The organism is Streptomyces violaceoruber (assembly GCF_033406955.1).
GTDB classification, from domain to species: domain Bacteria; phylum Actinomycetota; class Actinomycetes; order Streptomycetales; family Streptomycetaceae; genus Streptomyces; species Streptomyces violaceoruber.
The window spans coordinates 4262947-4319649 of sequence record NZ_CP137734.1 but is presented as its reverse complement, the minus strand read 5'-3'; the positions used below and the strand labels follow the sequence as shown (position 1 = coordinate 4319649).

Sequence of the window (56703 nt, the reverse complement as noted above, 5' to 3'; positions counted from 1 at the left end):
CGGCTTCGGTGCGCCGGCTTCGGTGCGCCGACTTCGGTGCGCCGACTTCCACGACGCTTTCCGATTCCACGACTGCCCATCATCGGGAGGGGGTCACGGACGTGACGCCATGGCTGCGCACACTGCGGGCGACGGGGCTGGTGGGAGCCCTGGGCGCCGGCGCGGTGGTGGCGCCGTGCGGGGCGGCGGGGCCGGCCCACGGCGCCGGGCTCCCGGCGGTGGCGGCGCCGTTCACGGCGGCACCGTCACCGGAGCACTCCGCGCCGGGGTCGGCCACCGTCCCGGACGGCTCCGGCACCCATGACGGGCGGGGCGGTCACGAACGTCCCCGGCGCCCCGACGGCCACGACCGTACGGAGCGCCCGGACGCCGGATCCGCCTCCCGGCCCGCCGAGGACTCCGGCCCGGCCGACGGCGCGGGGCGCGGTTCGCCCGAGCCCTCCCGGCCTTCCCCGTCCTCGTCCCGTTCGCCGTCGGCGTCCGGCACCGAGGCCGGCCCCGAGCCGTCCCGGGCCGGGGGCCGGCCGGGTGAGGGAAGGCAGCGGCCCGGTCGCGCCGAGGAGCGGGCACCGGAGCGGGACGGCGCGGACGAGGACGCCGGCCGGTACGGCGACGGCGTCCCCGAGGACGACCCGGCCACCGCCGTGCCGCCCGGCCGGACCGAGGCTGCCGAGGTGCCCCCGGCCACCCCGTCCCGGTCCCCGTCCGAGCGCGGCACGCCCACCCGGGCCGCCGCCGAGCCCGTACTGCGGGTGCTGCCGCTGGGCAGCGGGCTGGTGCTCATCGGGCTCGGCCTGGCGCTCGGCCTCGTGGGACTGCGCCTGCGCCGGGGGTAGGGACCGCCCCGGCACCGCGACCCGGCCGTGCGTCGCCTACGAGGTGACCAGCAGCACCTTGCCGATGTGCCCGCTCTCCTCCACCACCCGGTGGCCCTCGGCGGCCTCGCTCATCGGCATCTCGCGGTCGACGACCGGGCGGACGTGTCCCCCGGCGAGCAGCGGCCAGACGTGCTCCTTGACGGCCGCCACGATCGCCGCCTTCTCCTCCAGGGGGCGGGCCCGCAACGAGGTGGCGCTGACGGCGGCGCGCTTGGCGAGCAGCATGCCGATGTTCAGCTCGCCCTTCCGGCCGCCCTGCATGCCGATGATCGCGAGCCGGCCGTTCACGGCGAGGGCCTGGACGTTGCGGTCCAGGTACTTGGCGCCCATGTTGTCCAGGATGACGTCGGCGCCCGCGCCGCCGGTGGCGTCCTTCACCTCGGCGACGAAGTCCTGCTCCCGGTAGTTGATCAGGATGTCCGCGCCCAGCTCCGCGCAGCGCTCCAGCTTCTCCTTGGTACCGGCCGTCACCGCGACCTTCGCGCCGACGGCCTTGGCGAGCTGGATCGCCATGGTGCCGATGCCGCTGGAGCCGCCGTGCACGAGCAGCGTCTCGCCGGGGCGCAGGTGGGCGACCATGAAGACGTTCGACCAGACGGTGCAGACCACCTCGGGCAGCGCCGCCGCCCGCTTCACGTCGAGACCCTGCGGCACCGGCAGCAGCTGGCCGGCCGGGACGACGACCTTCTCGGCGTAGCCGCCGCCCGCGAGCAGCGCGCACACCTCGTCGCCGACGGACCAGCCGGACACGCCGGGGCCGACCTCGGCCACGCGGCCGGAGCACTCCAGGCCGGGGTACGGGGAGGCGCCGGGCGGGGGGTCGTAGAAGCCCTGGCGCTGCATGATGTCGGCGCGGTTGACGGCGCTGGCCGCCACCTCCACCAGGACCTCGCCCTCGCCGGGCTGCGGGTCGGGGACCTCGGCCCACACCAGCGCCTCGGGGCCTCCGGGTTCGGGAATCGTGATCGCATGCATGAGGGCGACGCTACTCCTGATGCCCTCCGTCCTCCCCCGCCGGAAAATCCCCGTGCGTCGGCGATGAGTTTGCGCGACGGTAAAGGTCTTCCCATGCGTAGCCCAAGAACGCGTACACCAAGAACGCGGAAGGACCCACAGCATGAGCACGCACACGTCCGGACTCGCCATCGAGACCGCGGGGCTGGTGAAGACGTTCGGTGAGACCCGGGCCGTGGACGGGGTCGACCTCGCCGTGCCCGCCGGCACCGTCTACGGCGTCCTCGGCCCGAACGGCGCCGGCAAGACCACCACGGTGAAGATGCTCGCCACCCTGCTGCGGCCGGACGGCGGCCACGCCCGCGTGTTCGGTCACGACGTGGTGCACGAGGCGGACGAGGTGCGCGGCCGGGTGAGCCTCACCGGGCAGTACGCGTCCGTGGACGAGGACCTCACCGGCACCGAGAACCTGGTCCTGCTGGGCCGGCTCCTCGGGCACGGCAAGGCGGCGGCGCGGGAGCGCGGTGACCAGTTGCTGGCGGCCTTCGGACTGACGGACGCCGCGGCGAAGCAGGTCAAGCACTACTCCGGCGGCATGCGGCGGCGCATCGACATCGCCGCCTCCATCCTCAACACCCCCGACCTGCTCTTCCTCGACGAGCCCACCACCGGACTCGACCCGCGCAGCCGCAACCAGGTGTGGGACATCGTGCGCGCGGTCGTCGCCCAGGGCACGACCGTGCTGCTGACCACGCAGTACCTGGACGAGGCGGACCAGCTGGCGTCCCGGATCGCCGTCATCGACAAGGGGCGGGTGATCGCCGAGGGCACCAAGGGCGAGCTGAAGGCGTCCGTCGGGGCGGGCTCCGTGCATCTGCGGCTGCGGGACGCGGAGGAGCGGCCCGAGGCCGAGCGGGTCCTGCGGAACCTGCTGGTGGCCGAGGTGCAGCCGGAGCCCGACCCGGTGGCGCTGACCGCGCGCCTCGGGGTGGCGGCCAGTGACACCGCCGCCGACCAGGCCGCCAAGGCACTCGGTGAGCTGGCCCGGGCCGGCATCACCGTCGACAGCTTCTCCCTCGGGCAGCCCAGCCTCGACGAGGTCTTCCTCGCGCTGACCGGGCACGACACCGGCCAGAGCACCGACGGCGACTCCGGTGCCGGCACCGGCACCGGCACCGACAAGAAGGACGGGGTGGCGGCATGAGCACGGCCACGAGCAGCGAGAACAAGGATCTCTCCCCGGTCAGCACCGAGTCGCTGGCGGCCCTGCTGGTGACCAGGGAGCGGCCGCCGCGGCCCAGCGCCCTGTCCACGTCCCTGACCTTCGGCTGGCGCGCGATCCTCAAGATCAAGCACGTGCCGGAGCAGCTCTTCGACGTCACCGCCTTCCCGATCATGAACCTGCTGATGTTCACGTACCTCTTCGGCGGTGCGCTGGCGGGTTCGCCCCGTGACTACATCCAGTTCGTGCTGCCGGGCATCCTCGTGATGTCGGTCGTGATGATCACGATGTACACCGGGGTCTCGGTGAACATCGACATCGAGAAGGGCGTCTTCGACCGCATCCGCTCGCTGCCGATCTGGCGGCCCTCGGCGATGGTCGGCTATCTCCTCGGCGACGCGCTGCGCTACACGATCGCGTCCGTCGTGATGCTCTCCGTCGGGCTGCTGCTCGGCTACCGGCCCGACGGCGGGTTCGTCGGCGTGGTCGCCGGGATCGCCCTGCTGCTGCTCTTCTCGTTCGCCTTCTCATGGATCTGGACGATGTTCGGGCTGATGCTGCGCACCGAGAAGTCGGTGATGAGCGTCAGCATGATGGTGATCTTCCCGCTCACCTTCCTGTCCAACGTCTTCGTCGACCCGAAGACCATGCCGGGCTGGTTGCAGGCCTTCGTCAACAACAGCCCGATCACCCACCTGGCGTCCGCGGTGCGCGGCCTGATGGCGGGCGACTGGCCCGGCGCCGAGATCGCCTGGACGCTGGGCTGGGCGGCCCTGTTCCTGCTGGTCTTCGGACCGGTCACGATGCGGCTCTACAACCGCAAGTAGCGCGTCCCGGGGAGCGCGCCCTGCGACCGGGCCACGGGGAACCCGCCCCGCGACCGGGCCGTGCGGAGCGGTTCAGTCGCGGGGGAGCGGGCGGGCGTCCGGCGCCACATGGGTGGCCGGCGTCGCCCGTACGATCGTGATCAGGCGGTCCGCCAGCTCCAGCCCGCCCACGGCCGGGTCGTCGTAGCCCAGGACCCGGTGCCCGCGCAGCACGCTCACCACCAGATCGTCCATCTCCCGGGGGTGCTTGCCCACCTCGGCCTTTATGACCGGCCGTTCGACGAGGTCGAGTCCGCTGCCCTGGCTGATCAGGTCCTCCATGACCATGCCGGCGGCGGGGCTGAGCACGGAGAGCCCGAGCAGCCGCCCCGCGGCACTGGCGCTGGTGATCACGGCGTCGGCGCCGGACTGCTTCAGCAGCGGTGCGTTCTCCTCCTCGCGGACCGCGACCACGATCTTCGCCCCGCGGTTGAGCTGCCGGGCCGTCAGCGTGACCAGGACGGCCGTGTCGTCGCGCTGGGTGGCGATGATGATCTGCTTCGCCCGGTACGCCTCGGCCCGGTTGAGTACGTCGCTGCGGGTCGCGTCCCCCACCACACCCGCGTAGCCGTGGGCCGTCGCGGCCTCGATGGCCTTGCCGCTCGGGTCGACCACGACCACCTGGTCCTTGCGCAGCCCGGTCGCGCAGACGGTCTGGATCGCCGACCGCCCCTTGGTTCCGAAGCCGACGACGACGGTGTGATCCCGCAAGGCGGACCTCCAGCGGTTCAGGCGCCACTCCTCCCGAGTGCGCTCGGTGAGGGCTTCCAGCGTGGTGCCGACCAGGATGATCAGGAAGAGCACGCGCAGGGGCGTGATGACGAAGATGTTGGTCAGCCGGGCGGCGTCGCTGACGGGCGTGATGTCACCGTATCCGGTGGTGGAGAGGGTGACGGTGGCGTAGTAGAAGGAGTCGAGCAGGTCGACGGAACCGTCGGAGTTGTCGGTGTAGCCGTCGTGGTCCGCGTACACGATGACGGCCGTCACCACGAGGACCAGCAGGGCGATGGACAGTCGTTTGGCGACCTGCCGGAACGGGTGCTCCACCAGTTTCCTGGGGAGCTTCACCTTGTAGGTCACGAAGTGTTCGTCCGCCTGCCGCGCGATGGCGTCCTGGCCCGGAAGTTTCACGTGAAACACACCCCGATTCCGCCGGTGGCCCAGGGCAGGTCGAGCAGCTCGGCCTCCTGACCCGACCGCGCGCCGCCCGGGGGGACGACGGCCAGGGCGTCGGCGGCCGCGATACCGCGCAGCATCGCCGGACCGTTGTAGCGCAGCGGCACGGCCCCCTCGCCGCGCAGCACGACGGGCACGAGCCGGGTGTCGTGCGGGTGCCCGTGCACCGCGTCCCGCAGCGGCAGCGTGTACGGCTCTGGCGCCGGGCGGGCGGCGAGCGTGCGCAGCAGCGGTTCGGCGAGGGTGAGCAGTCCGGAGACGGCGGCGAGGGGGTTGCCGGGCAGCCCGACGAGGTGCTGGTCGTCCTTGAGGCGGGCCAGCAGCATGGGGTGTCCGGGGCGGGCCTTGACGCCGTCCACGAGGAGTTCGGCGCCGATGCGGCGCAGGGTCGGGTGGACGTGGTCGACCGGGCCGGCGGCGGTGCCGCCGGTCGTGACGATCAGGTCGGCCTCGGAGGTCGTGACGGCGCGGTGCAGGGCCTTGGCGTCGTCGCCGATCCGGCGGACGGTGCGGACCTCGGCACCGAGGGCGCGCAGCCAGGGCGGCAGCATCGGGCCGAGCGCGTCGCGGATGAGGCCGTCGTGCGGGAGCCCCTGGGTGAGCAGCTCGTCTCCGAGGACGAGGACATCGACGCGGGGGCGGGGGACCGCGGTGAGCGTGTCGTATCCGGCGGCCGCCGCCAGCCCCAGGACCGCCGGGGTCGCGAGGGTGCCGACGGGCAGCAGCTGGTCGCCGCTGCGGCACTCCTGGCCGCGGGGGCGGATGTCCTGGCCGTGGACGACCTCGCGGGTGGGGTGCAGGCGTCCGCGTTCGTCGGAGCGGCCGTGCTCGGTGCGCAGGACGGCGGTGGTGTCCGGGGGGATCCGCGCGCCGGTGGCGATACGGACGGCCTCGCCGTCGATGAGGGGCGCGGGCGCCGCGTGGCCGGCCAGAACCCCCTCGTCGCGCACCGCCCAGGGGCCCGGTCCGGCGACCGCCCAGCCGTCCATCGCGGAGGTGTCGAAGGAGGGCAGGTCGGTGAGGGCGGCCAGGGGTGCGGCCAGCGTGAGGCCGAGGGCCGCGTCGAGGGGCACGGCGACGGGGGTCCGGCGGGCGGCACGGGCGGCGGTGCGGGCGGCACGCTCGGCGGTCGCCCGGGCCTCGGGCCAGGGGGTGGTCTGGTGGTGGGCGTCCGCCGGGTGGTGCGGGGCGGGCGCGCCGTGGCCGCCGTGGCTGTCGCGTCGTCCGTGACTGCCGTGACTGCCGTTGTCGTGACTGCCGTGGCCGGGGGTCTCCCTCACGAGGGCGAGCGCCTCCTCGACGTCGAGGTCCTCGGCGTCCGCGTCGGCCCGCGTGCCGGGGGAGGTCATCAGGCGTCCGGACGGGTGTCGGGGGTGGCGTCGGGCGCCACGTCGGGCTTGCCCCGCGCGGGGGCGGACCCGGTGTCGGCGGCCTCCTCCGCCCAGCGCTGGGCGAGGGCGGCGGCCTTGCGGGCGGTCTCGGCGACGGCCTCGGGCCCTCCTCCGGCCCGCCCGGCCGCGTAGCCGACGAGGAAGGTGGTCAGCGGGGCGGCCGGCCGGGCCACCCCGTGGGCGGCGTCGCGCGCGAGATCGAGCAGGATCCCGGTGTCGACGTCCAGGTCAATGCCCAACTCGTCCTTGGCTGCGGAAATCCATTCATCCAACACGTGACCATGCTCCCTGATGCGTGCCCTTGCGGTGGCGAGGTCGTCCCAGGTGTCGCAGTCGAAGGCGGCGACGGCGTCCGGGACTCGGGTGAGGCGCAGAGCGCCGGTCAGGCGGCGCAGCGGCAGCCCGGTCAGTTGGGCCCCGTCCGCCCGTTCGCCCCGGCCGGCGCGGTCCCGTGCGAGGGCGGCCAGTTCCCGGCGCAGCGCCGGCGCGCGGTAGGCGGCGACGAGAGGCTGGTCGCGGCCGTCGGCGTCGGTGAGCAGCACCCCGTCGGCGTCGCCCGCGGCGAGGGCGGACAGCAGCCGCCCCACGGTCGGTCCGGCCAGGAACGGCAGGTCGGCGGAGGCCACGAGGACGTACTCCGCCGTGGTGTGCCGGAGTCCGGCGGCGAGGGCGGCGAGCGGTCCGCCGCCCGGCGGGTCCTCGCGCGCCCAGGTCACGGGGCGCGCGGTGGGCCGGGGATCGGCGACGACGACGGTCCTCCGCGCTCCGGCGCAGGCGGCGAGCACCCGGTCGAGGAGAGGGCGGCCGCCCACCCGCAGACCGGGTTTGTCCGCGCCCCCGAGCCGCCGGGCGGCCCCGCCGGCGAGCACGACGGCGTCGTACCCGGCGCGGCCGGGTCCCGTCGGCCCGGGATCCGGCGCGGGGTCGGTGCCGGCGTCTGGGTCGCCGGGGGGCTCGTACGCGGTCACCCCCCGAGTATGGGGCCCTGCGCGATCACAGGGAACGCAGGGGAGCCCGCGTGATCGGCGGGTGTGCGGACACACCGTCACCTTGCGGGCGTCGCCGCCCCGGTCACAGGCGTCGTCGCCCCGGTCACAGGGTCCGCAGCAGCACCGCCGGCTGTTCCACGCAATCCGCCACGTACCGCAGGAAACCGCCTGCCGTACCGCCGTCGCACACCCGGTGGTCGAAGGTGAGCGAGAGCTGGACGACCTGACGCACCGCCAACTCGCCCTCGTGCACCCACGGCTTGGGGACGATGCGGCCGACGCCGAGCATGGCAGCCTCGGGGTGGTTGATGATCGGCGTGGAGCCGTCGACGCCGAACACGCCGTAGTTGTTCAGCGTGAAGGTGCCGCCGGTCAGCTCGCCCGGCGTCAGCCGGCCCGCGCGGGCCGCCTCGGTCAGCCGGGCGAACTCCGCGGTGAGCGCTTCGGCGTCCCGCGTGTGGGCGTCCCGGACGACGGGCACGACCAGGCCCCGGTCCGTCTGGGCGGCGAAGCCGAGGTGGACCCGGTCGAGCCGGACGATCTCCCGGGCGTCGGTGTCGACCGTCGAGTTCAGCTCCGGGAAGCGGGCCAGGGCGGCCGTGCAGATCCGGGCCAGCAGGGCGACCAGGGAGATCTTCGGGCCGCCGGACGCGTTCATCGCGGTGCGCGCCCGCATCAGCTCGGTCGCGTCGGCGTCCACCCAGCAGGTCGCGTCCGGGATCTCGCGCCGGCTGCGGGAGAGCTTGTCGGCGACGGCTCCGCGCACGCCCTTGAGGGGGACGCGGGTGCCGTCGGAGCGCGGGGCGGAGGACACGGCGGCGGGCGCGGCATCCGGCACCCGGCCCGTCCCGGCCTCGGGATCCGCCGTACGACCGCCCTGTGCGGCGGCGGCACGCAGCGCGTACTCGACGTCCGCGCGCAGGATCAGCCCGTCCGGTCCCGAACCGGTCAGCTCACGCAGGTCCAGGTCGTGCTGCCGGGCCAGCCTGCGCACCAGCGGGGAGATGACCGGGACGGGTCCGTCGGCCGGCTCGGCGGTGCGCACCGGTCCGTCCACCGCACCGGCGCCGCGGACCCGGCCGTTCGCCCGCCCGGACGCGCCGGTGGCGGCCTGGTGCCCGGGCCGCACCCTGCGCCGCCGCGCGGGCGCCTCGGAGGTGCCGTAGCCGACCAGGACGTTCCCGGAGCCCTCCGCCTTCGTCTCCGCGGCGGGGGACGTCTCGGCGGCCGCCGCCGCGGCGGGTGTCCCGGCGACCGGTGTCCCGGCGGCACCGGCATCCGTCCCGGAGTCCCGCGCCGGGCCGTCGGCGGCCGCTCCGCCGCCGCCCACCGTCACGGTCACCAGCGGCGCCCCCACGGGCAGCTCGGTGCCCTCCTCGCCGAAGCGGGCGGTGACCACACCGCCGTAGGGGCAGGGCACCTCGACCATCGCCTTGGCCGTCTCGACCTCGACCACCGGCTGGTCCACGGCGACCACGTCGCCGACCTCGACCAGCCAGCGCACGATCTCCGCCTCGGTGAGCCCCTCGCCGAGGTCGGGCAGCTTGAACTCCAGAACATGCCCGTCAGAAGCGTGTGCCATCAGCTTTCGGCCTCCCACTGCAGGCGCCCCACGGCGTCCAGGATCCGGTCCACACCGGGCAGGTGGTGACGCTCCAGCATCGGCGGAGGATACGGGATGTCGAACCCGGCCACACGCAGCACCGGTGCCTCCAGGTGGTGGAAGCAGCGCTCCGTGACCCGGGCCGCGATCTCCCCGCCCGGGCCCCCGAAGGAGCCCGACTCGTGGACGACGACCGCGCGTCCCGTCCGCCGCACCGAAGCGCACACCGTCTCGTCGTCGAACGGCACCAGGGAGCGCAGATCGACGACTTCGAGGTCCCACCCCTCGGCCCGGGCCGCCTCGGCCGCCTCCATGCAGACGGCCAGCGACGGTCCGTACGTGATGAGCGTGGCACTCCGGCCGGAGCGCCGCACCACCGCGCGGCCCATCGGCTCAACGGACGCCGGCTCCTCGGGGTTCCACGAGTCCTTCGACCAGTACAGCCGCTTCGGTTCGAGGAAGACCACCGGGTCGTCGGAGGCGATGGACGCGCGCAGCAGCCCGTAGGCGTCGGCGACCGTCGCGGGCGTGACGACATGGAGCCCCGGAGTCGCCATGTAGTACGCCTCGGACGAGTCGCTGTGGTGCTCGACGCCGCCGATGCCGCCCCCGTAGGGGACGCGGATGGTCAGCGGCAGGGGCATCTTCCCGCGGGTGCGGTTGCGCATCTTGGTGACATGACTGACGACCTGCTCGAACGCCGGGTAGGCGAAGGCGTCGAACTGCATCTCGACGACCGGGCGCAGCCCGTACATCGCCATGCCGACGGCCGTGCCGAGGATGCCGGCCTCGGCGAGCGGGGTGTCCGTGCAGCGGTCCTCGCCGAACTCGGCGGCCAGCCCGTCGGTGACCCGGAAGACGCCGCCGAGGGTGCCGACGTCCTCGCCGAGGACGTGCACGCCCGGGTCGGCGGCCATGGCGTCGCGCAGTGCGCGGGTGAGGGCCTGCGCCATGGTGGCCGGCTTGACGGCGACGGTGGTCATCGACGTCCCCCTTCCGGTGCTCCGGTCTGCCGTGCCGCGGTCTCGGCCTCCGCGGCCAGCTCCGCGCGGAGCTGGTCCCGCTGCTCGCGCAGCTGCGGGGTGGGCTCGGCGTAGACGTGGGCGAACAGCTCCAGGGGGTCCAGCTCGGGGTCCTGGTTCATCCGGGCGCGCAGGTCGGCGGCCATGGTCTCGGCGTCCTCGCGGGCGGCGCGGATGCCGTCCTCGTCGAGCAGGCCGCGCTCGGTCAGCTCCCGCTCCAGCAGCTCGACCGGGTCGTGCCGCCGCCAGGTCTCCACCTCGGCGTCGCCCCGGTAGCGGGTGGCGTCGTCGGCGTTGGTGTGCGCGTCGACGCGGTACGTCACCGCCTCCACCAGGGTGGGACCGCCGCCCGCGCGTGCGTGGCGCACGGCGTCGGACAGGACCTCGTGCACCGCGGCGGCGTCGTTGCCGTCGACCAGGCGGCCGGGCATCCCGTAGCCGACGGCCTTGTGGGCCAGCGACGGGGCGGCGGTCTGCTTGTCGAGCGGGACGGAGATCGCGAAGCCGTTGTTCTGCACGAGGAAGACGACCGGGGCCCGCCAGACGGCGGCGAAGTTCAGCGCCTCGTGGAAGTCGCCCTCGCTGGTGCCGCCGTCGCCGACCATGGCCAGGGCGACCACGTCGTCGCCCTTGAGGCGGGCGGCGTGGGCGAGACCCACGGCGTGCGGCAGCTGGGTGGCCAGCGGCGTGGACAGCGGGGCGACCCGGTGCTCGTAGGGGTCATAGCCGGTGTGCCAGTCGCCGCGCAGCAGGGTGAGGGCCTCGACGGGGTCGACGCCGCGCGAGACGACCGCGAGGGTGTCGCGGTAGCTGGGGAAGAGCCAGTCCCGCTCCTCGAGGGCCAGCGCGGCGGCGATCTCGCACGCCTCCTGGCCGGTGCTGGAGGGGTAGACGGCCAGCCGGCCCTGCTTGGTGAGCGCCGTGGCCTGCGCGTTGTAGCGCCGGCCGCGCACCAGCCGCGCGTACAGCGTGCGCAGCAGCTCGGTGTCGGCGCGGTCCGCGGCCTTGGTGCCGAGGACGCGGTAGGGCTCCGTGTCGGGCAGCAGCGGCGCGGGGTCGGTTCGGGGCTGCCAGGCGGGCGGCGGTGTGGGCCGGTAAGCGCCCCGCTGCTCCATGACCGTCATGACGGCACCTCCTCGTGGGAGACGGCTCCGGGCTCGCCACGGGTGTGACGGGCCTCACCTACCGATTGTTCGGTCGTCGGCACATTTTGGCTACATGCGGCCCCAGGCTGTGGACAAACGGTTCTCCACAGCCTGTGATGGACGCAGTACGTCCATGAGGGGAAGGCGGGGGCGCGTGGCATCTGAACAAATGGCCGACCGGGCCGATCGCCCCGGGGAGGGCGGCGGCCCGGACGAGCCCGGCGCCCCACCGCCCCCGCGCCCGCTGGACGCCATCGACCAGGACATCCTGCGCATGCTCCAGGCGGACGGCCGCGCCTCCATACGGTCGGTCGCGGAGCGGGTGCACGTCTCGCGCGCGAACGCCTACGCACGCATCAACCGGCTCGTCGAGGACGGCGTGATCCGCGGCTTCGGCGCCCGCGTCGACCACGAGCGCGCCGGGCACGGCACCTCGGCGTACATCACCCTGAAGATCGTCCAGAACTCCTGGCGGACGGTCCGCGCCCAGCTGCGGCAGCTGCCCGGGGCCTCGCACATCGCCCTGGTGGGCGGCGACTTCGACGTCCTGCTGCTGGTGCACACGCCGGACAACCGGGCCCTGCGCGAGCTGGTGCTCAGCCGCCTCCAGGCCATCCCCGAGGTGCTCAGCACCCGCACCCTGCTGGTCTTCGAGACGGAGGACCTCGAACCGCAGGGCTGACCGGCGGGCCCGGCCGGCCCCACCCCCCCCCGGGCCGCTCAGGACGCCTTGCGCAGCCCGCCGAACACCAGCCGCGCCACCGCGTCGACCACCTCGCGCTCGCCCGCGCCACTCACGCCACTCGCGCCACTCGCATCACTCCGGCCGTCGGGACCTTCGGGGCGGTACCACTCGACGATCGAGTTGATCATGCCGAAGACGAGGCGGGTCGCGAGCCGCACCTCCACGTCGGCGCGCACGTCCCCCTCGGCCGCCGCGTCCTTCAGCAGGGCGGCGACCCGGTGGTCGAACTCGCGGCGGCGCTCCAGCGCCCACCGCTCGGTGCCGGTGTTGCCGCGCACCCGCAGCAGCAGCGTCACATAGGGCAGCTCGGCCATGAGCACCTCGACCATGCGCCGCACGACGTACTCGAGGCGCTCGGCGGCCGTCCCCACGCGCGCGTGCTCCTCGTCGAGGATCCCGAAGAGCTCGTCCAGGGCCCGGCTCACGGCCCGGCGCAGCAACTCCTCCTTGCCCGTGACGTGGTGGTATATCGACGACTTGGAGATCCCCGCCGCCTTGGACAGGTGCTCCATGGAGGTGCCGTCGTAGCCGCGCTCGATGAAGACCTGCACGGCCACGGACAGCAGCGTCTCGGGCGTGTACGTGTCGCGCTTGGCGGTGGTCATGAGGCTGCACCCTCCCGGTCCTCGGCGGCCTCGGCGTGGCGGTGGAGGGCCAGGGACGGCGCGCAGCGCCCGGACGGTTCCCACTCGTGCACGTCGGCCAGCAGGTAGTAGGCCCAGGTGTCACCGAGCCGACGGCTCCATTCGAAGGGGCCGAGGGGGTAGTTCACACCCAGGCGCATCGCCGTGTCGACGTCCTCGGGGGCAGCCACGCCCTTGGCCACGGCGTCGAACGCCAGGTCGATGATCCGGGCGACGGTCCGGGCCACGATCATCCCGGGGATGTCGCCGATGACGCTGACCTTCTTGCCGAGCGCCTGGAACAGGCCCGTGGCCTCGGACAGGAGGCCCGGACGGACGCCCCGGGACGCGGACAGGGCGATCCGGGTGGCCGCGCGGTAGTCGAGGGCGAGGTCGAAGTGGACGAGGTCCTTCGACACGGGCAGCTGCCCGTCGGTGAGGCTCAGCGTGCCGCCGTCGGGCAGGACGAGCCGTCCCGCGCCGTACCCGTCCTCCGGACGCACCTCGATGCCCGCCTCGCGGATCAGCGCGACCAGCTCGGCGGCCGGTCCCAGGTCCCCCTCGACGACGACGTGAGCGGGCGCCCCGGCCGGTTCGGCGGTGTGCGGCGCGGGGCGGTCGGCGCCGTCGCGGTAGTCGTACCAGCCCTGCCCGCTCTTGCGGCCGAGCCGGCCGGACTCGACCAGGCGGCGCTGGGCCAGGGACGGGGTGAAGCGCACGTCCTGGAAGAACGACTGCCACACGGAGTGCGTGACGGACTCGTTGACGTCCTGGCCGATGAGGTCGGTCAGCTCGAAGGCGCCCATCCTGAAGCCGCCCGACTCGCGCAGCACGGCGTCGACGGTGGCCGGGTCGGCCGCCCGTGCCTCGTACGCCGCGAGGGCCTCGGCGTAGAAGGGCCGGGCGACGCGGTTGACGACGAAGCCGGGGGTGTCGGCGCAGGCCACCGGGGTCTTGCCCCAGGCGCGTGCCGTCTCGTACGCGCGCGTGGCCGACGCCGGGTCGGTGGCGAACCCGGAGACCACCTCCACCAGCGGGAGCAGTGGCGCGGGGTTGAAGAAGTGCAGGCCCACGAAGCGGCCGGGGACGCGCAGTGCGCCGCCGACCGCGGTGACGGACAGGGAGGAGGTGTTGGTGGCGAGCAGGCAGTCGTCGCCCACGACGTCCTCCAGCGCGCGGAACAGCTCCTGCTTGACGTCAAGACGCTCCACGACCGCCTCGACGACGAGGGCGCAGTCGGCCAGTTCGCCGAGGGTCCCGGCGGGCACGAGCCGGGCGCGGGCGGCGTCCCGTTCGGCGCCGGTGAGGCGGTCCTTCTCGACGAGCCGGTCGAGCCGGGCACCGATCGCGTCGGCCGCCTCCCGGGCGCGCCCGTCGACGGCGTCGTACAGCCGCACGGGGTGGCCCGCGACCAGTGCCACCTGGGCGATGCCCTGGCCCATGGTGCCGGTGCCGACGACGGCCACGGGGCTGCTGGGGTCGAGTGCTGTCATGTGCGCGATCCTCCCGCACGGGGTTTTCCACAGATGCGGCGGTCCCCCTTGTCCCGACCGATCGTTCGGTTACTCTAGCCGTGTCCGCCTGTTTCTGCCCAGGTTTCCCCCAGGTCACGACTCGACGGAGAGCTCGTGAGACGAGGAGTTGGTCCCGCATGGCCGCCGAACTCACCGCACACCAGCTGATCGCCCGGCACCGGCCGACCCTGGACCTGGCGCTGGAGACGATCCGCACGCGCGCGTACTGGTCCCCCCACCCCGAGCACCCCAAGGCTTACGGGGAGAACGGCAGCCTGGACACGGCCGCGGGCAAGGCCGCCTTCGACGCCCTGCACGGCACCCGCCTCGACCTCGGCCAGCCCGGCACCGACGGCTGGGTCGGCGGCGAGGTCTCCCCCTACGGCGTCGAGCTGGGCGTGGAGTATCCGCACGCCGACCTCGACGTGCTGCTGCCCGCCATGCGGGCCGGACAGAAGGCGTGGCGGGACGCGGGCGCGGAGCTGCGCGCGATGGTCTGCCTGGAGATCCTCCAGCGGATCGCCGCCCGGACCATGGAGTTCGCCCAGGCCGTCATGCACACCTCGGGGCAGGCCTTCATGATGGCCTTCCAGGCGGGCGGCCCGCACGCCCAGGACCGCGGCATGGAGGCCGTGGCCTACGCGTACGTGGAGCAGTCCCGCACCCCGGAGACGGCGGAGTGGACCAAGCCGCAGGGCAAGCGCGACCCGCTCGCGCTCACCAAGCGCTTCACGCCCGTCCCGCGCGGCATCGGCCTGGTCGTCGGCTGCAACACCTTCCCGACGTGGAACGGCTACCCGGGCCTGTTCGCCTCCCTCGCCACCGGCAACGCGGTCCTGGTCAAGCCCCACCCCCGCGCGGTGCTGCCGCTCGCGCTCACCGTCCAGGTCGCCCGGGACGTCCTCACCGAGGCCGGCTTCGACCCGAACCTGGTCGCGCTGGCCGCCGAGCGCCCCGGCGAGGGCATCGCCAAGACCCTGGCCACCCGCCCGGAGATCCGGATCATCGACTACACCGGCTCCACCGCCTTCGGCGACTGGCTGGAGGCCAACGCCCGCCAGGCCCAGGTGTACACGGAGAAGGCCGGCGTCAACACGGTGATCGTGGAGTCGACCGACGACTACCAGGGCATGCTCGCCAACCTGGCCTTCTCGCTCTCCCTGTACAGCGGCCAGATGTGCACCACCCCGCAGAACCTGCTGATCCCCCGCGACGGCATCCGCACCGACCAGGGCGCCAAGTCCTACGACGAGGTCACCGCCGACCTGGCCCGCGCCGTCGACGGCCTCCTCGGCGACGACGCCCGGGCGAACGCCTTGCTCGGCGCGATCGTCAACCCGGACGTCAAGGCCCGCCTGGAGGCCGCCGCCGGTCTCGGCGAGGTGGCCCTGGCCTCCCGCGAGGTGACCAACCCGGAGTTCCCGGACGCGGTCGTGCGCACCCCGGTGATCGTCAAGCTGGACGGCGCCAAGCCCGAGGACGAGGCCGCCTACACCAGCGAGTGCTTCGGCCCGGTCTCCTTCGCGGTCGCCGTCGACTCCGCCGACCACGCCGTGGAGCTGCTGCGCCGCAGCGTCCGGGAGAAGGGCGCGATGACGGCGGGCGCGTACACGACCGACCCGGAGGTCGAGGAGGCCGTGCAGGAGGTCTGCCTGGACGAGGCGGCCCAGCTCTCCCTGAACCTCACCGGCGGGGTGTACGTCAACCAGACGGCCGCCTTCTCCGACTTCCACGGCTCCGGCGGCAACCCGGCGGCCAACGCGGCTCTGTGCGACGGCGCGTTCGTCGCCAACCGCTTCCGGGTGGTGGAGGTCCGCCGCCCGGCCTGAGACAGGGACCCTAGGGCACCCGCGGTGCGCCCCCGCCGGCGCTCCAGTGGTACAGCGTCATGGCCACACTGGTCGCGAGGTTGTAGCTGGACACCTGGGGGCGCATCGGCAGCGCCACCAGACGGTCGGCCCGCGCGCGCAGCTCGGGTGTGAGCCCGCTGCGCTCGGAGCCGAACGCGAGCAGCGCGTCGTCCGGCAGCTCCAGTCCCCGGATGTCCTCGCCCTCCGGGTCCAGCGCGAACAGCGGTCCCGGCGGCAGCCCGGCGACCTCCAGCCGCTCCACCACGGTCGCGAAGTGCAGCCCCGCCCCGCCGCGCACCACCGTGGGGTGCCAGGGGTCGAGCGTGCCGGTGGTGACCACACCGGTCGCGCCGAAACCGGCGGCCAGCCGGATCACCGCCCCCGCGTTGCCGAGGTTGCGCGGCTGGTCGAGGACCACGACGGGGGCGCGGCGGGGCGTGCGCGCCAGCGCCTCCAGCCCGGCCGCCCGCGAGGGCCGTACGGCCAGCGCGGCCACCGCCGTGGGGTGCGGCCGCGCGACGAGCGACGCGTACACCTCCCGCGACACCTCGGTCAACAGCCCCGCCAGCACCTCGCGCACGTCCGGCGCCAGCTCGCCGGCGAGGGCCAGGGCACCGGCGCGGTCGCTCGTGACCGCCACCGGCACCTCGGCGCCGAAGCGCAGCGCGTGCTTGAGGGCGTGGAAACCGTCCAGCAGCACGCACCGGCCGGCGTTCCGGTGCCAGGCGGCCGGCGGGCCGCAGTCGGGTCCGGGATCTGGTCCGGGGTCTGGTCCGGGGTCGGTCATGCCCGGAAGCCTACGTGCGTGGGGTCGGCGTCCTTCCCGTCCACCGCGCCCGTACCGGCCACCGACCCCCCGGCCTCCCGGGCCCGCGGCCCGGGCACCGTCGCCGTACGACCGGACCCGTCCCCGCGCCCGCCCCCGTCCGGTGCCTTTGCCAGGCCCCCCGAGGGCCCGCGGCCGAACAGCCTGCCACGCGCGCGTGCCGCCCAGCCGCCCAGCCGGCGCAGGAACGAGGTGGGCAGGAAGACCGCGTCGGCGGCGATCATCGCCAGCGAGAAGAACGGCAGCCCGAGCGTCACGGCGATCACCGCGTGCTCGATCATCATCGCGGCGAGCAGCACGTTCTTGACCCGCCGGTTGAACAGCGTGAACGGGAAGGCGACCTGGACCGCGACCGTGCCGTACGTGATGAGCATGACCATCGTGCCGCTGGCGGCCAGCGCGTCGGAGAGGGCGGGCCACGGTGAGAAGTAGTCCAGGTGCAGCGGGTAGTAGACGGCCGTGCCGTCCTGCCAGCGGGAACCCTGGATCTTGTACCAGCCGGCCGTCGCGTAGATCAGACAGGCCTCGGCCATGATCACGACCAGCGCGCCGTTGTGCACGATGTTGGTGACCACGTCGAGCAGGATCCGCGGCTGACTGCCCTCTCCGCCCCGCCCCACGGCCCACCACAGGCCCAGCGCGACCCACACCGCCCACAGCAGCGCCGGGACGAACCAGTCGCCGTCGAGACCGCCCGCCAGCGTCACCGTGAGCAGCAGGAACCCCAGGGCGCACCACAGCACCGGCCCGACCCGGTCCTCGACCCGCTCGCCACGCGCGCGTGCCGCCGCCGCGCGCCGGGCACGGCGGGCGTCCAGCGACCACACCCGGCCGCACCGGGTGAGGACCAGGTAGATGCTCATCAGGTGCACGACGTTGTCGCCGCCGTCCCCCATGAAGACGCTGCGGTTCTGCAGCGAGAGCACGCCGACCATGAACAGCACGGACATGGTCCGGGTGCGCCAGCCCAGCAGGAGCAGCACGCTGCTCAGCACGGCCACCGCGTAGACGATCTCGAACCAGGCCCGCCCGTCCGACCACATCAACGCCGTGAAGGCGCCGTTGTCCGAGAGCAACTGCTCGGCGAGATCGTGGCTCCAGGGCCCGTCGGGGCCGTACAGCTCGTTCCGGTGGGGCAGTTCGCGCAGCAGGAAGAGCAGCCAGGTGGCGCTGAAACCGATGCGGATCACGGCCGTCTGGTACGGGCCGAGCGCGGCACCCGTGACGCGGGCGATGCCGCGGGAGACGGAGAGGACGGCGGCGTTCACGCGGCGCCCCCTTCCTGCGCGGCCTGCCCGGACTTCCCGGACTTCCCGGCCCTGCTGCCCCGGTTCTCCGCGGCCACGGACCACCAGGGCAGCTCGCGGACGGTCGGACGGTCGGAGACCTTCTCACCGCTCCACGGGGGCGGCTCCACGTTGGTCGTGCGGGAACGGTACTGGACGCGCTCGACGACGTCCCCGGGTCCGGCGGCACCGCCACGGTCCAGGCGCAGGAGCGCGATGCGCCGCAGATACGTCTCGGAGAGCGTGCCCCGCACTCCCACCGGGCGGTCCTCGGAGTCGTGGCTGGCGACGAAGAAGTCCCAGGCCCGGCGCAGTTCGTTCTGCTGGGTGTGGCTCGGCAGCGGATTGCCGTCGATGGCCCGGCCGTCCTCGGCCGACAGGTCGTACCAGCGGGTCGTCCGTATCTCGCCGTCCGCCGTGCTGACCTCCGCCCGGAGCTGGACGGAGACGTTCTGCTGGAGGGGGTTGGGAGCGAAGAGCTTCCAGTTCTGCTCGAACTCGGGGAAGACCCACTCGTCCACCACGGAACCGTGCTGCTTGGTCAGGGTGTTGGACGGGGCCACGTGCAGGAACACCAGGCCTATGTGGGCACAGACGGCGACCGCGACCACCGCCAGGGCGACCACGGCACCGACCTGGTAACGCGGGGAGAGCGCGGCGACCCCGGTGGGCCCGGTGACCGCGGTGGGCCCGGTGGCAAGCAGGGCACCGGCGGGTCCGGCATCCTCGCAGGTGGCGACCCCAGCGGCCCCAGCGGCCCCATCGGCTACGGCGGCCTGGACGTCCGCGGAGGTCCCTACGGGTCCGGAAGCCCCCGCCGCCGCCCCGACAGCACCGGCCCGCTCGACAGCCGCGGCGCGCTCAGCGGGCTCGGCAGCCCCGGCGGGTTCGGCAGTTTCGGTAGCCCCGGCGGGTTCGGCGGCCGTCTCACCGGTCCCCTCCCGCCCCGCTTCACCGCCCGGACGGCCCTGCCCTTGCCCTTGCCCTTGCCCTTGCCCTTGCCCTTGCCCTTGCCCTTGCCCTTGCCCCTGACCTTGCCGGGCGTCCGAGCCCTTGTCGTACGCGTCCATTCCGCCCCGTTCGGTCCCGATCCGTCCATCCGCCCGCCCCGCCGGGGGCGCCCACGCGCCACCCTCGCGGCTGCTCGGCGACGTTGGCACGCGAACGGTACTCAGGACCGGCCACCCGCACAGCCCCCGATGGGCCGACCGCAGCGTGGCAGTCGCCACATCCGGCGGGGGACAGCCTAGAGAACGTGACCCGGAGCGCCCTTGTCGTCCACCACGGGACGCCCGGCCGCGGCCCACTCCTGCATGCCCCCGTCGACGTTCACCGCGTCGACGCCCTGCTGGACCAGGTACATGGTGACCTGCGCCGAGCGGCCCCCGACCCGGCAGAGCACGTGCACCCGGGCGTCCTGCGGCGCGGCCTCGGCCAGCTCACCGTACCGGGCCACGAACTCGCTGAGGGGAATGTGCAACGCCCCGGCGGCATGACCCGCCTGCCACTCGTCGTCCTCCCGGACGTCCAGCAGGAAGTCGCCGTCCGCGAGGTCCTCGATGCCGACCGTGGGCACACCAGCTCCGAAACTCATGCCCCAGACGCTACCCGAGCCGGCCGCCCGGCTCAGTCCTGTGCGAGCGCGGCCGCCAGCTCGGCCTCCCGCTCGCGCACCTGGGTCGCCAGCTGCTCGGCGATCTCGTCGAGGAGCCGGTCGGGGTCGTCCGGGGCCAGCCTGAGCATGGCGCCGATCGCGCTCTCCTCCAGCTCCTTGGCGAGCAGCGTGAGCAGCTCCTTGCGCCGGTCGAGCCATTCGAGGCGGACGTACAGCTCCTCGCCGCGACTCGGGCGCCGCTCGGGCACCGGCCCGGCGGCCCACTCCTCGGCCAGCTCCCGCAGCTCCGCCTCGTCACCGCGGGCGTAGGCGGCGTTGACACGGGTGATGAACTCCTCGCGCCGGGCCCGCTCGGCCTCCTCCTGGGCCAGGTCGGGGTGGGCCTTGCGGGCCAGCTCGCGGTAGAGCTTGCGGGCCTCCTCGCTCGGCCGGACCCGCTGCGGGGGCCGTACCGCCCGGTCCGTGAGCATCGCGGTGGCCTCCGGGAACAGCCCGTCCCCGTCCATCCAGCCGTTCAGCAGCTCCTCGACCCCGGGGATCGGCATCAGCCGGGCCCGCGCCTCGTCCGCCCGGCGCCGGTCGTCGGCGTCGCCCGTGCGGGCCGCCCTCGCCTCCAGGATCTGCGCCTCCAGCTCCTCGAGCCGGGCGTACACCGGGCCGAGCCGCTGCTCGTGCAGCCGCGAGAAGTTCTCGACCTCCACGCGGAAGGTCTCCAGGGCGATCTCGTACTCGATGAGTGCCTGCTCGGCGGCCCGTACGGCCTGTTCCAGCCGTTCCTCGGGACGCGGCGCACCCCCCTGCTCGGGCTCAGCTTCGGGCGTCGTCACCCGACCAGCCTAGGGCCTGCGGACCCGGGGAGCCGCCCGCGCGGCCCCCGCCCCCTCACACCCCGGCTGCGTTCACACCCCCGGCCCCCTCGCGCCCCGGCCCTCCTCACACCCCGGCTCCGCTCACACCCCGGCTCCGCTCACACCCCCAGCTCCGCCGCGATCCGCCCCGTGCGCACCGCGCCCACCAGCTCCGCGTGGTCCGCCTCGGTGCGGTCGGCGTAGGTGACGGCGAAGACGGCCACCGCCTCGTCCAGTTCGTCGTTCTTGCCGCAGTAGCCCGCGACGGTCCGCGGGTCGGCGCTGTGCGCGTGGGCCCGGGCCAGCAGGGCGCCGGTCATGCGGCCGTAGTCGTCCAGCTGGTCGGCGGCCAGGGCCGCCGGGTCGACGCTGCCCTTGCGGTTGCGGAACTGCCGTACCTGGAAGGGCCGTCCGTCGACCGAGGTCCAGCCCAGCAGGATGTCGCTGACCACCTGCATCCGCTTCTGCCCCATGACGACCCGGCGGCCCTCGTGCGCGGCCTCGGGCGCCTCGAAGCCGGCGGCGGCGAGGTGCGGCAGCAGCGCGGAGGGCCGGGCCTCCTTGACCTGGAGCACGAGCGGTTCGCCCCGGTGGTCCAGGAGCAGCACGACGTACGACCGCGTGCCCACGCTGCCGGTGCCGACGACGCGGAAGGCGACGTCGTGCACGGCGTACCGGGCCAGCAGCGGCAGCCGGTCCTCGGAGAGGGTGGCCGGGTACGCCTCCAGGGCGCCCGCGACCGCCGCCGCCTCGGCGTCCGTCACCCGGCGCAGCACCGGCGCGGCGTCCACGAAGCGCCGCCCGCCGTCCTCGGTCGGCTCGGTCGACTTCGCGGCGAAGCGCCCGCTGGTGTTGGCCCGCGCCTTCTCGGAGACCCGCTCGAGGGTGCCGAGCAGGTCGTGGGCGTCGGTGTGGGAGACCAGTTCCTCGTCGGCGATGGCGTTCCAGGCGTCCAGCGCGGGGAGCCTCGCCAGCAGCCGCATGGTGCGCCGGTAGGCGCCCGCCGCGTCGTGGGCGGCCTCGCGGCAGGTGTCCTCGTCGGCGCCGGCCTCCCGGCCCGCGAGCACGAGGGAGGCGGCGAGCCGCTTGAGGTCCCACTCCCAGGGGCCGTGGACCGTCTCGTCGAAGTCGTTCAGGTCGATGACCAGACCGCCGCGGGCGTCCCCGTAGAGCCCGAAGTTGGCGGCGTGCGCGTCACCGCAGATCTGGGCGCCGATCCCGGTCACGGGCGTGCGCGCCAGGTCGTACGCCATCAGGCCCGCCGACCCGCGCAGGAACGCGAACGGCGTGGCCGCCATCCGCCCGGCGCGGATCGGGGCCAGCCCCGGTATCCGGCCCCGGCTGGACTCCTCGACCGCGCTCACCGCGTCCGGCCGGGCGGCGTCCAGGCCGAGCGTGGCGTGCGCGGACCGCGGGACGCGCGTGCGCAGCGCCTTGCCCTCGGCCTTCGGCGAACCGGCCACGGGCCACCGCGCGAACCCCGGGACGTACGGCACCCGGCCGCCCCGCGCCGCACCGGCCGTCGGCTCGGCGCCCCCGCCCCCGTCCCCGCCCCCGTCCGCACGCGCCACCGGCACCACCCGGGTCGCCGCCTCCCCGGTCGCCGCCTCCGTGCCCGTCCCCGCCGTCGCCCCGGTCATCCCGGCCGCCCTCCCCGTCCTCGTCGTGCTCGTAGTACTCGTCGTGCTCGTCGTGCTCGTCCGCACCCGTGCGTCACGTGTGTGCCGTACGGCGTCGTACCGCGTCGCGCCCGACCGGCCACCCCGGCCGCCCCGGGCTCCGGCGCGCCACGACCGTACCGCCGGCCGCACCGCCCGTACACGGGCCCTGCCCGCCGCCCGCATAACGCCGGGCAGGGGGTGAAACAGGAGGTGCCGCCGGCCCCCGCGGCGCGCCTACGGTGGCCAGCGATCACCACGGAGCGCGCCCGCCGCAGCAACAGCAGCCTGCCCCGCGCCGACGGGCGCGCTCCCTGTCCCCGACGTCCCGGATGTCGCACGTCCCGTCCAGCTTCCCCAGGGACCACTCACCGAGGAGACCGAGGAACCGCCATGACCTCCGACACCCCCACCACTCCTGACGAGCCCGGGCCCAGGCCCGGCCCGGGCTCCGGCGCCGACCGCGGGATCAGCCGCAAGACGCTGCTCAGAGCGGCCGTCGCCGCCGGTGCCGCCATCCCGCTGCTCGCCACCGGCGGCGTCGCGCTGGCCCGGGACGCCGCCCGCTCGGGCGACGGGCAGCGGCTGACGCCGACCCCGTACTGCGACGACGGCGACGACCTGACGCCCGACCAGATGGAGGGCCCGTACTTCAAGCCGAACTCCCCGTTGCGGACCAACCTGGTGACCCCCGGCACCCCGGGCACTCCGCTGACCGTCAGCGGCTACGTCTTCGGCCGCAACTGCGTCCCGCTGTCCGGCGTGCTCCTCGACTTCTGGCAGGCCGACGACTACGGCGACTACGACATGGCCGGGTACACCTTCCGCGGCCACCAGTTCACCGGTGCCACCGGCGCCTTCGCCCTGAAGACGATCGTGCCCGGTCTCTATCCCGGCCGTACCCGGCACATCCACGTCAAGGTGCAGGCCCCCGGCGAGCCCGTGCTCACCACCCAGCTCTACTTCCCCGGCGAGCCCCGCAACAGCACGGACATGATCTTCGACCCGGCCCTGCTGATGAACGTCCGCGGCGCCGGTGGCGGCAAGGAGGGCACCTTCGACTTCGTCCTGAACGTCGACGGCGACACCGGCCCCACGGATCCGCCGACCGACCCGCCCACCGACCCGCCGGGCGGCACCTGGGCGAGCGGCCACGCCTACACCTCCGGCGACCGGGTGACGTACGGCGGCCGCTCCTACCGCTGTCTCCAGGCGCACACCGCGATGACCGGCTGGGAGCCGCCGAACGTGCCGGCTCTGTGGCAGTCGGAGTCCTGAGACCTTCCTCACAACGCACGCGTCACGGGTCACCGCACCCGGACATGCGGAAGCCCCCCAGGTCCGAGACCTGGGGGGCTTCCGGCTGGTGCGCGAGGGGGGAGTTGAACCCCCACGCCCTTGCGGGCACTGGAACCTGAATCCAGCGCGTCTGCCTATTCCGCCACCCGCGCATTGGGTGTGTCTTCCGGGCTTTTCCTTGCGGTCCGGCGCCTTCCGACACCAGAACATTAGCACGCTGACAGGGGTCGATTCACATCCCTTTCCCCCGGCGGACCGGGGCGCCCGACCTCCTTCGGGCACTCGTCCCGGTCCGTGGCCGTTCACGTATCAACCTCGTACCGGTCCTACCCGTCTCCCCAGGAGCCGGTGGGGGACCGCACTCAGGTGCGGGACACTGGTCTGCGGCCGCCTCTACGATCCTGGGCATGAGTTACCTGCGGGAGCACATCCCGAAGGCCCGCGGGAGTTCGAAGGGGAGCTCCGGCGGGAACTCCGTCAGGCGTCGACACCCGTCGACCGGGCCGACAGGGGGAACCAGCCGATCGACCGGCGCGTGGATACGATCAGTAAGCAGTACCAGGTGGGCAGTGCACGGACGCACGGCACTGCGCGAGGCAGCACGACGCAAGGCAGCACGGCGCAAGGCAGCAGTACGCAAGGCAGTCGACAGGACGGCAGCGACGGAGGAGGTGCCCCATGGGAGTCCTGAAGAAGTTCGAGCAGCGTCTCGAAGGTCTGGTCAACGGCACCTTCGCGAAGGTGTTCAAGTCCGAGGTGCAGCCCGTGGAGATCGCGGGAGCGCTCCAGCGCGAATGCGACAACAACGCGACCATCTGGAACCGCGACCGCACCGTCGTGCCCAACGACTTCATCGTGGAACTGAGCACACCCGACTTCGAGCGCCTCAGCCCCTACTCCGGACAGCTCGGCGACGAGCTGGCCGGCATGGTCCGCGACTACGCCAAGCAGCAGCGCTACACCTTCATGGGACCGATCAAGGTCCACCTGGAGAAGGCGGACGACCTCGACACCGGCCTGTACCGGGTGCGCAGCCGTACGCTCGCCTCCTCCACCAGCCACCAGGGCGGCCCGGCCGCCGCCGCACCCCCGGCCCCGCCCGCACGGCCCGCCGGACCGGGCGGGGGGTACGGCTACCCGCCGGCCGCCGCCCCCGCGGGCGCCCCGCCCATGCCGTCCGCGCCGCCGCCCGGCGGCCGTCCCGGCGGCTACGGCTACCCGCAGCCCGCCGGCGGCCAGCAGCCCCCGGCCGCACCCGCACCCGGCGGACGCACCCGCCACTGGATCGAGATCAACGGCACCCGCCACCAGATCTCCCGCGCGACGCTCGTGATGGGCCGCAGCACCGAGGCCGACGTGCGGATCGACGACCCCGGCGTCTCCCGCCGGCACTGCGAGATCCGGACCGGAACGCCCTCGACGATCCAGGATCTCGGGTCCACCAACGGCATCGTGGTGGACGGGCAGCACACCACCCGCGCTACGCTCCGCGACGGCTCACGGATCGTCGTGGGCAGCACCACCGTTATCTACAGGCAAGCCGAAGGGTGATCCGGGGGCAATGTCAGAGCTGACCCTCACGGTCATGCGGTTGGGTTTTCTCGCCGTACTGTGGCTGTTCGTGATCGTGGCCGTGCAGGTCATCCGCAGCGACCTCTTCGGTACGCGGGTCACCCAGCGCGGCGCGCGGCGCGACGCCGCCCGACCGCAGCAGACCGCCACGCGCCAGGGCCAGGCGCCTCCACCGCAGCGCCAGCAGTCCGGCGGTGGCCGCGGCCGCCGCGGCGCGCCCACCAAGCTGGTCGTGACGGAGGGCACCCTCACCGGCACCACCGTCGCCCTCCAGGGCCAGACCATCACGCTCGGCCGGGCACACGACTCGACGATCGTGCTGGACGACGACTACGCCTCCAGCCGTCATGCCAGGATCTACCCGGACCAGAACGGCCAGTGGATCGTCGAGGACCTGGGCTCCACCAACGGCACCTACCTGGACCGGGCCCGGCTGACGACTCCCACACCGATTGGCCCCGGGGCGCCGATCCGCATCGGCAAGACCGTCATCGAGCTGCGGAAGTAGTGCTACACCAATGAATGAGCGCGAGCGGAGCGAGCACGCAGCGGCGGCCGGCACCCCGGGCCCCGGCGCGCTCCCGACCGGAGGGTGGGCAGTGTGGCTCGACACGACCGGCTGCAGTCGGAGCCGACGGGCGAGGTGCGCATGAGTCTGTCACTGCGCTTCGCCGCCGGTTCCCACAAGGGCATGATCCGGGAGGGCAACGAGGACTCCGGCTACGCCGGTCCGCGCCTGCTCGCCATCGCCGACGGCATGGGCGGCCAGGCCGCCGGTGAGGTCGCCTCCTCCGAGGTGATCTCCACCATCGTCGCCCTCGACGACGACGTGCCCGGCTCCGACGTCCTCACCTCCCTCGGCCACGCCGTCCAGCGCGCCAACGACCAGCTGCGGCAGATGGTCGAGGAGGACCCCGCCCTGGAGGGCATGGGCACCACCCTGACCGCCCTGCTGTGGACCGGGCAGCGCCTGGGCATGGTCCACGTCGGCGACTCCCGCGCCTACCTGCTGCGCGACGGCGTCCTCACCCAGATCACCCAGGACCACACCTGGGTGCAGCGCCTCGTCGACGAGGGACGGATCACCGAGGAGGAGGCGGGCACCCACCCGCAGCGCTCCCTGCTGATGCGCGCCCTCGGCAGCGGCGACCACGTCGAGCCCGACCTGTCCATCCGCGAGGTACGGGCCGGCGACCGCTACCTGATCTGCTCCGACGGACTCTCCGGCGTCGTCTCCCACCAGACGATGGAGGACACCCTCGCCAGCTACCAGGGCCCCCAGGAGACCGTCCAGGAGCTGATCCAGCTCGCCCTGCGCGGCGGCGGCCCCGACAACATCACCGTCATCGTCGCCGACGTCCTCGACCTCGACACCGGCGACACCCTCGCCGGGCAGCTCTCCGACACCCCCGTGGTCGTCGGCGCCGTCGCCGAGAACCAGGCCCAGATGGGCGACAACGGCATCATGCAGACCCCGGCCGGGCGCGCCGCGGGCCTCGGCAGGCCGGGCGGACAGCGCGGCGGGGGCGGCGAGTTCGGCCCGCCCGGCAGCGGCGACGTCACCGGCTTCATCCCGGCCGGCGGCTTCGACGACTACGGCCCCGACGACTTCGTCAAGCCCCGCAAGAGCCGCAAGTGGCTCAAGCGGTCCCTCTACACCGTCCTCGCCCTCGCCGTCATCGGCGGCGGCACCTACGGCGGCTGGCGCTGGACCCAGACCCAGTACTACGTCGGCACCAACGACGACCACCTCGCGCTGTACCGGGGAATCAGCCAGGACCTCGCCTGGGTCTCGCTCTCCAAGGTCCAGAAGGACCACCCCGAGATCGAACTCAAGTACCTGCCGCCCTACCAGCAGAAACTGGTCGAGGCCACCATCCCCGAGGGCGACCTCAACGACGCCAGGGCCAAGATCGAGGAACTGGCGGTCCAGGCCTCCGCCTGCAAGAAGCAGGCCGCCAGGCGCACCGCGGAGACCGAGAAGAACGCGAAGACGGGTGAGGGCGAGGCCGGAGGCACCACGGGAACCACTCCCGCCTCCTTCACGTCCAAGGCCTCACCCAGCCCGAACCCGTCGGGCTCGCCCGAGGCACCCGAATCGTCCGAGTCCCCGTCCACGACCGCACCCACTCCAGGCTCAGGACCGACCCTCTCGGAGGAAGAGCAGAAGGTCGTCTCGCTGTGCGGTAAGCAGTAGGCAAGCCGTGAGAGGCCCTGTCACACGATGAGCAGTACTACCAACCCGTCGACGCACCACACGTCCACGATCGGCGCCATCGGCGCCCCGAGCCGGCGCAACACCGAGCTGGCTCTGCTCGTGTTCGCCGTCCTCATCCCGGTCTTCGCCTACGCCAACGTGGGCCTCGCCATCAACGACGAGGTGCCCGCGGGGCTGCTGAGCTACGGATTCGGCCTCGGCCTGCTGGCCGGCGTCGGCCACCTCGTCGTGCGCAAGTTCGCGCCGTACGCGGACCCGCTGCTGCTGCCGCTGGCCACGCTGCTCAACGGCCTCGGACTCGTCGCCATCTGGCGCCTGGACCAGTCGGAACTGCTCCAGGACATCAAGCAGGCCGGCACCGCCGCACCCCGCCAGCTGATGTACACCGCGATGGGCATCGCCCTGTTCGTCGCCGTGATGGTCTTCCTCAAGGACCACCGCGTCCTGCAGCGCTACACCTACATCTCCATGGTCACGGCCCTGTTCCTGCTGCTGCTCCCGCTCGTACCGGGCCTCGGCAAGAACATCTACGGCGCCAAGATCTGGATCCAGGTCGGCTCCTTCTCCATCCAGCCCGGTGAGTTCGCCAAGATCGTCCTGGCGATCTTCTTCGCCGGCTACCTGATGGTGAAACGCGACGCGCTCGCCCTGGCCAGCCGCCGCTTCATGGGCCTCTACCTGCCGCGCGGCCGCGACCTCGGCCCCATCCTGGTCGTCTGGATCGTCTCGATCCTGATCCTGGTCTTCGAGACCGACCTCGGCACCTCACTGCTGTTCTTCGGCATGTTCGTGATCATGCTGTACGTCGCGACCGAGCGGACCAGCTGGATCGTCTTCGGTCTGCTGATGTCCGCCGTCGGCGCCGTCGGTGTGGCCACCTTCGAACCCCACATCCAGCAGCGCGTCGACGCCTGGCTCGACCCGATGCGCGAGTACACGCTCTCCCGCGCCGGCCAGGTCGGCCACTCCGAGCAGGCCATGCAGGCCCTGTGGGCCTTCGGCTCCGGCGGCACCCTCGGCACCGGCTGGGGCCAGGGCCACTCCGAGCTGATCCGCTTCGCCGCCAACTCCGACTTCATCCTCGCCACCTTCGGCGAGGAACTCGGCCTCGCCGGCCTGATGGCCCTGCTCCTGCTCTACGCCCTGATCGTGGAACGCGGCGTGCGCACCGCCCTCGCCGCCCGCGACCCCTTCGGCAAGCTCCTCGCCATCGGCCTCTCCGGAGCCTTCGCCCTCCAGGTCTTCGTCGTCGCCGGCGGTGTCATGGGCCTCATCCCGCTCACCGGTATGACCATGCCTTTCCTGGCCTACGGCGGTTCCTCCGTCATCGCCAACTGGGCGTTGATCGGCATCCTGCTGCGCATCAGCGACACCGCGCGCAGGCCGGCACCCGCCGCGCCCGCCAACCCCGACGCCGAGATGACCCAGGTGGTCCGACCGTGAACAAGCCACTGCGCCGAATCGCGCTTTTCTGCGGCCTCCTGGTCCTCACCCTCCTCATCCGGGACAACTGGCTCCAGTACGTCCAGGCCGACGAGCTGAAGGAGGACGAGCACAACCGCCGGGTCGCCATCGAGCGGTACGCCAGTCCCCGCGGCGACATCATCGTCGACGGCAAGGCCATCACCGGACACGCCACCACCGAGGGCGACTTCAAGTACAAGCGGACCTACAAGGACGGCGCCATGTGGGCGCCCGTCACCGGGTACGTCTCCCAGGCCTTCGGCGCCACCCAGCTCGAGTCCATCGACGACGGCATCCTCACCGGCAACGACGACCGGCTCTTCTTCCGCAACACCCTCGACATGATCACGGGCAAGAAGCGCGAGGGCGGCAACGTCGTCACCACCCTCAACGGCGCCGCCCAGAAGGCCGCCTACGACGGTCTGAAGAAGCAGGGCGCCAAGGGCGCCGTCGTCGCGATCGAACCGTCCACCGGCAAGATCCTCTCGATGGCCTCGTACCCGTCGTACGACCCCACCGTCATCGCGGGCAGCAACGACGCGGCCGGCGAGGCCTGGAACAAGCTCCAGAAGAAGAACAACCCCGACGACCCGATGCTCAACCGCGCGCTGCGCGAGGTCTACCCGCCCGGATCCACCTTCAAGGTGGTCACCGCGGCGGCGGCCCTGGAGCACGGGAAGTACGACTCGGCCGACGAGAAGACCGACTCCCCGCTGCCCTGGACGATGCCCGGCACCAGCACCGAGCTGAAGAACGAGGGCAACATCCCCTGCGAGAACGCCACCCTCCGCGAGGCTCTGCGCGTCTCCTGCAACACCGTCTTCGGCAAGCTCGGTTACGACCTCGGCAACGACAAGATGCTGGAGACGGCCAAGAAGTTCGGCTTCACCGAGGAGCAGTTCGTCCCGGTCCGCTCCAGCGCCTCCGTCTTCTCCGACGGCATGAACGACTCCCAGGTCGCGCTCTCCTCCATCGGCCAGTTCAACACCGCCGCCACCCCGCTGCAGATGGCCATGGTCACCTCGGCCATCGCCAACAACGGCACCCTGATGAAGCCGTACATGGTCGACGAACTCCAGGGCCCGGGCCTCGACACCGTCGAGAAGACCGACCCCGAGGAGATGAGCAAGCCGCTGTCCGCGGACAACGCCCAGATCCTCCAGTCGATGATGGAGACCGTGGTCGAGGACGGCACGGGAACCAACGCCAAGATCGACGGCGTCAAGGTGGGCGGCAAGACCGGTACCGCACAGCACGGTGTCGACAACAGCGAGAACCCCTACGCCTGGTTCATCTCGTACGCCAAGGCCGACGACGGCAGCTCGCCCGTCGCCGTGGCCGTGGTGATCGAGGACGAGAACGCCGTCCGCGACGACATCTCCGGCGGCGGCCTCGCGGCACCGATCGCGAAGAACGTCATGGAGGCCGTCATCGACAGCAAGAAGTGACCGCGCCATGAAAGGGACGTGACTCCGGTCACGTCCCCTTCACATCGGCGCACGTTGCGATACCGGTCGTGTATCGGCTGCCCGACTCGGCCAAAGGGCCAGGAGCGAGCCGGGTACGGTAGGCCGGACGGCAGCCTCCGACCGTACAAGCATGCCGGTCGGGACCGACGGAGAGGGCTGGTAGGTAACCATGGAAGAGCCGCGTCGCCTCGGCGGCCGGTACGAGCTGGGCCCTGTGCTCGGCCGTGGTGGCATGGCGGAGGTTTACCACGCTCATGACACCCGGCTCGGACGCCAGGTGGCGGTGAAGACACTCCGCGCGGACCTCGCGCGTGACCCGTCCTTCCAGGCCCGCTTCCGCCGGGAGGCCCAGTCGGCCGCCTCGCTCAACCATCCCGCGATCGTGGCGGTCTACGACACGGGCGAGGACTACATCGACAACGTGTCGATCCCGTACATCGTCATGGAGTACGTCGACGGCTCCACACTCCGTGAGCTGCTCCACTCCGGCCGCAAGCTGCTGCCGGAGCGGACCCTGGAGATGACCATCGGCATCCTCCAGGCACTGGAGTACTCGCACCGGGCCGGCATCGTCCACCGCGACATCAAGCCGGCCAACGTCATGCTCACGCGCAACGGCCAGGTCAAGGTCATGGACTTCGGCATCGCCCGCGCCATGGGCGACTCCGGCATGAAGATGACCCAGACCGCCGCCGTGATCGGCACCGCCCAGTACCTCTCCCCGGAGCAGGCCAAGGGCGAGCAGGTCGACGCCCGCTCCGACCTGTACTCCACGGGCTGCCTGCTCTACGAGCTGCTCACCGTGCGCCCGCCCTTCGTAGGCGACTCCCCGGTGGCCGTCGCCTACCAGCACGTGCGCGAGGAGCCGCAGGCGCCCAGCGTCTTCGACCCCGAGATCACGCCCGAGATGGACGCGATCGTGCTGAAGGCCCTGGTCAAGGACCCGGACTACCGCTACCAGTCGGCCGACGAGATGCGCGTCGACATCGAGGCCTGCCTCGACGGCCAGCCCGTCGGAGCCACCGCCGCGATGGGTGCCATGGCCGCCGGCGGCTACGGCGCCTACCCCGACGACCAGCCGACCACCGCCCTGCGCTCGGACGGGGGCGGCGGCGCCACGACCATGCTGCCGCCCATGAACCCGGACGACGGCGGCTACGGCTACGACGAGCGCCCCGACCGGCGCCGCCAGCAGCCCCGCAAGAAGAACACCTCCACGATCTTCCTGGTGCTGGCGGGCGTCCTCGTCCTCGTCGGCGCCATCCTGATCGGCAAGTACGCCTTCAGCGGGGACGGCGGGCCGGGCAACGACAAGGTCCCGGTGCCCGCCTTCATCGGCCTGAGCAAGGCCGACGCCCAGCAGCAGGCCGACAACATCGACCTGGTGCTGACGTTCAAGCAGCAGGAGTGCGAGGACCAGCCCAAGGGCAACATCTGCGCCCAGGACCCCAAGCAGGGCACCGACGTCGACAAGGAGTCCACCGTCAACCTGGTGGTCTCGACCGGCGCGCCCAAGGTCGCCGTGCCGAACGTCATCGACAAGAACATCGACGAGGCGAAGAAGCAGCTCGAGGACAAGGGCTTCGAGGTCGAGACCAAGCAGACCGAGTCCTCCCAGGACGAGGGCACGATCCTCAGCCAGAACCCCGACCCGGGCAAGGAACTGGAGAAGGGTTCCACGGTGACCCTGGAGGTCGCCAAGGCCGAGGAGAAGGCCACGGTGCCCGACGTCGTGGGCCGCACCTGCGACGAGGCCAAGGCCCAGGTGGAGAGCGGCGGCGACCTGACGGCCGTCTGCACGGACCAGCCGACGAACGACCCGAACCAGGTCGGCAAGGTCATCTCCACGACGCCCCAGTCCAGCACGCAGGTCGACCCGGGCTCGAAGGTCACGATCGTCGTCGGCAAGGCCGTGGAGAAGACGAAGGTGCCGGAGGTCCGCGGCAAGACCCTCGCGGAGGCCCGGCAGATACTGCAGCAGAGCGGCTTCACCAACGTGCAGGTCGCGCAGGGCTCCCCGGGCGACGACAACGCGAAGGTGTTCGCCTCGAACCCGCAGCCCGGCAGCGAGGTCGACGACCCGGCCGCCACGCCGATCACCCTGATGACCGTCCCGGGCGACGGTGGGAACGGCAACGGCGGGAACGGCAACGGCGGCGCCATCGCCGGCCTTCCCGGCTTCGGCGACTGACCCGCCTGCCCGACCGACCGGAGCCCCGGTCCCTCAGCCGAGCTGAGGGACCGGGGCTCCGTCGTGTACGTCAGGAGGTCAGCGCAGTTCCTTCGGCGGGGTGCGGTCGCCGTCCACCTTCTCCGTGCGGACCAGCTCGCCCCAGACCACGTACCGGTAGCGGCTCGTGTAGACCGGGGTGCAGGTCGTCAGGGTGATGTAGTGGCCGGCCTTCTTCTTGCCGGACTCCTTGGGGATGCCGCCCAGCACCTCGACGTTGTACTTCGAGGTCTCGGGGAGGACGGCGTACGTCTTGTACACGTACCAGGTGTCCTTCGTCTCGAAGACGATCGGGTCACCCTTCTCGATCTTGTCGATGTTGTGGAACCTGGCGCCGTGCCCGTCCCGGTGCGCGGCGAGCGAGAAGTTGCCCTTCTCGTCCGAGGTGGGCAGCGTCGCCTTCACCGGGTCGGTGTAGTAGCCGGCCACGCCGTCGTTGAGGATCTTCATCGACGTGCCCTTCTCCACCAGGATGTCGCCCTCGCTCATCGCCGGGACGTGCAGGAAGCCGATGCCCGCCTTGGTGTCCAGCGCCCCCGGGCCGTCCTGACCGCTCCCGCCCACCCGGTCCTGGGCCCAGTCGTCACGGACCTTCTCGGCCTGTTTGTCCGCCGCGCGGTCGGCGACCACGTTCGTCCACCACAGCGAGTACACGACGAACAGGCCCATCACCAGGCCCGCGGTGATGAGCAGTTCGCCGAGAACGCTGACCGCCTGCGCGACGATCCGGCCGGGTCGACGCCGCCCGCGACCTCCCGTCCCGGCCTGCTCCTGGTGCTCCGTGTCGGTGGTCGCTGCCACTGGTCATCCGCCCTTAACTGACGAGCGCATCCGGCTTGCCCTTGCTGCGCGGCCGTTCCTCGACCATCTTGCCCCACACGATCATGCGGTACTTGCTGGTGAACTCCGGCGTACAGGTGGTGAGGGTGATGTAGCGGCCGGGTCCCTTGAAGCCGGACTGCTTCGGGACCGGGTCCAGCACGCTCACGTTGCTCGGCGAGGTCACCGGCAGGATCGACGCCATCTTGTAGACGAAGTACTTGTCCTGCGTCTCCACGACGATCGGGTCGCCCGGCTCCAGCTTGTTGATGTACCGGAACGGCTCGCCGTGCGTGTTGCGGTGCCCCGCGAGCCCGAAGTTGCCGGCCTCGGCGTCCGGCATCGCGGTCTTCAGCCCGTCCTCCGCGTAGTGCCCGACCATGCCCCGGTCCAGCACCTTCTTGCTGCTGATGCCCTCCGCGATCGGCACCACCACGTCCAGCTTGGGGATGTGCAGCAGCGCGAACCCCTGGCCCGGCTCGAACGATCCCGGGCTGCGCTTGCCGTTCGCCCAGTCGTCCTGGAGGTTGCTCGCGGCCTGGTTCGCCTGCGCGTGCGCCCGCACGTTCGTCCACCACAGCTGGTAGGTGACGAACAGCAGCATCAGCACGCCGGTCGTGATGAAGATCTCACCGATCGCCCGGCTGGCGACCACCGCGGCGCCGGGCTTGCGCGCCCGGGCCTGCCGACGGGCCTCCACGCGCGACAGGGGCGCCTTCGGGGCCTGCTCGGCCTCTTCCTCCGGAGCCTGGTCCCTGGGCGCCCCACGGCGCCCGTGACGCCGTTTCGCGGCCTTCCTGCGGGCCGCGCGACCGCCGCCGTCCGGACCGCCCCCGATCGGCCCCGTCCCGGCGGCCGTCCGGGGCGCCGGGGGCTCCGGGATCCGCAGCGCCACCGTCTCGTCGTCCAGGAGTGGCGGCCGGTTCTCCTCCCCGACGGCGGACTCCTCGTACCGGCCGCCCCCGAACGCACCGGAATCCCCGTACGGCTGTCCGTACGAGGATCCCTGGTCACCGGCCGTGCCGGAGTCGCGCTCGGGGCGCAGCGCGGTCACGCCGTGGCCCTGCCCACCACCGGGGCGAGCCCCGCCGACCTCGCCACCGCGTCCTGGTCGCCGCACTCCACCAGCCAGTTGGCCAGCATCCGGTGCCCGTGCTCGGTCAGCACCGACTCCGGGTGGAACTGCACGCCCTCGACGAGCAGTTCCCGGTGGCGCAGGCCCATCACGATCCCGTCCGGCGTACGGGCCGTCACCTCCAGCTCGGCCGGCACCGTGGCCGGCTCCGCCGCCAGCGAGTGGTACCGCGTCGCCGTGAACGGCGAGGGCAGCCCCGCGAAGACGCCCCGGCCGGTGTGCTCCACCGGCGAGGTCTTGCCGTGCAGCAGCTCCGGCGCGCGGTCCACCACACCGCCGTACGCGACCTGCATCGACTGCATGCCCAGGCACACGCCGAAGACCGGCACCCCGGTCGCCGCGCAGTGCCGGACCATGTCGACGCAGACGCCCGCCTGCTCCGGCGTGCCCGGGCCGGGCGAGAGCAGGACGCCGTCGAAACCGTCCTGGGCGTGGGCCGTCGACACCTCGTCGTTGCGCAGCACCTCGCACTCGGCGCCGAGTTGGTAGAGGTACTGGACCAGGTTGAAGACGAAGCTGTCGTAGTTGTCGACGACGAGGATGCGCGCGCTCACTGGTTGTCCACCGTCACATCGTTGAAGGGCAGCAGCGGTTCGGCCCACGGGAAGACGTACTGGAACAGGACGTAGACCACGATCATCGCCAGCATGAGCGAGAGCAGCGCCTTCACCCACGCGTTCCCCGGCAGATGCCGCCAGATCCAGCCGTACATGCCGTCCCTTCCGTCGCACCACGGCGCCACACTCACGCCGTACCGCACCAGACTAGCGGCGCGCGGCCCCCGGGAACGGCCCTAATCCACAGGCTGGGCATAGTGCAGGTCCGCCGTGCCGGAGTAGCCCGGCAGGGTCGCCCGGCCGTCGTCCTCGACCTTCCAGCCGAGCCCGTACACGTTGACGTAGACCATGTAGTTCTGGATCGCCGGCGACTTCGCCAGCGCCTTCTTCAGCCGCTCCGGGTCGCCGACCGCCTGGATCTTGTACGGCGGGGAGTAGACCCGGCCCTGGAGGATCAGGGTGTTGCCCACGCAGCGCACCGCGCTGGTGGAGATCAGCCGCTGGTCCATGACCTTGATGCCCTCGGCGCCGCCCTGCCACAGGGCGTTCACCACGGCCTGGAGGTCCTGCTGGTGGATGACCAGGTAGTCGGGCTGCGGCTCCGGGTAGCCGGGGAGCTTCGCGGTGGCGTCCGGCGGGGCGTCGTCGAGCGTGACGGTGATCGCCTCGCCCGTCAGCTTCTGCGTACCCGCCTTCTCCTCCAGCGCCGCGAGCTTGTCGTCCTCCGACTTCGTCCGGCCGTCGTCGCGTTCCGCGAGCGATTCGACGTCCTCGCGCAGGGCTCCGTTGGACTCCTCCAGAACGCCGTTCTCCCGGCTGCGTTCATGGATGAGATCGGACAACTTGAGCAAAGAGGAATCCGTACGGATATTGGTGCCCTTCGCGGTATCGAAGCTGGTGAAGAAGATAAGTCCCGCGAGGGCGAAGACGGCCGCCGTGAGTACCCGCACGGGCCGGAAACGGCGCCGGCGGACAGGGCTGGATCCCGTCCCGGGGGAGTCGGCAGAATTGCTCAACGTACCCTTATCTCCTTCGGCGCCACGGAAGGACTACGCTAACGGACGCCCGGGGGAGCGCTCAGAGTCCCCTCGTCCCATGTACGCCGCCCACCGAGACCGAGCCCCGTTCCCTGCGCGGCCACGCAGCGCATCGACAGGAGAGACCCTCGTGCCGAAGTCACGTATCCGCAAGAAGGCCGATTACACGCCGCCGCCCTCGAAGCAGGCGACCAGCATCAAGCTGACCAGCCGCGGCTGGGTGGCGCCGGTCATGCTGGCCATGTTCGTCATCGGCCTGGCCTGGATCGTCGTCTTCTACGTCACCGACGGTTCGCTGCCCATCGACTCTCTGGGCAACTGGAACATCGTGGTGGGCTTCGGTTTCATCGCCGCGGGGTTCGGCGTCTCGACGCAGTGGAAGTAGCCCCGGCGGTGGCTGCCCGTTAGCTCTGCCCAGGGGTATTCGCGGAGTTATCCACAGGCATTGTCCACACGCTGGGGAAAAGAAAGACGATCTGTGGATAACCCCCCTGGCGTTGACGCCGGTGTGACGGAAGTACCGGCTGGACCCAGCTTCCGAAAACATGTTCGCCCCCTGCCTGACCTGCGATAACACTGGTCAGCGACAGGGGGCACATGTGTTCCCGCACGCTGTGCACAAGATCCGCCACCTACTGTGGACAACGAGCGCTCAGGTGAGCTGCGCCGATCTCAGCAGGGTCAGGCCGACGACGACCAGGAGGACCAGCGCACAGGTGCCGTACTGGACGAGCGTGCGCCGCTCACGGGGCGCGTGAAGCATGGCGTAGCCGATCACGGCACCCGCGACGAGGCCGCCGACGTGGGCCTGCCAGGAGATGTTGCCCCGGGTGAAAGTGAAGATCAGGCTGATCACCAGCAGGATGACGACCGGCCGCATGTCGGCGTTGAGCCGGCGCACGAGGGCGGCGGTGGCGCCGAAGAGGCCGAAGATCGCGCCGGAGGCGCCGAGGGTGGCCGTGGTGGGCGAGGCCAGCAGGTAGGCGAGCACGCTGCCGGCGAGGCCGGAGACGAGGTAGAGGGCGAGGTAGCGGGCTCTGCCGAGGGCCGCTTCCAGGGGGCCGCCGAGGAACCAGAGGCTGATCATGTTGAAGCCGATGTGCCAGATCTCCTCGTGGGTGAACATCGTGGTCACCAGCCGGTACCACTCGCCCTCCGCGACGCCCTCGGTCGGGACGAAGGGGGCGGGGGGCCAGCGTCCGATGAGCACCATGTCGCTGAGGAAGGACGACGGGAGCGCCTGGACGGCGATGAACACCGCCACATTGATCCCGATCAGGATCTTGGTGACGAGGTGCGGGTCTGCCGCGACGGTGCCGCCCGCGAGGGTGCGGGGCCGGGAGGCGCCCGGGGCCGGGCCGGTGGCGCCGGGTGTGCGGCCGGCGGCGCAGTCGGGGCAGTGGAAGCCGACGGAGGCGTTGACCATGCAGTCCGGGCAGATGGGGCGCTCGCAGCGGGTGCAGCGGATGCCGGTCTCGCGGTCCGGATGGCGATAGCAGCCGGGCAGGCTCTGGGCATCCGGTCGGCCGGCCGCCGCGTGGTCCATGGCATCCCCTCGGTCGTCCCTGCGGGCGGTGTGTGCAGATGCACCGCCCCGCCCTGCTCTACGGATGAGCGGGGCGTTTGGTTCCTGCCCGGTGTGGCGGGGCGTCAGGCGTTCCTTGTCTCGACGACGACCGACTCGATGACGATGTCGGTGAGGGGCCGCTCGGTGCGGGGGTTGGTCCGGGCGGCGGCGATGGTGTCGACGACCTTCTGACTGGCCGCGTCGGTCACTTCGCCGAAGATCGTGTGCTTGCGGTTCAGCCAGGTCGTCGGGGAGACGGTGATGAAGAACTGCGAGCCGTTGGTCCCGGGGCCGGCGTTGGCCATGGCCATCAGGTAGGGCTTGTCGAAGGCGAGGTCGGGGTGGAACTCGTCCGGGAACTGGTAGCCGGGGTCGCCGGTGCCGTTGCCCAGCGGATCGCCGCCCTGGATCATGAAACCGCTGAGGACCCGGTGGAAGACGGTGCCGTCGTAGAGCCTGGCCATGGATTTCTCGCCGGTGGCGGGGTGGGTCCACTCCCGCTCGCCGCGGGCCAGCTCGACGAAGTTCTTGACGGTCCTGGGTGCGTGGTTCGGCAGCAGCCGGACCTCGATGTCACCTTGGCTGGTCTTCAGGGTGGCGTAGAGCTGCGCGGCCACGAGGTGCCTTCCGTCGTCCTGTTGTGCGCACCGATCCTCGCACGGCCGGGGGCCCGTTCGGCGCTCTTACCGCTGGGTCACGAGCGTGGGGCGCCGATCCGTGGCATGGTCGTGGACAGGCTCGTGTTGCCCGGTATTCATCGGTTATTGACGTTGATCAGCTCTTGTTCGCAACTTCATCACCACTTGCCCCAGAGGACGCGGCGGCATCGTCCGTGACCCGGATGCCCGCCCTCGCATGCCTGGCGGCGCGTCCGCAGGCATGATCCGTAAAAGGGTGGAAAGTCGAATTACCGTACGCCACCGAGGAGGAGGAACCCGTGACCCGCATCGACAGCGTGCGCGCCGCGACCGGTTCGGCGAAGGACAGCGTGCTGCACGCCGCGGAAGTGGTGGCGCCCTACGCCGACACGGCCAAGGACAGGGCCGCTCATTATGCACAGGAGGCGCGCGTACGGCTGGCGCCCAAGGTGTCGCAGGCCACATGCCAGGCGCGCCAGCAGTACGGCACCCACGTGGCGCCGCGGCTGGAACAGGCCCGGACGCATGTGCCGCCGAAGATGGACGCGGCCGCGCAGGAGGCTGCCGTCCGTACGCGTCTGGCCGCTCGGCAGGCGGCCGACTACTCACGTCCGAGGATCGAGCAGGCGGTGGCCGCGGCGGGTCCCGTGCGCGACGAAGCCACGGCGCGCGGTGCCGCCGCGCTGGCCGCACTGCGCGGTCAGGTCACGGCCAAGGAGATCCAGAGGCTGACGCGCAAGCACCAGCGTCGGGCCAGGGTCGGCCGGGTCGCCAAGGTCCTCGCGGTGGTGGGGGTCGTCGCGGGCGGCGCCTTCGCCGCGTGGAAGTGGTGGGACAAGCAGGCCAACCCGGACTGGCTGGTGGAGCCGCCGGAGGCGACGGAGGTTGCCGAGTCGGGCCGGCTGACGTCGGTGGACGGCACCGGTGAGGCGGTTCTCGATCCCGAGGTGCAGGCCAAGCAGGCCCAGGATGAGGCGGAGGGCGACGAGCCCCGCTGATCTCCGCTCGCCGTACTGGCGCCGGCCGCCTTCTGTCGTTTCGTTACCGCCGCGGGGCGGGAGACCGTAAGTCTCCCGCCCCGCGGCGATGTTTCACGTGAAACGGCGCTCAGCGGCCGTAGCGGCGTTCCCGCAGGGAGTAGGAGCGCAGGGCGCGCAGGAAGTCGATCTCCCGGAAGTCCGGCCAGTACGTCTCGCAGAAGTGGACCTCGGCGTAGGCGGACTGCCAGAGCAGGAATCCGGAGAGCCGCTGCTCGCCGGAGGTACGGATGATGAGGTCGGACTCGGACCGTGTCTTGGAGTACAGGTGCTTGGAGATGTGCTCCATGGTGAAGGTCTCGATGAACTCGTCGATGTCGCCGCCCTGGGAGCTGTGCTCGGTCAGGGCGGAGCGCACGGCGTCGACGATCTCGCGTCTGCCGCCGTAGCCCACGGCGACGTCGACCTTGGTGCCGCCCTTGCGGCCCTGGGTGGCGGCGGTGGCGGTCTTGAGGCGGCTCGCGGACTCCGCGGGCAGCAGGTCCAGGGCGCCGACGGCCTCGACGGGCCAGGGGTTGCCCGGCGCGGCCAGCTGCTCGACGACCTCGGCGATGATGTCGATGAGGGGGTTCAGCTGCTCTTCGGGCCGGGCGAGGTTGTCGTCGGAGAGCATGAAGAGGGTGACGTGCTCGATCTGCGCGGAGTCGCACCAGCGCAGGAAGTCCAGCACCTTGGCACCGCCGGCCCGGTAGCCCTCGCGGGGGTCGTCGATGCCCGACATCTTGGCCCACCGGCGGTTGCCGTCGAGCATGATGCCGATGTGCTGGGGGCGTGGGCGTCCTTCCAACTCTCGGACCAGACGCTTCATATAGAGCGCGTCGAGAGCGGCCCGTACCTTCGCCCGCATGGTCTACCCCTTCCACCTCGTCGGTAGCGATTGGACGGCTCCGACGGCGATGAGCCACGTGGCACCGCCCCGCAGGGGTCTGCGCTGATGCCCTGTGGGGTGACGATATCAAGAGCAGACAGCGCCGCCGGGGCGCCGAGAGGGGCCCGTGCGGGGTCCGGTTCCGGTGGCGGCGCGGGCGCCGGAGCGCTGTTCCACGTGCTCAACTGGCCCTTTTCCTCCGGTCGTTGGTGATCATCCGAGCGGTGCGTGCGGTGTCGGGCACGGTGTGGGGTCGCCGACGGTGAGGAACGTCTCCGTCCGCCGGTGCCCGCGAGGGCGGGCCCCTGCGGCCCGCCGGAAGCGAACAGAGCGCCTCCGATCTACGTTTCCGCAGGTCGGAGGCGCTCTTGACGGTGGAGCCTAGGGGAGTCGAACCCCTGACATCTGCCATGCAAAGACAGCGCTCTACCAACTGAGCTAAGGCCCCTCGGGCGGCGTCGCCGGTCCTGGTGTCGCGGACCGCCGGTCGCCGCGGACAAGAGTACCGGGTCGCCCCCCGTATCTCACAAATGATTGGGGCTCCCGGGGAACGACCACGCTCCGTAAGATGCTCGGCGTGGTTCGCTGGAGCGAACTGCGGTTTTTGGGGAAGCGATGGGGAGACGCAATGGACGCCGCACAGCAGGAAGCCACCGCAAGAGCGCGGGAACTGCAGCGGAACTGGTACGGGGAGCCGCTGGGGGCGCTCTTCCGCAGGCTTATCGACGATCTCGGTCTCAACCAGGCTCGTCTCGCGGGAGTGCTGGGGCTGTCCGCGCCGATGCTGTCGCAGCTGATGAGCGGCCAGCGGGCGAAGATCGGCAACCCCGCGGTGGTCCAGCGGGTGCAGCTGCTGCAGGACCTGGCGGGGCAGGTCGCCGACGGCAGTGTGAGCGCGGCCGAGGCCACGGAGCGCATGGACGAGATCAGGAAGTCCCAGGGGGGCTCGGTGCTCAGCAACACCACGACGACCACCAGTAGTTCGGGCGCGCCCACGGTCAAGCGGGTGGTCCGGGAGATCCAGTCGCTGCTGCGCTCGGTGGCGGCCGCCGGAGACATCATCGACGCGGCGGACTCCCTGTCCTCCTCGCATCCGGAGCTGGCGGAGTTCCTGCGGGTGTACGGCGCGGGCCGCACGTCCGACGCGGTCGCGCACTACCAGTCCCACCAGAACTGACCCCGCGGGTCCGGTCGCCGAGGGGGTCGGCGGCCGGGCCCGCGGGAGTGGCGCGACAGGTCCCAGGGGAGGAGCGGCGCACAGCCATGGGTGAGGTCTTCGCTGGCCGGTACGAGCTGGTCGACCCGATCGGCCGGGGCGGGGTGGGTGCCGTCTGGCGTGCCTGGGACCACCGGCGCAGGCGTTACGTGGCCGCGAAGGTACTCCAGCAGCGGGACGCGCATTCGCTGCTGCGGTTCGTCCGTGAGCAGGCGCTGCGGATCGATCACCCCCATGTGCTGGCCCCCGCGAGCTGGGCCGCCGACGACGACCAGGTCCTGTTCACCATGGACCTGGTCACCGGAGGCTCGCTGGTCCACCTGGTCGGGGACTACGGGCCGCTGCCGCCCGAATTCGTGTGCACGCTGCTCGACCAGCTCCTGTCGGGCCTGGCGGCGGTGCACGGGGAGGGGGTGGTGCACCGTGACATCAAGCCCGCCAACCTGCTCCTGGAGGCGACGGGGACGGGCCGCCCGCGCCTCAGGCTGTCCGACTTCGGCATCGCGATGCGGCTGGGTGAGCCCCGGCTGACGGAGACCAACCTCGTGGTGGGGACGCCGGGTTATCTCGCGCCGGAGCAGATGATGGGTGCGGAACCGGATTTCCCGTCGGACCTCTTCGCGGTGGGGCTGGTCGCGCTGTATCTGCTGGAAGGGGCCAAGCCGGACGCCAAGGTGCTCGTCCAGCACTTCGCCGAGCACGGTACGCCGCCCGCGCCGCGCGGGATTCCCGAGCCGCTGTGGCAGGTCGTGGCGACGCTGCTGCAACCGGACCCGTCGGCGAGGTTCCGTACCGCGACGGGGGCGCGCAAGGCGCTGGCCGCGGCGGTGGAGCTGCTGCCGGAGCCCGGACCCGACGACGAGCTGATCGAGATCTTCGACCAAGTGGGTCCGCTGCCCACGGGGTTCGGGCCCGAGGGCCCGCTCAAGAGGGCCTCCGGCGTGGACGACGTACCGACGGACCCACGGCGCCCCGCAGGCACACCTCCGGGTATGGAGCCGTCCCCGCCCGCCACTCCGCCGACGCCCCCGCCGGCACCCCCGTGGCAGGGCACGCCCCCGGCCGGCCCGTCGTCCGGCCTGGACCGGCCGTCGCCCGGCAGTCCGGGCCCGCCTCCGACCGACCCGGACTCGACGCCCGCGTCCCCACCGCCCGGCACTCCCGCGACGGCGACCGGCACCCCCTCCGCCCCCGGACGGCCGCCCGCGTCCGACCAGGACTGGACGCCCTCCACGCCCTCCGCACTGCCCTCGGCCCCCTCGGCCCCCTCGGCCCCCGGCCGGACGCGTCCCGCCCCGCACGGAACGCACTCCGAGGAGGTGCCCCTGGCCGAGCGGCCGGGTGCCATGTCGGAGACCGGCAGTTTCCACCTGCCGCCCCCGCAGCCGACCGTTACGCCGACGTCGGACGCGGCGGCGTCGAACGCGGCGGCCGAAGCGGCCCAACCGCCCGCACCGCACCCGGCGTTCACGGGCGGGCCGCGGGGCCTGCCGCCAGACCGGGCCCCCGGCCACAGCCAGTACCCGGCACCGCACGGGCCGCCGCTCACCGCCCGGTCCCTCGCGCCGTCCCCGGCGCGACGGGCCGACGTGCCCACCGCCGCGTACACCGCCCGGAACCCGCGGTCCGCCCCGCCCGCCCAGCACCGTGGGGCACGGCGCCGCCGGCGTCCCGGCCCGCCGGCGCGGGTGGCCCTGCCGGTGCTGCTGCTCGCGCTGGCCTGCTACGCCGTGGGCTTCTGGGCGCTGACCCGGATCTGAGTCCGGGGCGCCGGACGACCGGGGCCTGCCCCAGGCTGGTCCTACGGCCGGGGCCTGCGCCGGGCCGTCGCCGTCCACACGGCCAGGCCGAGCAGCAGCAGGCTGCCGGTGCCGATGCCGCCGACGGCGACCGCCTTCATCGCGAGGCGGTCGTCCGCGCCCCCGCCGGCCGGGGCGGCCACCCGGTCCTGTGCGGAGACCTCGAAGAGGCCCTTCGGCCGGGACTCCCCCGCGTACCCGGGGCCGGTCCCCGTCGATCCCCCGAGTCGCAGGCGCAGCGTCAGTGTGAAGGGCCCCTGGCCGAAGTCGTCGGCCACCTGTGCCGCGAGGTGGACCACGACGTAGTAGTCACCGGCGAACCGCAGCGCCCCGGCCTGCCCGGTGGCGTACCGGTTGGGGTACGCCACCGGCGGCAGGGGGGCGAGGCCGACCGTGGTGGTCCGCCCGGTGTAGCCCTTGGCCGCGTCGTCCACCTCGCCGCGCACGGGGTTGTGCAGGGCCAGCCGCAGGGCACCGGTGGCATAGCCGGAGGCGTCCGCGGAGCCGGCGAGTTCGGCGGTGGCGTACACCTGGCGCCCCCAGTCGACCGGCACCTTGTAGTAAAGGGTCTCCCCGGGCCGGATGTCGTCGCGCCAGACCCCTTGTCCGACGAGGGTGGCGTGGGCGAATCCGTTGCCGCCCGGCCGGCGTTCCGGCTCGCCGGCGAGAGGTTCGGGCGAGGCGGAGTCCCAGGCCTCGGGGGCCTTCGTCGCGCCGGTCTCGCGCGGGCGGGGCTCGGTGGCGACGGTGAGTTCCAGGTCCCAGTCGTCCGGCGGGGAGTCCTGGGGCCGGGTCCGCTCCACGCCCACGTAGTAGGTGCCGGGGTCCTGGCACCGGTGGGCGGCGGGGTCGATCTCGCGCATGCCCCGGGCGGTGACCGGGCGGGGGCTGCGGGCGGCGCCGAAGGTCGCGCTCTGCACGGAGCACGAGCCGCCCTCGGCGTCCTGTACGGAGACCCGGATGCCGTCGACCGCGGTGACCTCCCCGTCGGCGCCGGGAACGGCGGTGACGGAGACGTAGGCGTCCGAGGCGGCGTCGAGTTCGAGGCGGTAGTAGAGGGTGCCGTTCCTCGGCAGGGAGCTGCGGTAGGTGGCGCCCGCCGCCAGCGGTTCGGCGCCCGCCGTGGCACGCGCACCCGCGATCCGTACGGCGTCGTCGGCGAAGTCGTATCCGGCGGCCGAACCGGCCGAACCGGCCGCGAGTCCGGGCGCGAGCGAGGTGGCGCCGGGCAGGGCGGCGGTCGTGGCCAGTACGGCGGCGAGTACGGCGGCCGTCACGGCCACGCGCCCCGTCGCGGCGCTCCGTCGAGCCGTACACCACCGTCCCATGACCCGCCACCCCTCGCGCTCACCGGCTCTGTCGCCGCCCGCCCCGAGCGGACCGTGCCCTCTCAGGGCAACACAAAACCCCGACCGTTTGACGGCCGGGGTCTGCTCAGGACCGGATGTCGGTCGTTCTCACGAACCCGTGGGCACGGAGTCAGTCGCCTCCGTCCACAGATCCTGCTCGGCGCGATCCGCCTGGATCTGGCGGTACACGAGGAGCCCGCCGATGGCGGCCAGTGCGACCAGGAGAAGCTTCTTCACCGCGCGACCTCGTCTTTCCTTGACGTTGGGGACCTTCGGCGCCCGACTATACACACCGGCCGATACCGATCGGTGACCTGCGTCGGCGGTCAACTGCCCGTCGCCTGAGCCCTTTAGAAGCGGACGAACCCATTCTGATCGGAGGGTGATCACACCCTCACGTGTGGTGACTTTTGCCCGCCTCCCTCCCGTCTGCGCACCTTTTCCAGCGCCTTGCGGCTATTCGGGTGGTGTTCATCTGAACATCGACGCGCCACGGGCGTAGGTCCACCACTTCGCGGCCCGCATACACATCATGAGGAAAGTACGCAAATCGCCCAACCCGAAAGTGAGGGGCCATGGCCCGGAACAAGGTCCTGACGCTGTGGACCAGCATCGTCACCGCCTTCCTCGCGCTGTGCACGGCGCTCGGACTCGTCACGACGACGGCCGCCGCGGCCGTACCGCAGACCGGAACGCACAGCAACAGCGAGAGCGCCTCCCCCGAGGCGGCACCCGCGGCCGCGCTTCCGCTGCCCCGGTCCCGAACCGGCTCCCTGCCCCCCACGATGAAGCAGCGCATCCGCGCCGAGGCGCACGGCGCGGCGCCCAGCTGCCGCCATCACCCGCTCGCCGACGCCGCCGCTGCCTCGGCCGCGACCACGGCCGCGACCACGACCACCGGACTTCCGTGCGACGACACCGCGGTCGAGTCCCGGGCCCAGCACACCATCCCGCTCCAGCGCTGAGCGGCCCGCGCCACCCCCGACCCCGACGTAACGGCGATCTGCGTACCGCACCACACGCGAGAAACGGCCCGGCCGCTCGACAGAGCAGCCGGGCCGCCGCCGTACCCGGCTCTTCAAGACCTCTTGAGGAGTTGTAGCCTGCGAACCGTGCCCAAGGCCTACGAAGTGATCGCGGACGATCTGCGCCGCTCCATCCGGGTGGGTGAGCGGCGGCCCGGCGACCGGCTGCCCTCGGAGGCGGACCTCGCCCACCACTACCGGCGCAGTGTGCCCACCGTGCAGAACGCGCTCCGGCTGCTGAGCGACGAGGGACTGATCGACAAGCGGCACGGCCTCGGCACCTTCGTGCGCCGCCCCCGCACCCCGGCGGTGCGGGACAACCGCCGCCACCAGTGGGAGAAGGACCGGGCCCGCCGGCCGCTCGCCACCAGGGCCGAGACCGGCGCCACGGAGCACGACACCGGCCTGCGGGGCGGCGACCTGGTCTTCCACGCCGAGTACCGCGAGCTGAAGGCGTCCGGGGAACTGGCCGAGGCCTTCGGCGTTCCCGAGGGCACCGTGCTGCTCCAACGCGCCTTCCGCACGCGGTACTCGGCCGAGCCTGCCCCTTTCAGCCTCGTCACCTCCTACCTCGTCCGGGACCTGGTCGCGGCCAATCCCGACCTGCTGGACGAGGCCAACGAGCCCTGGCCGGGCGGCACTCAGCACCAGCTCTACACCGTGGGCGTCGAACTGGACCGCGTGGAGGAGCGCTTGACCGCCCGCCCGCCGACACCGGAGGAGGCCGCGGCCCTGGACCTGCCGCCGGGCACGTCGGTGATCCTGCTCCGCAAGACCTCGTACGACACCGGCGGCCGGGTGGTGGACGTCTCCGACGTCACCCTGCCCGGGGACCGCACCGAACTGCTCTTCACGACCCGTCTGGAAAGGTGGTGAGTGCCGTCGTGAACCGGCGCGTCGTCATCGTCACGGCCGTCCACGGCCCGTCCGCCCCCTTCCTCCCCGAGGCCTACGCCTCGCTGTGCGCGCAGGAACTGCCCGACGGCTGGGAGTGGCGCTGGGTGATCCGGGAGGACGGCCGTACGCAGGACGTCCGGCCGCACGTGCCCGACGATCCGCGGGTCGTGTTCCACCAGGGGCGCCACGGACGGCAGGGCGGGCCGGGGGTGGCGCGCACGATGGCCCTGGCCCACGCGGACGGGGCGTACGTGAAGGTCCTGGACGCCGACGACCGGCTCACTCCGGGCGCCCTGGCCCGCGACCTGGCCGCCCTGGAGGCCGACCCGTCGATCGGGTGGGCGACCTCGCGGGTCCTGGACCTCCTGCCCGACGGTTCGACGGCCGGCTTCCCCGGCGACCCGGCGCACGGGCCGATCGAGCGCGGGGAGGTGCTCGACTTCTGGCGGGCTAACGGATTCCGGGCCCAGGTCCATCCGGCGACCCTGCTGGTCCGGCGCGACCTGCTGCTGGCCGTCGGCGGCTGGATGGCCCTGCCCGCCTCCGAGGACACCGGCCTGCTGCTGGCGCTCAACTGCGTGAGCCGGGGATGGTTCACCGAGGACGTGGGTCTTCTCTACCGCAAGTGGGAGGGCCAGGAGACCGGCCAGGCGTCCCACGTGGACCCCGCGGAACGCGATGCCCGGATGGCGGTGGTGGAGGCCAGGGCGCGCGCGCTGGCGTCCTTCGGGTGGCGGCTGCCGGAGGGCACCGGCGACTTCGACCGCTGAACGGCGGGAGCGCCCGAGGGCAGGAGCGCCCGAGGGCAGGAGCACCTGACAGCGGGAGCACCTGACAGCGGGAACACCGAGGCGTGAGCATCCAAGGGCGGGAGCACCCGACGGCCGGAACACCCAGCGGTCAGGGCAGCCGTTCCGCGTCCACCCGCGAGAAGACCAGGTCGCTCTCCCCGGTCACCGGCCCGCGCAGCCGCACCGGCGCCCGGGGCGCACCGCTCAGCGCCGGGGGATAGCTCCCGGGCGCGTAGTCGTTGGGCAGCCGGTAGCCGTGGAACCCGGCGTCCCGCATCACCGCCAGCAGGTCGTCGACCCGGTCCCCGAGCCGGGCCATGCGCTCCGGTGCCACCTCGACCGCGATCTCCGCGTCGGGCCGCAGAGCCCCCAGCATCGGCGCGAGACCGCGCACGACACTCCCCTCGGCACCCTCGACGTCGATCTTGATCACCCGGACGGTCGCGATCTCCGCCGTGTCGAGGAGGTCCGGCAGCGGCCGGGCCTCGGTCCGGAAGCTCGACTCCACCGGGCCGTCGTACGGGACGATGCTGTTCGCCCCCGTGTTCCGCGAGCTGGCGAGCGCGAAGGTCAGGGTCCTGGTGCGGTCCGAGACGGCGGCGTTGAGCGCGCGGATGTTCCCGAGGCCGTTGAGCCGGGCGTTCCCCACCAGGCGCCGGTGGACGTCCGCGGAGGCCTCGATCGCGACGACCCGGCCCGACTCGCCGACCAGCCGGGCCGCCAGGACGCTGAAGACGCCGATGTTCGCCCCGACGTCGACGAAGCCGTCCCCCGGCCGCAGCCGGCGCCGCAGCCAGCCGGTCAGGTGCGGCTCCCAGGCACCGAAGAGGTACAGGTACCGCTGGATGAGGTCCTGCGTGTCCACGGCGAAGCGTCCGCCCGAAGGCAGCTCGACGACGGCCCGGCGGGGGTGCTCGCGCAGGTGGGCGTTGAGCCAGCGCGTCGCGAGGGCCGCCTTCCCGAGGGTGCCGGGGCCGTTGCGCACGTACCGCGTCGCGAGTCCGACCAGGGCCTCGGCGACGGCGCCCGGTTCGCCCCGCGTACTCAGCCCCGGACCTCTTCCGCTTCCGTGCGGGCGATGGTGATCGCGGCGGACGGACACCCTTCGGCCGCCTCGCGCACCCGCGGGGCGTCGACGTCGTGCTCCCGGCCGGGTATGACGGCGCCGAGGCCGCCCACCTGGGTGAAGACGGACGGGGCCCGGTGGACGCAGTCTCCGGAGCCGTAACACTGCTCGGGGTCGACGGAGATCCTCATGCGCACTCCAGCGGCGGTCGGTTTCGGAGCCTTCACGACCTGACTGCCCACGGATCGGCGTACTGAACCCGCGCCGCACGCAGGCTTGTTGACCGGCCCTCCGGTTGGCCCGCCCGCCCCGGCCCTCGTAAGATCGTCCGGCAATCCCACATTCCGCCGCGCCACCGCGGTGGCCTCGACGGCACTGACGTCCCGCGTCGGCCCGCGCCGGCCTGCGGAGTGCCGAGTGCGGAGTTGCGACCGAGGGGGGACGGCTTGGGGACCGGCGAGCAACTCGTGACGATCGCGGCCGTGCTGGTCGGCGCGCTGACCACACACGCCACGAATTACCTGATGGAGCGGAGCCGCAACCGCAACCAGCTGCTGACGCGGTGGGACGACAAGAAGGTCGACGCCTACGGGGAGTACGTGGACGCCGCCAAACTGCGGATCGCCGCGTCCGTGCCGCTGTACGAGGCGCGGGAGGGACTGCGCGAGACCCACCGCCCCGAGGAGGACCTCCGCGACGACCTCGCGCAGGCGAGCCTCCGCTGGGGGGCGGCCTTCGAGCGGGTCATGCTGCTCGGCGGGGACGACGCCATCGAGTCCGGGCACGAGCTGAACGTGGTGCTCGCCGAGATCGACTGGCAGGCGACCGGCCGGGTCGACGGCAGCCTGGAGGAGTGGCGGGAGCGGCACCGGGCCGCGTTCCGCGCCGTCAACGCGTTCCACGAGGCGGCCAGGGCGGATCTCGGCATCCGGGGCCGCGTCACCGGCGAGAAGCACCCGGAGCGCGACCTGCTGGTCCCGCCCGCCCGCGGGTCGTCCACCGGCTCGCCCACCGGGGACTGACCGACGGCGGCTGCCGCCGCCCGTTCACATGTGCGCGTCGGCATGGTTTGGCCCCGGTCCCTCCCCTCGTGGGGACCGGTGCCAAACCATGCCGGCGCCGTTTTCGCGTGCGGTACCGGACGGGCTCGGAGGGACGGGCCACCGAAAGCTGACCGAGAACATGCGGCCCCATGGGGTGGCTCTCCGAGTGCTGAGCCGCTGACCTGTCCGGGTGCCGCGGGGCCGCCTCGCCACTGCGACGCGATCCTGCCACCCGAGGTAGCCGCGGAGGAGGCTCCGGAACCCGGAAACTGCTGTAGCCGCAGGTCAGCCGTATAGAGTGAGTTTTCCGGTCCGGACGTCCAGGTGCGGGGGAAGTAAGGAGTGGAGGCCTTGAGTTTCGACTCAGGGGCACGCACGGCCTTCGCAGAACGCCTCGCACTGCTGTACAGGGAGGCCGGCAACCCTCCCCTCAAACGTGTGTCCGAGGCCGTCGTCCGGCTCCAGCGCGTCGACGAACGAGGGCGTCCGGTGCGGGTCTCCGCCCAGCGGATCAGCGACTGGCGGCGGGCCAAGAACGTGCCGGCCCAGTTCCCCGCCCTCGCGGCCGTCCTGCACGTCCTCATACCCCAGGCCCGGCGCGCACGGCCCGTACCGGTCTCCGCCGGTCTGTACGACCTGGTCCAGTGGCAGCGCCTGTGGGAGCGGGCGCTGGCCGACCCGAGCGGTGAACGCCCCGGGGCGGCCGCGGTGGAGGAGCAGACCCCCGCCGAGGCTCCGGCGGCCCTCGGCGGGGTCTGCCCCTACCGGGGCCTGGCCGCCTACCGCCGGCAGGACGCCGACTGGTTCTTCGGGCGGGAGCGGAGCACGCGGGCCCTGCTCGCCCAGCTCGACGCCACGCGGGACACCGGCGGTCTGGTCATGCTGGTCGGCGCCTCCGGGGCAGGGAAGTCCTCCCTTTTGAACGCCGGCCTGGTGCCCGCCCTGCGCGCCGGCTCGCGGGACGCCGGGTGCGGTCCGCCCAGAAGGGTGCTCCAGCTCGTGCCGGGGGCCGACCCGCTCGGCGAACTGACCCGCCTGGTACCGCAGCTCGCGCCCGTCGTCGTCGCCATACGGGAAACGGCGGGCCGGGACCCGGGTTCCCCCGGGACCTGGAACCCGGGCGACCCGGAGACCGAGGACGCCGTCAGAGCAGCCTTCGCGGCCTGGGCAGCATCCACGGAAGCCCCGTCCGGGCAGGAGGGGCGGGAGGGGCGGGAGAGCAGGGGCGGACGTAAGGGCTTTGCCGGGCAAAACGGGCCGGAAAGTCAGGACGGTCCGGGCAGACGGCACGGACTGCACGGGCAGAACGGGCCGGACAGGCACCGGCCTGGCCCTGCCGACCCTGCCGACCCCGGAAGACGGACCAACCAGGCAGCCGGGGCCGATCGGGCACGACAGGACGACCAGACAGAGCGGGCTGACGAGGCAGGCAAGACAGGCCGAACAGACCGGGACGGCTCAACGAGCCCGAGCGGCCCGGACATCTCGGCATGCCGGAACGGCGAGACCGGGCGGACGGCCCGGGTGAGCCAGGCGGTCGGGCCGGACCCGGGCGACCGGACCGACCCGGTCGCCCCAGCGGGGCAGGCGGACGGGGGCGACAGGGCCGACGCGGACGACCAGCCGGGCAACACGGGCCAGGTCGATCAAACGGAACAAACAGGACGAGAGGGCCAGGGCCAGGAAAACCGGGGAGGTCAGGGAGGTCAGGGAGGCCAAACGGACCAGAGCGGCCGGAGCGGCCAGACCGGCCGGGAGATTCGGCACGCCCCGATCGCCCCCGCGAGGCGGCCAGACGGGGACGGCAGGGCAGACCCGTACGGCGAGGCCGGCCAGGACGGGCAAGTCGGCCAGGACGGGCAGACCGTCCAGGACGCACAGGACAGGCAGGCCGGTCTCAGCGATCGGGCTCGGAAAGCCGACCTCGGTGCCCAGGACGGCCCGGCCAGCCCGGCGCGACAGCTCGGCAGGACGCCCTCGGACGGTGAGACCCGCCCAGACGGCCCGCCGGGGCAGGCGAACCCGACCGCCCGGGCGATCCGGACGCGCCCGCCGGGCACGGCACCCCCCGACGGCCGGGAAGACCACGCAGGCGGCCCCGACGACCCCGCCGCTGCCCGGCCGGTCGTCATCGTGGACCAGTTCGAGGAGCTGTTCACGCTCTGCGCCGACGAGGCGGACCGGCGCGTGTTCATCCAGCTGCTCCAGGCCGCCTGCCTGCCCGGCGCGCACGGGGACCCGCCGCCGGTGCTGGTGACCCTGGGCGTACGCGCCGACTTCTACGACCGGTGCCTGCGGTACCCCGAGCTGGCCGACGCGCTGCAGCACCGGCACATGGTGCTCGGGCCGCTGACCACGGCGGAGCTGCGCGAGGCGGTGACCGCCCCCGCCAGGGCGGTCGGCATGGAGCTGGAACCGGGCCTCGCCGAGCTGATCATCCGCGAGGTGAGCACCGACGGCCCGCGCGGTGGCTGCGACTCCCACGCCTTTCGGGCCGTGGGCGAGCACGACGCGGGCGTGCTGCCGCTCCTGTCCCACGCCCTGCTCGCCACCTGGCAGCGGCGCAAGGCGGGCCGGCTGACCCTGGCCGGGTACCGCGCGGCCGGCGGCATCCAGGGCGCGGTGGCCGCGACCGCCGAGCGGGCCTGGTCCGGTCTGGACCCGGCGGCCCGCACGGCCGCGCGGCTGCTGCTGCTCAGGCTGATCCGGCTGAGCGAGGACACGCAGGCCACCCGCAGGCGCAGTACCCGGCGCCGGCTGGCCGAGGAGGCGAGGGACCCGGACAAGACCGAGGAGTCCCTCGAGGCGCTGGTGCGGGCCCGGCTGGTGACGCTCGACGCGGACACCGTGGAGATCACCCACGAGGCGCTTCTGCACGCCTGGCCCCGGCTGCGCGACTGGATCGACGAGGACCGCGCCGGAAACCTGCTGCGGCAGCGCCTGGAGGAGGACGGCCTGGCCTGGGAGGAGTCGGACCGCGACTCCGCGCTGCTCTACCGGGGCTCCCGGCTGGCGCAGGCCGACGGCTGGGCCAAGTCGGCCGACGACACCTTCCTGACCCGCAGCGCGGTGGAGTTCCTGGCCGCCGCGGTCAGGCTGCGCAGGCGCACCGTCATGATCAGCCGTGCCGCGGTGTCGGCGCTGGTCGTCCTGGCCCTCCTGGCCGTCGGTTCCGCGGTGCTCGCCTGGCAGCAGCGCAACGACGCCGTGTTCGAGCAGGTGGTCGCCGAGGCGGACCGGGTCCAGGACACCGATCCGTCCCTGTCGGCCCAGCTCGATCTGGCGGCCCACCGCCTGCGGCCGGACGACGAGGACGTCAGGAACCGGCTGATCTCGATCGTGAACGCGCCTCTGGCCACCCCCCTCCTCGGGCACACCGGCGCCGTCTACCTCACCTCCTTCAGCCCCGACGGACGGATCCTGGCGACGGCCAGCTACGACCGGACCGTCCGGCTCTGGGACGTCTCGGACCCCGGCCGTCCCCAGCAGCTGGGCAAGCCCCTCACCGGACACACCAGCTGGGTGAGCACCGCGGTCTTCAGCCCGGACGGCCGCACCCTCGCCAGTGCCTCGGACGACGGCACGATCCGGCTCTGGGACGTCACCGACCCCGGCCGCCCGCGACCGCTCGGGGCACCGCTGGACGGCCACGGCGGCACCGTCTACCTGCTCGCCTTCAGCCCGGACGGCCGCACCCTGGCCTCCGCCCACGACGACCACTCCGTCCGCCTGTGGAACGTGGCCGACCGACGCGCCCCCGAGGCGCTCGACACCCTGACCGGTTCCACGGGGGCGGTGCGCTCGGTGGCCTTCAGCCCCGACGGCGACACGCTCGCGTCCGGCGGCGACGACGACAAGGTCCGGCTCTGGGACGTGAGCGATCCCCGCCGTCCCGAGCCGGCCGGCGCACCGCTGGCCGGCCACAGCGGCCTGGTGCACTCCGTTGCCTTCAGCCCCGACGGCCACACCCTGGCCAGCGGCAGCGCCGACGACACCGTCCAGCTCTGGGACGTCACCGACCCCGCCGGGGCGAAGCCCGTCGGCGCACCGCTGACCGGCCACAGCGGTCCCGTCTGGGCGGTGGCGTTCAGCCCCGACGGCGCCATGCTCGCGGTGAGCAGCGCGGACAGTACGGCGAGCCTGTGGAACGTCAGCGACCCGGCCTACCCCTCGCAGGTCGGCGTGCCCCTGGCCGGAGGCAGCGGTGAGATGTACGCGCTCGGCTTCAGCCCCGACGGCCACACCCTCGCCACCGGCAGCGGCGACAGCAAGGTCCGCCTGTGGTCGCTGCCGACGTCGGACATGATCGGCCGCATCGGGGCCTTCCGTCCGGACGGGCACGTACTGGCCACGGCGGCCCGCGACGGCCGGGTCCGGCTCTGGGACGTGACGGACCCCGGCCGGCCCGTCTCCCTGAGCGCCCCCTTCGAGCCGGGGGACGGTGACATACGGTCGTTGGTGTTCTCGCCGGACGGCGGGACGCTCGCGGTCCTCGTGGGGGGCCGCGCGCTGCAACTGTGGGACGTCACGGACCCGGCCGGGCCCACCGCCCACGGGCCGCCCGTGGCGCTGAGCACCCGCTACGCGGGCCCCGACACGCTGGCGTTCAGCCCGGACGGCCGCACCCTGGCCACGGCCCACGACGACCGCACCATCCAGTTGTGGAACGCCGACGACCCGTCCCGCCCCCGTCGCCTGGGCAAACCGCTCGCCGGCCACTCGGGATACGTGAACACGCTCGCGTTCAGCCCGGACGGCCGCACCCTGGCCAGTGGCGGTGCCGACGACGCCGTACGCCTCTGGGACGTCACCGACCCCGCGCACGCCACCCGCCTCGGCGCGGCCCGTACCGGGCACCTCGGGCCCGTCAACGTCCTCGCCTACAGCCCCGACGGCCACACCCTGGCCAGCGGCAGCGACGACGGCACGGTCCGGCTCTGGGACGTCACCGAGCCGGGCGAAGGGTCCGGAGGCGGGACCACGCTCGCCGGACACACCGACTCGGTGGTGTCGCTGACGTTCAGCCAGGACGGCGACACCCTGGCCAGCGGCGCCAACGACAACACGGTCCGGCTCTGGAGCGTCACCGACCCCGCCGAGGCGGCCCCCATCGGCCGGGCGATGAGTCCCAACGCCAAGACGGGCAACTTCCTGTCCTTCAGCCCCGTGAGCCACATGCTCGGGGTGTCCAGCGGCACGGACACGGTCCGGCTGTGGAGCCTGGGCGTGGACGACGCCATCGACCGCATCTGCTCGGCCACCCGGGGTGTGCTGACCGAGGAGAAGTGGCACGAGTACCTGCCACGCCTGGACTACGAGCCACCGTGCCACCAGTGAGGCACTCCCCGCCCCACACGTGATCCCTGTCACATCTCCGGTACCCGACCGACCAGTCGGCACCCACTGGACACCCGGCCTTGTTAGCCTTGGCCACAGCCCGACCGCTGGCGCATCCCCCGTCGCCAGCGGTCGGGTCTTTTCCTGGACTCGTCCCACCGCGGCGCCCGACGGCGAACGCGAAGACCCCCAGCCGTACCGGCCGGGGGTCTTGGTGCTGATGGGACTCACAGGATGTGAACCTGTGGCCTCATCCTTACCGGGTCGATCGGGTGACTCCACCGATCGACGGCGTCGATGCCAGGCAGAGGGACACCCTTGCCGGACTCGCCGACGCACTTCAGTTCGTGTGCGGCCGACCGTCACGGACCCAGGTCACCACGGTGAGGGCCGAGGTGACGAACATCAGGATGCTGAAGGTGGCGACGGATTCGACGTACTGCTCGTAACCGTCTGCGCGAAGCTGGAGCGCGAGCGATCCAAGTGCGGTCCCAAGCGCTGCGGTAGCGCCGGCCATGGCGACGAACGGGCCCTTCGTCATCGGTACTTCCCCCAAGCCAAGAGATGACTGATCACAGCCGAGCGTACATGCGTCGCTATTTCAACGGCGCGGCCGAAGTCCTGCACCACCCACCGCTCCCCCAGCTCTCGGCAAGAAACCGCTGGTCAAGCTCACCCGGCTCAGATCCGGACGTTCATGGCGGCCCTGCCCCGGGAGAAGGCCGGCGCTCACGCGGCACGTCGCTCTCCTGTTCGGCATGCCCAAGGTCGGCAAGGACCTGAAGGTGCCTCCCAGGACCCACGCATCGGTTGACGTCAGCCATGGATGCCAAGGGGTCTTCGTGCTGGTGGGGCTAACAGGATGTGAACCTGTGGCCTCATCCTCATCAGGTCGATCATGGCGCCCCTGAACGTCGGCCAACTCGTCTCCCGCCTTGACTAGCCGTCCGTCGAGGTTCGGCGGTGTCTGTTGCTGTCCAGCCTTGTTGGTGTCAGGTACTGGCATCGGCGAAAAGGGGCGCTCTAGACAAACCCAACATAGTGGACTGATTCGAGCGTCGTGCCGGTCCAATGCCCTTGGGTCGGCAGCGCGCAGAATGACGCCATGACGGAACACGACGCTGACTACACGCGTGCTCTGAACAACGCCGAGAAGATCCTTGGTTTCAGCCTGGCGCCGTACGTCGATCCCAGGCCGACGGAACCTGACAACGCCTACGACTTCACACGGATCGCGACCGAACACGCCTTCAATGACGCATGGACTCGCAGCGAGCATCTCGACCTCCGCACCCGCGCACTCATCTCGGTCACCATTACGGCGAGCCTGGGCATCCTCGAGCCGCTCCGGGGCCAGCTGCGTATCGCTCTGCACAATGGCGTGACCAAAGAGGAGATCGTCGAAGCCTTCATCCAGATGGCCGTCTACGCGGGTGTCGCTCGCGCGTTTGACAGCTACGCCGTGGCACGCGAGGTCTTTGCCGAACACGCCGAAGCAGACTCGTCCGAGAACTGAAGCGCCGACGTCAGCGGCGTCCGCTGAACCACAACCCTCCCCGACTCCCATCCCGTCCGCCGTCGACCCCCCGCCGAAGGCATTGCCTTGACCGCGGGCCGCTCTATGCGGTGATCGACTCGTGGCTACCGGCCCTACCCACCTGTGGGCGCGCGTCGGCGCAGCGCGGGCGGAGCGGGCCGAAGGCAGGAGCGGCGCCCGGAGCTCAGGCGATCCTCCGACACAGTCAGATCAGCACGACCATGGACGTGTACACGCACGTCGTGGGCGACAGTGAGCGCTAAGCGGTGGGCATGCTCGCCGAACTCCTGGAAGATCCACTCATCGGCTGATGTCAGCCATGGATGTCAAAGACCCCCAGCCGTTGCCGACTGGGGGTCTTCGTGCTGGTGGGGCTAACAGGATTTGAACCTGTGGCCTCATCCTTATCAGGGATGCGCTCTAACCAACTGAGCTATAGCCCCGCCGCGCTCTGCGGTGTATGTCCCGCGCGCTGACTCCTGAAGATTAGCGCACGAGGCGGGCAGTCCCAAAATCGGTTGT

The 56703-nt window shown here is 72.4% G+C and carries 50 protein-coding genes and 3 tRNA genes; 22 read left to right on the top strand and 31 right to left on the bottom strand.

Features of this window, described 5'->3' with window-relative positions; genetic code table 11:
- The first annotated feature begins 101 nt into the window (after nt 1–101).
- A complete protein-coding gene (locus R2E43_RS19330; RefSeq protein ID WP_016326667.1) occupies nt 102–836 on the top strand; it encodes a hypothetical protein in 735 nt (244 codons plus the stop codon).
- Nucleotides 837–872: 36 nt separating this feature from the next.
- On the opposite strand, the gene R2E43_RS19325 is transcribed toward R2E43_RS19330, so the two are convergent.
- Nucleotides 873–1853 carry an NAD(P)H-quinone oxidoreductase gene (locus R2E43_RS19325; protein WP_030863383.1) on the bottom strand — a complete coding sequence of 327 codons (981 nt, stop codon included), beginning with the start codon at nt 1851–1853 and terminating at the stop codon, nt 873–875.
- A 142-nt stretch (nt 1854–1995) separates the two neighbouring features.
- Between R2E43_RS19325 and R2E43_RS19320 the strand changes: the two genes are divergently transcribed.
- Nucleotides 1996–3036, top strand: coding sequence for an ATP-binding cassette domain-containing protein (locus R2E43_RS19320; RefSeq protein WP_332056404.1), 1041 nt, complete (start codon nt 1996–1998; stop codon nt 3034–3036).
- On the top strand, nt 3033–3881 hold the full coding sequence (locus R2E43_RS19315; protein WP_003975109.1) for an ABC transporter permease: 849 nt from the start codon (nt 3033–3035) through the stop codon (nt 3879–3881). Before R2E43_RS19320 ends, R2E43_RS19315 begins: the two co-directional genes overlap by 4 nt.
- 72 nt (nt 3882–3953) lie before the next feature.
- Here R2E43_RS19315 and R2E43_RS19310 read toward each other — a convergent pair whose 3' ends face one another.
- The 6 genes from R2E43_RS19310 to pdhA form a co-directional block, all read right to left on the bottom strand.
- Nucleotides 3954–5051, bottom strand: coding sequence for a potassium channel family protein (locus tag R2E43_RS19310; RefSeq protein ID WP_003975108.1), 1098 nt, complete (start codon nt 5049–5051; stop codon nt 3954–3956).
- Nucleotides 5048–6445, bottom strand: coding sequence for a molybdopterin-binding protein (locus R2E43_RS19305; protein WP_011029253.1), 1398 nt, complete (start codon nt 6443–6445; stop codon nt 5048–5050). The genes R2E43_RS19310 and R2E43_RS19305 overlap by 4 nt, the downstream gene beginning before the upstream one ends.
- Complete coding sequence (locus tag R2E43_RS19300; protein WP_189283194.1) at nt 6445–7455, bottom strand: NTP transferase domain-containing protein; 1011 nt, start codon at nt 7453–7455, stop codon at nt 6445–6447. Before R2E43_RS19300 ends, R2E43_RS19305 begins: the two co-directional genes overlap by 1 nt.
- A 124-nt stretch (nt 7456–7579) precedes the next feature.
- Nucleotides 7580–9058: a dihydrolipoamide acetyltransferase family protein gene (locus tag R2E43_RS19295; RefSeq protein ID WP_003975105.1), complete on the bottom strand. Its 1479-nt coding sequence runs from the start codon at nt 9056–9058 to the stop codon at nt 7580–7582.
- Entirely contained in the window at nt 9058–10062 is a 1005-nt protein-coding gene (locus R2E43_RS19290; RefSeq protein ID WP_011029256.1) for an alpha-ketoacid dehydrogenase subunit beta, read from the bottom strand. Before R2E43_RS19290 ends, R2E43_RS19295 begins: the two co-directional genes overlap by 1 nt.
- On the bottom strand, nt 10059–11225 hold the full coding sequence (gene pdhA / locus R2E43_RS19285; protein ID WP_003975103.1) for a pyruvate dehydrogenase (acetyl-transferring) E1 component subunit alpha: 1167 nt from the start codon (nt 11223–11225) through the stop codon (nt 10059–10061). Before pdhA ends, R2E43_RS19290 begins: the two co-directional genes overlap by 4 nt.
- 190 nt (nt 11226–11415) lie before the next feature.
- Between pdhA and R2E43_RS19280 the strand changes: the two genes are divergently transcribed.
- Nucleotides 11416–11928 (top strand): Lrp/AsnC family transcriptional regulator, encoded by a 513-nt coding sequence (locus R2E43_RS19280; RefSeq protein WP_003975102.1) that lies wholly within the window; start codon nt 11416–11418, stop codon nt 11926–11928.
- A gap of 38 nt (nt 11929–11966) precedes the next feature.
- On the opposite strand, the gene R2E43_RS19275 is transcribed toward R2E43_RS19280, so the two are convergent.
- Nucleotides 11967–12596, bottom strand: a complete 630-nt coding sequence (locus R2E43_RS19275; RefSeq protein WP_003975101.1) for a TetR/AcrR family transcriptional regulator — start codon at nt 12594–12596, stop codon at nt 11967–11969.
- Nucleotides 12593–14107, bottom strand: coding sequence for a 3-hydroxyacyl-CoA dehydrogenase (locus R2E43_RS19270; RefSeq protein ID WP_011029259.1), 1515 nt, complete (start codon nt 14105–14107; stop codon nt 12593–12595). Before R2E43_RS19270 ends, R2E43_RS19275 begins: the two co-directional genes overlap by 4 nt.
- 158 nt (nt 14108–14265) lie before the next feature.
- Between R2E43_RS19270 and paaN the strand changes: the two genes are divergently transcribed.
- Complete coding sequence (gene paaN, locus R2E43_RS19265; RefSeq protein WP_332056403.1) at nt 14266–15957, top strand: phenylacetic acid degradation protein PaaN; 1692 nt, start codon at nt 14266–14268, stop codon at nt 15955–15957.
- A 10-nt stretch (nt 15958–15967) separates the two neighbouring features.
- Here the strand turns inward: paaN and R2E43_RS19260 are convergent, their stop codons facing one another.
- The 6 genes from R2E43_RS19260 to R2E43_RS19235 form a co-directional block, all read right to left on the bottom strand.
- Nucleotides 15968–16765, bottom strand: coding sequence for a TrmH family RNA methyltransferase (locus tag R2E43_RS19260; RefSeq protein ID WP_332056402.1), 798 nt, complete (start codon nt 16763–16765; stop codon nt 15968–15970).
- Nucleotides 16762–18072, bottom strand: coding sequence for an HTTM domain-containing protein (locus R2E43_RS19255; protein WP_189283199.1), 1311 nt, complete (start codon nt 18070–18072; stop codon nt 16762–16764). Before R2E43_RS19255 ends, R2E43_RS19260 begins: the two co-directional genes overlap by 4 nt.
- Complete coding sequence (locus R2E43_RS39010) at nt 18069–18716, bottom strand: DUF5819 family protein (RefSeq protein ID WP_398650880.1); 648 nt, start codon at nt 18714–18716, stop codon at nt 18069–18071. The genes R2E43_RS19255 and R2E43_RS39010 overlap by 4 nt, the downstream gene beginning before the upstream one ends.
- 620 nt (nt 18717–19336) lie before the next feature.
- A complete protein-coding gene (locus R2E43_RS19245; RefSeq protein ID WP_003975095.1) occupies nt 19337–19666 on the bottom strand; it encodes a rhodanese-like domain-containing protein in 330 nt (109 codons plus the stop codon).
- 50 nt (nt 19667–19716) lie between these two features.
- Nucleotides 19717–20532, bottom strand: a complete 816-nt coding sequence (locus tag R2E43_RS19240; protein ID WP_003975094.1) for a hypothetical protein — start codon at nt 20530–20532, stop codon at nt 19717–19719.
- Nucleotides 20533–20672: 140 nt separating this feature from the next.
- On the bottom strand, nt 20673–22193 hold the full coding sequence (locus tag R2E43_RS19235; protein ID WP_332056400.1) for a DUF2252 domain-containing protein: 1521 nt from the start codon (nt 22191–22193) through the stop codon (nt 20673–20675).
- Nucleotides 22194–22604: 411 nt separating this feature from the next.
- Between R2E43_RS19235 and R2E43_RS19230 the strand changes: the two genes are divergently transcribed.
- The gene (locus tag R2E43_RS19230) at nt 22605–23489 is read left to right on the top strand and encodes a carbohydrate-binding protein (RefSeq protein ID WP_332056399.1); all 885 of its coding nucleotides are present in this window, start codon (nt 22605–22607) and stop codon (nt 23487–23489) included.
- A gap of 86 nt (nt 23490–23575) precedes the next feature.
- On the opposite strand, the gene R2E43_RS19225 is transcribed toward R2E43_RS19230, so the two are convergent.
- Nucleotides 23576–23662: transfer RNA gene (locus R2E43_RS19225), tRNA-Leu, on the bottom strand.
- A 526-nt stretch (nt 23663–24188) separates the two neighbouring features.
- Here R2E43_RS19225 and fhaA point away from each other — a divergent pair.
- The 6 genes from fhaA to pknB all read left to right on the top strand — a co-directional run bounded on the left by fhaA (nt 24189) and on the right by pknB (nt 32424).
- Nucleotides 24189–25061, top strand: a complete 873-nt coding sequence (gene fhaA, locus R2E43_RS19220) for an antibiotic biosynthesis regulator FhaA (RefSeq protein ID WP_003975091.1) — start codon at nt 24189–24191, stop codon at nt 25059–25061.
- Nucleotides 25062–25071: 10 nt separating this feature from the next.
- The gene (gene fhaB / locus R2E43_RS19215) at nt 25072–25590 is read left to right on the top strand and encodes an antibiotic biosynthesis regulator FhaB (protein WP_003975090.1); all 519 of its coding nucleotides are present in this window, start codon (nt 25072–25074) and stop codon (nt 25588–25590) included.
- Nucleotides 25591–25731: 141 nt separating this feature from the next.
- The gene (locus R2E43_RS19210; RefSeq protein WP_037897092.1) at nt 25732–27279 is read left to right on the top strand and encodes a Stp1/IreP family PP2C-type Ser/Thr phosphatase; all 1548 of its coding nucleotides are present in this window, start codon (nt 25732–25734) and stop codon (nt 27277–27279) included.
- A gap of 27 nt (nt 27280–27306) precedes the next feature.
- Nucleotides 27307–28743 carry an FtsW/RodA/SpoVE family cell cycle protein gene (locus tag R2E43_RS19205; RefSeq protein WP_003975088.1) on the top strand — a complete coding sequence of 479 codons (1437 nt, stop codon included), beginning with the start codon at nt 27307–27309 and terminating at the stop codon, nt 28741–28743.
- Complete coding sequence (locus R2E43_RS19200) at nt 28740–30212, top strand: peptidoglycan D,D-transpeptidase FtsI family protein (RefSeq protein WP_003975087.1); 1473 nt, start codon at nt 28740–28742, stop codon at nt 30210–30212. Before R2E43_RS19205 ends, R2E43_RS19200 begins: the two co-directional genes overlap by 4 nt.
- 190 nt (nt 30213–30402) lie before the next feature.
- Nucleotides 30403–32424: a Stk1 family PASTA domain-containing Ser/Thr kinase gene (pknB, locus tag R2E43_RS19195; protein WP_332056398.1), complete on the top strand. Its 2022-nt coding sequence runs from the start codon at nt 30403–30405 to the stop codon at nt 32422–32424.
- Nucleotides 32425–32502: 78 nt separating this feature from the next.
- Here the strand turns inward: pknB and R2E43_RS19190 are convergent, their stop codons facing one another.
- From R2E43_RS19190 to R2E43_RS19170, 5 genes are all read right to left on the bottom strand, one after another.
- Entirely contained in the window at nt 32503–33264 is a 762-nt protein-coding gene (locus R2E43_RS19190; protein WP_030863423.1) for a class E sortase, read from the bottom strand.
- A 13-nt stretch (nt 33265–33277) separates the two neighbouring features.
- On the bottom strand, nt 33278–34336 hold the full coding sequence (locus tag R2E43_RS19185) for a class E sortase (RefSeq protein WP_030863425.1): 1059 nt from the start codon (nt 34334–34336) through the stop codon (nt 33278–33280).
- Entirely contained in the window at nt 34333–34971 is a 639-nt protein-coding gene (locus R2E43_RS19180) for an aminodeoxychorismate/anthranilate synthase component II (RefSeq protein ID WP_011029271.1), read from the bottom strand. The genes R2E43_RS19185 and R2E43_RS19180 overlap by 4 nt, the downstream gene beginning before the upstream one ends.
- The gene (locus R2E43_RS19175) at nt 34968–35129 is read right to left on the bottom strand and encodes a hypothetical protein (RefSeq protein ID WP_016326682.1); all 162 of its coding nucleotides are present in this window, start codon (nt 35127–35129) and stop codon (nt 34968–34970) included. Before R2E43_RS19175 ends, R2E43_RS19180 begins: the two co-directional genes overlap by 4 nt.
- Nucleotides 35130–35210: 81 nt before the next feature.
- On the bottom strand, nt 35211–35990 hold the full coding sequence (locus R2E43_RS19170) for a DUF881 domain-containing protein (RefSeq protein ID WP_161270123.1): 780 nt from the start codon (nt 35988–35990) through the stop codon (nt 35211–35213).
- A 151-nt stretch (nt 35991–36141) separates the two neighbouring features.
- On the opposite strand from R2E43_RS19170, the gene crgA reads away from it, so the two are divergent.
- Complete coding sequence (gene crgA, locus R2E43_RS19165) at nt 36142–36396, top strand: cell division protein CrgA (RefSeq protein ID WP_003975080.1); 255 nt, start codon at nt 36142–36144, stop codon at nt 36394–36396.
- A gap of 267 nt (nt 36397–36663) precedes the next feature.
- Here crgA and R2E43_RS19160 read toward each other — a convergent pair whose 3' ends face one another.
- Both R2E43_RS19160 and R2E43_RS19155 read right to left on the bottom strand, forming a co-directional pair.
- Nucleotides 36664–37557 (bottom strand): rhomboid family intramembrane serine protease, encoded by an 894-nt coding sequence (locus tag R2E43_RS19160; protein ID WP_003975079.1) that lies wholly within the window; start codon nt 37555–37557, stop codon nt 36664–36666.
- Between the two features lie 104 nt (nt 37558–37661).
- A complete protein-coding gene (locus R2E43_RS19155; protein WP_003975078.1) occupies nt 37662–38195 on the bottom strand; it encodes a peptidylprolyl isomerase in 534 nt (177 codons plus the stop codon).
- A 320-nt stretch (nt 38196–38515) separates the two neighbouring features.
- Between R2E43_RS19155 and R2E43_RS19150 the strand changes: the two genes are divergently transcribed.
- Nucleotides 38516–39214: a DUF5324 family protein gene (locus tag R2E43_RS19150; protein WP_011029273.1), complete on the top strand. Its 699-nt coding sequence runs from the start codon at nt 38516–38518 to the stop codon at nt 39212–39214.
- Between the two features lie 109 nt (nt 39215–39323).
- On the opposite strand, the gene R2E43_RS19145 is transcribed toward R2E43_RS19150, so the two are convergent.
- Together R2E43_RS19145 and R2E43_RS19140 are read right to left on the bottom strand one after the other, a co-directional pair.
- On the bottom strand, nt 39324–40100 hold the full coding sequence (locus R2E43_RS19145) for an isoprenyl transferase (protein WP_011029274.1): 777 nt from the start codon (nt 40098–40100) through the stop codon (nt 39324–39326).
- Nucleotides 40101–40496: 396 nt separating this feature from the next.
- Nucleotides 40497–40569 (bottom strand) — tRNA-Ala (locus R2E43_RS19140).
- A 180-nt stretch (nt 40570–40749) separates the two neighbouring features.
- Here R2E43_RS19140 and R2E43_RS19135 point away from each other — a divergent pair.
- Together R2E43_RS19135 and R2E43_RS19130 are read left to right on the top strand one after the other, a co-directional pair.
- Nucleotides 40750–41298 (top strand): helix-turn-helix domain-containing protein, encoded by a 549-nt coding sequence (locus tag R2E43_RS19135; protein ID WP_011029275.1) that lies wholly within the window; start codon nt 40750–40752, stop codon nt 41296–41298.
- A gap of 86 nt (nt 41299–41384) precedes the next feature.
- Nucleotides 41385–43097: a serine/threonine-protein kinase gene (locus R2E43_RS19130; RefSeq protein ID WP_332056397.1), complete on the top strand. Its 1713-nt coding sequence runs from the start codon at nt 41385–41387 to the stop codon at nt 43095–43097.
- Between the two features lie 41 nt (nt 43098–43138).
- On the opposite strand, the gene R2E43_RS19125 is transcribed toward R2E43_RS19130, so the two are convergent.
- A complete protein-coding gene (locus R2E43_RS19125; RefSeq protein WP_265696251.1) occupies nt 43139–44464 on the bottom strand; it encodes a hypothetical protein in 1326 nt (441 codons plus the stop codon).
- 129 nt (nt 44465–44593) lie between these two features.
- Entirely contained in the window at nt 44594–44722 is a 129-nt protein-coding gene (locus R2E43_RS19120) for a DLW-39 family protein (protein ID WP_003999697.1), read from the bottom strand.
- Nucleotides 44723–45060: 338 nt separating this feature from the next.
- On the opposite strand from R2E43_RS19120, the gene R2E43_RS19115 reads away from it, so the two are divergent.
- The 3 genes from R2E43_RS19115 (at nt 45061) to R2E43_RS19105 (ending at nt 47177) form a co-directional block, all read left to right on the top strand.
- Nucleotides 45061–45450 (top strand): DUF6344 domain-containing protein, encoded by a 390-nt coding sequence (locus R2E43_RS19115; protein WP_003975071.1) that lies wholly within the window; start codon nt 45061–45063, stop codon nt 45448–45450.
- Between the two features lie 147 nt (nt 45451–45597).
- Complete coding sequence (locus R2E43_RS19110) at nt 45598–46386, top strand: GntR family transcriptional regulator (protein WP_011029278.1); 789 nt, start codon at nt 45598–45600, stop codon at nt 46384–46386.
- A complete protein-coding gene (locus R2E43_RS19105) occupies nt 46383–47177 on the top strand; it encodes a glycosyltransferase family 2 protein (protein WP_332056396.1) in 795 nt (264 codons plus the stop codon). Before R2E43_RS19110 ends, R2E43_RS19105 begins: the two co-directional genes overlap by 4 nt.
- Before the next feature lie 130 nt (nt 47178–47307).
- On the opposite strand, the gene R2E43_RS19100 is transcribed toward R2E43_RS19105, so the two are convergent.
- Together R2E43_RS19100 and R2E43_RS19095 are read right to left on the bottom strand one after the other, a co-directional pair.
- Complete coding sequence (locus R2E43_RS19100; RefSeq protein WP_011029280.1) at nt 47308–48183, bottom strand: FkbM family methyltransferase; 876 nt, start codon at nt 48181–48183, stop codon at nt 47308–47310.
- A gap of 59 nt (nt 48184–48242) precedes the next feature.
- Nucleotides 48243–48455: a ferredoxin gene (locus R2E43_RS19095; protein WP_003975067.1), complete on the bottom strand. Its 213-nt coding sequence runs from the start codon at nt 48453–48455 to the stop codon at nt 48243–48245.
- A 276-nt stretch (nt 48456–48731) separates the two neighbouring features.
- Here R2E43_RS19095 and R2E43_RS19090 point away from each other — a divergent pair, with 276 nt between their 5' ends.
- Both R2E43_RS19090 and R2E43_RS19085 read left to right on the top strand, forming a co-directional pair.
- On the top strand, nt 48732–49286 hold the full coding sequence (locus tag R2E43_RS19090) for a hypothetical protein (protein ID WP_332057123.1): 555 nt from the start codon (nt 48732–48734) through the stop codon (nt 49284–49286).
- A 363-nt stretch (nt 49287–49649) separates the two neighbouring features.
- The gene (locus tag R2E43_RS19085; protein WP_332056395.1) at nt 49650–54644 is read left to right on the top strand and encodes an nSTAND1 domain-containing NTPase; all 4995 of its coding nucleotides are present in this window, start codon (nt 49650–49652) and stop codon (nt 54642–54644) included.
- A 340-nt stretch (nt 54645–54984) separates the two neighbouring features.
- Here the strand turns inward: R2E43_RS19085 and R2E43_RS19080 are convergent, their stop codons facing one another.
- Nucleotides 54985–55185 (bottom strand): SCO3870 family protein, encoded by a 201-nt coding sequence (locus R2E43_RS19080; protein WP_003975063.1) that lies wholly within the window; start codon nt 55183–55185, stop codon nt 54985–54987.
- Nucleotides 55186–55749: 564 nt separating this feature from the next.
- Between R2E43_RS19080 and R2E43_RS19075 the strand changes: the two genes are divergently transcribed.
- The gene (locus R2E43_RS19075; protein ID WP_003975062.1) at nt 55750–56160 is read left to right on the top strand and encodes a carboxymuconolactone decarboxylase family protein; all 411 of its coding nucleotides are present in this window, start codon (nt 55750–55752) and stop codon (nt 56158–56160) included.
- Between the two features lie 387 nt (nt 56161–56547).
- Here the strand turns inward: R2E43_RS19075 and R2E43_RS19070 are convergent.
- Nucleotides 56548–56624 (bottom strand) — tRNA-Ile (locus R2E43_RS19070).
- Nucleotides 56625–56703 lie beyond the last annotated feature (79 nt).

What these genes read in the sequence shown, in the direction of transcription:
- R2E43_RS19325 (WP_030863383.1), bottom strand. Translation starts at nt 1,853, where the DNA reads ATGCATGCGATCACGATTCCCGAACCCGGAGGCCCCGAGGCGCTGGTG.
- R2E43_RS19320 (WP_332056404.1), top strand. Translation starts at nt 1,996, where the DNA reads ATGAGCACGCACACGTCCGGACTCGCCATCGAGACCGCGGGGCTGGTG.
- R2E43_RS19315 (WP_003975109.1), top strand. Translation starts at nt 3,033, where the DNA reads ATGAGCACGGCCACGAGCAGCGAGAACAAGGATCTCTCCCCGGTCAGC.
- R2E43_RS19305 (WP_011029253.1), bottom strand. Translation starts at nt 6,445, where the DNA reads ATGACCTCCCCCGGCACGCGGGCCGACGCGGACGCCGAGGACCTCGAC.
- R2E43_RS19295 (WP_003975105.1), bottom strand. Translation starts at nt 9,058, where the DNA reads ATGGCACACGCTTCTGACGGGCATGTTCTGGAGTTCAAGCTGCCCGAC.
- R2E43_RS19290 (WP_011029256.1), bottom strand. Translation starts at nt 10,062, where the DNA reads ATGACCACCGTCGCCGTCAAGCCGGCCACCATGGCGCAGGCCCTCACC.
- pdhA (WP_003975103.1), bottom strand. Translation starts at nt 11,225, where the DNA reads ATGACGGTCATGGAGCAGCGGGGCGCTTACCGGCCCACACCGCCGCCC.
- R2E43_RS19280 (WP_003975102.1), top strand. Translation starts at nt 11,416, where the DNA reads ATGGCCGACCGGGCCGATCGCCCCGGGGAGGGCGGCGGCCCGGACGAG.
- R2E43_RS19275 (WP_003975101.1), bottom strand. Translation starts at nt 12,596, where the DNA reads ATGACCACCGCCAAGCGCGACACGTACACGCCCGAGACGCTGCTGTCC.
- R2E43_RS19270 (WP_011029259.1), bottom strand. Translation starts at nt 14,107, where the DNA reads ATGACAGCACTCGACCCCAGCAGCCCCGTGGCCGTCGTCGGCACCGGC.
- paaN (WP_332056403.1), top strand. Translation starts at nt 14,266, where the DNA reads ATGGCCGCCGAACTCACCGCACACCAGCTGATCGCCCGGCACCGGCCG.
- R2E43_RS19260 (WP_332056402.1), bottom strand. Translation starts at nt 16,765, where the DNA reads ATGACCGACCCCGGACCAGACCCCGGACCAGATCCCGGACCCGACTGC.
- R2E43_RS19235 (WP_332056400.1), bottom strand. Translation starts at nt 22,193, where the DNA reads ATGACCGGGGCGACGGCGGGGACGGGCACGGAGGCGGCGACCGGGGAG.
- R2E43_RS19230 (WP_332056399.1), top strand. Translation starts at nt 22,605, where the DNA reads ATGACCTCCGACACCCCCACCACTCCTGACGAGCCCGGGCCCAGGCCC.
- fhaA (WP_003975091.1), top strand. Translation starts at nt 24,189, where the DNA reads ATGGGAGTCCTGAAGAAGTTCGAGCAGCGTCTCGAAGGTCTGGTCAAC.
- fhaB (WP_003975090.1), top strand. Translation starts at nt 25,072, where the DNA reads ATGTCAGAGCTGACCCTCACGGTCATGCGGTTGGGTTTTCTCGCCGTA.
- R2E43_RS19210 (WP_037897092.1), top strand. Translation starts at nt 25,732, where the DNA reads ATGAGTCTGTCACTGCGCTTCGCCGCCGGTTCCCACAAGGGCATGATC.
- R2E43_RS19205 (WP_003975088.1), top strand. Translation starts at nt 27,307, where the DNA reads ATGAGCAGTACTACCAACCCGTCGACGCACCACACGTCCACGATCGGC.
- pknB (WP_332056398.1), top strand. Translation starts at nt 30,403, where the DNA reads ATGGAAGAGCCGCGTCGCCTCGGCGGCCGGTACGAGCTGGGCCCTGTG.
- R2E43_RS19175 (WP_016326682.1), bottom strand. Translation starts at nt 35,129, where the DNA reads ATGTACGGCTGGATCTGGCGGCATCTGCCGGGGAACGCGTGGGTGAAG.
- R2E43_RS19160 (WP_003975079.1), bottom strand. Translation starts at nt 37,557, where the DNA reads ATGGACCACGCGGCGGCCGGCCGACCGGATGCCCAGAGCCTGCCCGGC.
- R2E43_RS19145 (WP_011029274.1), bottom strand. Translation starts at nt 40,100, where the DNA reads ATGCGGGCGAAGGTACGGGCCGCTCTCGACGCGCTCTATATGAAGCGT.
- R2E43_RS19135 (WP_011029275.1), top strand. Translation starts at nt 40,750, where the DNA reads ATGGACGCCGCACAGCAGGAAGCCACCGCAAGAGCGCGGGAACTGCAG.
- R2E43_RS19130 (WP_332056397.1), top strand. Translation starts at nt 41,385, where the DNA reads ATGGGTGAGGTCTTCGCTGGCCGGTACGAGCTGGTCGACCCGATCGGC.
- R2E43_RS19125 (WP_265696251.1), bottom strand. Translation starts at nt 44,464, where the DNA reads ATGGGACGGTGGTGTACGGCTCGACGGAGCGCCGCGACGGGGCGCGTG.
- R2E43_RS19115 (WP_003975071.1), top strand. Translation starts at nt 45,061, where the DNA reads ATGGCCCGGAACAAGGTCCTGACGCTGTGGACCAGCATCGTCACCGCC.
- R2E43_RS19095 (WP_003975067.1), bottom strand. Translation starts at nt 48,455, where the DNA reads ATGAGGATCTCCGTCGACCCCGAGCAGTGTTACGGCTCCGGAGACTGC.
- R2E43_RS19080 (WP_003975063.1), bottom strand. Translation starts at nt 55,185, where the DNA reads ATGACGAAGGGCCCGTTCGTCGCCATGGCCGGCGCTACCGCAGCGCTT.
- R2E43_RS19075 (WP_003975062.1), top strand. Translation starts at nt 55,750, where the DNA reads ATGACGGAACACGACGCTGACTACACGCGTGCTCTGAACAACGCCGAG.